Genomic DNA, 55,672 nt, shown 5'->3' with positions numbered 1-55,672 from the left:
AAGGTGCGGCTGAGCGGACAGGCCATCGCGGTCAGGTTGCTGGTCGGCACGCCGAAATCGATCAGCTGCACCGCCCCGCGCACCGTGCAGCCGCCGCCATAGTCGCGATCGGGGAGCGGCGAGAAGCGCACCTCCTGTCCCGACAGATCGGCGAAACACTGGCGCGTTTCGGACGACGGCGCCGAGGGCAGCGTTACCGGCGCGCTGCCGCGCGGCCGCTCACGCGGCCGATCGCCGCCGCACCCGGCGAGCAGTGCCGCAACCGCCAGACCCGCTATCCACCCCTTGCCCATGCCAGCCCAGTATCGGCCGGCGATGAACCCTGGCCTAACGCTATGCGGACACCCGTTCTTCAAGCGCGGCGGCCTGCGCCGTGGAGAGGCGGCGGATCAGTGTGATGAAGAGAATGGCGAGCGGCACATCGACAAAAAACGTCGCGACATCGACCCAGTTCGAAAACATCATATCGCCGACGGTATCGCCACGAGCCCAGACGCGCGGCGAAGCATTTCCGAGTAGATTGGTGACGATCCACAGCCCCCACCACCAGCGCAGCAACGGCGGCACCGGCACCGACGCGGGATCGTCCGGCGCATGGCTCGCCTGCCAGCTTTGAAGCACCCCCTGGAAGGGCATGTACAGCCCGCGACCGGGACGAAAAACCAGATGACGTTCCAGCCCGGCGTCATCGTCATCCAGTCGCTGAACAGGTGGGCGTTGCGGTTGACCCGATAAATCCAACGGAAAGCAATGATCGCGGCCACCACTCCGACGACTGCAAGGCCGATCCCGAGGGCCGCGATCAACAACGTCGATGGCCCATCCAGCTGATCGAGGGCCAGCGAATCGGGCTCGGCCGGGTCCAGCCCGGAAAAGCGCACGAGCTGGTAGACGCAGCTGAGCGTGTAAAGAGCTTCGAGCGAGAGGTAGGTGTAGACGAACGCGATCGCAACTTTCCCGAGCGCGACCGGGTCGCGCGGCATGTCCTGATCCATCCCGATGGCTCTCCCCCCTTGGCCAAGAATCACCACCGCGCAGGCATTGTCCAGCCAAAGCCGATTGACACGCCGCCGAACGCCGTTAGGGCCGCCGACGGGCCACGCGGTCCCAACGCCGCGCGTGCTCTCTGTAAGGAGAGTCTACATGACTGACACGACCGTTACCGACGCCACGATTCCGTCCGCCGCCAAGCCCGCCACCCGGCCGGCGCGGCCCTTCTTCTCCTCCGGTCCCTGCGCCAAGCCTCCCGGCTGGGCCGCCGACAAGCTGGCCACCGATTCGCTCGGCCGCTCGCACCGCTCGAAGATCGGCAAGGCGCGGCTGCAACATGCCATCGACCTGATGCGCGAGATGCTCCAGCTGCCCGATACCCACCGCATCGGCATCGTCCCCGGTTCGGATACCGGCGCGTTCGAGATGGCGATGTGGACGATGCTGGGCGCGCGCGGCGTGACCACGCTGGCCTGGGAAAGCTTTGGTGAAGGTTGGGTCACCGATGCGGTCAAGCAATTGAAGCTCGAACCGACCGTGATCCGCGCCGATTACGGGCAGCTGCCCGACCTCGACAAGGTCGACTGGTCGGACGACGTGCTGTTCACCTGGAACGGCACCACCAGTGGCGTGCGCGTGCCCGACGGCGAGTGGATTCCGGCCGATCGCGAGGGGCTGAGCTTCGCCGATGCGACCAGCGCGGTGTTCGCCTATGACCTGCCGTGGGACAAGATCGATGTCGCCACGTTCAGCTGGCAGAAGGTGCTGGGCGGCGAAGGCGGCCACGGCGTGCTGATCCTGGGGCCGCGCGCGGTCGAGCGGCTGACCGAATACACCCCCGCCTGGCCGCTGCCCAAGGTGTTCCGCCTGGTCTCCAAGGGCGCGCTGGCCGAGGGCGTGTTCAAGGGCGAGACGATCAACACCCCGTCGATGCTGGCGGTCGAGGACGCGATCTTTGCGCTGGAATGGGCGAAGTCGCTGGGCGGGCTGCACGGGCTGATCGCGCGCAGCGACGCCAATGCCGCCGCGCTCGACAAGATCGTCGCGCACCGCGACTGGCTGGGCCATCTCGCGGTCGATCGCGGCATCCGATCGCGCACCAGCGTGTGCCTGACGGTGGAAGGCGCCGACGAGGCGTTCATCAAGACCATGGCCGGGCTGCTGGAAAAGGAAGGCGCCGCGCTGGACGTCGCCGGATATCGCGACGCCCCGGCGGGCCTGCGCATCTGGTGCGGCGCGACCGTCGACACCGCCGATATCGAGGCGCTCGGCCCGTGGCTCGACTGGGCCTACGCGACCGCCAAGGCCGGCTGACCCTCTTCCTCCGTTCGCCCTGAGCTTGTCGAAGGGCCGCACGTCTTCTCGACCGTTCAAGAAGGGCGGGGCTTCGACAGGCTCAGCCCGAACGGTTTTCCTTTAAGGATTTCCATATGCCCAAGGTTCTGATTTCCGACAAAATGGACCCCAACGCCGCCGCCATCTTTCGCGCCCGCGGCATCGAGGTCGACGAGATCACCGGCAAGACGCCGGACGAGCTGACCGCGATCATCGGCCAGTATGACGGACTCGCCATCCGCAGCTCGACCAAGGTGACCAAGGCGATCCTGGATGCCGCGACCAACCTGAAGGTGGTCGGGCGCGCCGGCATCGGCGTCGACAACGTCGACATCCCCAACGCGTCGGCCAAGGGCGTGGTGGTGATGAACACCCCGTTCGGCAATTCGATCACCACCGCCGAACACGCGATCGCGCTGATGTTCGCGCTCGCCCGCCAGCTGCCCGAGGCCGACGCGTCGACCCAGGCCGGCAAGTGGGAGAAGAACCGCTTCATGGGCGTCGAGCTGACGTCGAAGGTGCTCGGACTGATCGGCGCCGGCAACATCGGTTCGATCGTCGCCGACCGCGCGCTGGGCCTGCGCATGAAGGTGGTCGCCTATGACCCGTTCCTGAGCCCCGAGCGCGCGATCGAGATGGGCGTGGAAAAGGTCGAGCTGGAGGAACTGCTCGCCCGCGCCGACTTCATCACGCTGCACACCCCGCTGACCGACCAGACGCGCAACATCCTGTCGGCGGAGAACCTGGCCAAGACCAAGAAGGGCGTGCGGATCATCAATTGCGCGCGCGGCGGCCTGATCGACGAGGCGGCGCTGAAGGAGGGGCTGGATTCGGGACAGATCGGCGGCGCCGCGCTCGACGTGTTCGTGACCGAGCCGGCGAAGGAATCGCCGCTGTTCGGCACCGCCAACTTCATCTCCACCCCGCATCTGGGCGCATCGACCAACGAGGCGCAGGTCAACGTCGCGATCCAGGTCGCCGAGCAGATGGCCGATTTTCTGACGACCGGCGGCGTCACCAACGCGCTCAACATGCCGAGCCTGTCGGCCGAGGAAGCGCCGCGGCTGAAGCCCTATATGGTGCTGGCGGAAAAGCTGGGCAGCCTGGTCGGCCAGCTGGCGACCGGCGCGATCCCGCGCGTGTCGATCCATTCGGAGGGGGCCGCCGCCGAGCTGAACCAGAAGCCGATCGTCAGCGCCGTGCTGGCCGGGTTCCTGCGGACCCAGACCGCGACGGTGAACATGGTCAACGCCCCCTATCTGGCCAAGGAGCGCGGGATCGAGGTGCGCGAGGTCAAGACCGAGCGCGAGGGCGATTACCACACGCTGGTGCGCGTATCGGTCAAGACCGACGCGGGCGAGCGATCGGTCGCGGGCACGCTGTTCGGCAATCAGGCGCCGCGCCTGGTCGAGCTGTTCGGGATCAAGGTCGAGGCCGATCTGGCCGGTCACATGCTGTATGTGGTCAACGAGGACGCGCCGGGCTTCATCGGCCGGCTCGGCTCGCTGCTGGGCGAGGCGGGGGTCAACATCGGCACCTTCCACCTCGGCCGGCGCGAAGCCGGCGGCGAGGCGGTGCTGCTGCTGTCGGTCGACGAGGCGGTGACCGGCGAGCTGATCGCCCGCCTGCGCGCGCTGCCCGGCGTCAAGACCGCGATGGCGCTGGCGTTCTGAGACTGGAGGGGGCGGCCGCCGCGCCGCCCCCCAACCGTCAGCGCCGAACTTGTCGAAGGGCCGCGCTTCTTCTAGCGCACGGTGTCAAAGGACAGGCGGGGCATCGAGGGATGCAGCCGCGAACGGAGTTTTCGCCGCACGATGACCGGTCTGCTTCCCGAGGGTTTCGACGATCGCCTGCCGCCCTTCGCCGATGCGGCGGCGCGGCTGGAGCATGGCGTGCTCGATACCGCGCGGACCCATGGCTATGAGCGGGTCGATCCGCCGCTGGTCGAATATGCCGACGAACTGGCCCGGCGGCTGAAGGCGGGCGCATCGCGCGACGCGGTGCGCTTCGTCGATCCGCTGTCGCAGCGCACGCTGGCGATCCGCCCCGACATCACCGCGCAGGTCGGGCGGATCGCGGCGACGCGCATGGCGCACCACCCGCGCCCGGTGCGGCTGTCCTATGCCGGCCCGGTGCTCAAGCTGCGCGCGTCGGAGCTGCGCCCGGCGCGGACGATGCGCCAGATCGGCGTCGAGCTGATCGGCCTCGACAGCGTCGCGGCGGCGCGCGAGGTGGTGACGGTCGCGGTCGAGGCGCTGGCGGCGGCGGGCGTGCAGGGCGTATCGGTCGATTTCACCCTGCCCGACCTGATCGCGACCCTGGCCGGCGATTCGCTGGCACCAGAGGCGCTGGCGGCGCTGCGCGACGCGCTCGACGCCAAGGACGCGGGGCGCGTCGCCGCGATCGACCGCGCCTATCTGCCACTGATCGAGGCGGCCGGCCCCTTCCCCGCCGCGCTGACCAAATTGCGCGGCCATGCCGCACTCGCCAGCCGGCTCGACGGGCTGGTGGCGATCGCGGAGGCGCTGCCGGCCGGCGTCGGCCTGACCGTCGACCCGACCGAACGCCACGGTTTCGAGTATCAGAGCTGGCTCGGCTTCTCGATCTTCGGGGGCGGCGCGCCGGGCGAGATCGGGCGCGGCGGCAGCTACACCATCGTCCACGACGACGGGAGCGAGGAGCGCGCGGTCGGCGTGACGCTGTTCGCCGATCCGATCCTCGATACGCTGGGGTCCGCGCGCGACCGGCGACGGCTGTTCCTGCCCCCCGGCACCGACGTGGAAACCGGGCGCCAGCTACGCGCGGCGGGCTGGGTCACCGTCGCCGCGCTGACCCGCGACGACACCCCCGAGGCGCAGTTGTGCAGCCACCGGCTGGGCGCCGCCGGCCCCGAGCCGCTCTGACATCGTTGCAGCGATGAAACGGTATCCGATAGCGACGAGTTGTTCTTGATATGTTGTATCATGCCGTCTAGACGACGGCGCATGATCAAATCGTATACCAGTCTTGCCGCCGCCGCCAGCCTGATCGCGCTGGCCGTCGCCGCCCCCGCCACCGCCCAGAACGGCCCCACCGCCGACGGCAGCGAATCGGTGGCGCAGCAGCACGACCACGCCAACGATCCGGGCGACATCGTCGTCACCGGCGCGCTGGAGCGCAGCGAGCGCGACGTGCTGTCCGGCACCTCCGTCGTGTCGGGCGCGGAACTTGCCAAGGATCTGCGCCCGTCGCTGGGCGAGACGCTGGCGCGCCAGCCCGGCGTGTCGGCGACCTCGTTCGGGCCGAGCGCGTCGCGGCCGATCCTGCGCGGTTTCCAGGGCGATCGCGTGCGCGTGCTGACCGACGGCATCGGATCGATCGACGTGTCGAACACCTCGGTCGATCACGCGGTGATCATCGACCCGCTGCTGGCCGAGCGGATCGAGGTGCTGCGCGGGCCGGCGGCGCTGCTGTTCGGATCGTCGGCGGTGGGCGGCGTCGTCAACGTCATCGACACCCGCATCCCGCGCAGCATCCCCGCCGACGGCTATCGCCTGTCGGGCACGGCGACCTATGGATCGGCGGCGAACGAGCGGTCGGGCGGCATGGCCGGCGACGTCGCGGTCGGCGGCCCGTTCGTGCTCCACGCCGACGGCAGCTATTCCAAGTCGGGCGACCTGCGCACCGGCGGCTATCTGCTGTCCCCGGCGATGCGCGCCGCGTCGCTGGCCAGCGCCGCGCTGCCGCAGGACCCGGCCGACGAGCCGATCGATTTTGCCGGCCAGGCCGCGCTCAAGGGGAAGCTGCCGAACAGCGCGGCGGAGACGTGGACCGCCGGGTTCGGCGCGGCGATCGTCACCGACACCGGCAATCTCGGCATTTCGTACAGCCATTACGACAGCTTGTACGGCGTGCCGCTGCGCTATGCGACCGAACCGGGCCAGGAGCAGGAGGCGCCGCGCCTCGACATCGTTCAGAACCGCGTCGACCTGCGCGGCGAGATCGATACCGGCGGCGACATCCTCGACAAGATCCGCCTGCGCGCCGGCCATGCCCAATACCGCCACTATGAGCTGGAGGAGGACGGCGAGGTCGGCACCGCCTTCTACAACAAGGGCACCGAGGCGCGGCTGGAGCTGGTCCAGGCCAGGCGCGGCGCGTGGCTGGGCGCCAGCGGCGTGCAATATTTCAACCGCAACTTCGACGTGCGCGGCGACGAGGCGTTCCTGCCGCGCAACGAGACCAGCCAGATCGGCCTGTTCACGCTGCAGCAGATCGACATGGGCGCGTTCAAGGCGGAGGGCGGCCTGCGCTACGAATCGAGCAGCCTGACGTCGAAGACCGTTGGCGACGACCTGCGCTTCTTCGGCGGATCGCGCCATTTCGACACCGTGTCGGGATCGCTGGGCGCATCCTATGCGGTGACCCCCGACTGGCGTTTCGGCCTCAACCTGTCGCGCACCGAGCGTGCGCCATCGGGCGAGGAGCTGTTCGCCAACGGCGCCCACGCCGGCACGCAGGCGTGGGAACTGGGCAATCCCGATTTCAAGGTCGAGAAGTCGTGGGGGCTGGAAGCGACCGTCCACGGCCACGGCGACGGCTATTCGTTCGACGCGTCGGCCTATTACAACTGGTTCTCCAACTACATCTACGAAACCCAGGTCGCCGAGGGCGTGTGCCAGGCGGCGGCGGACCCGTCCGGCCGCGAGGCCGACCTGCCGTGCTTCCAGTCGTTGCAGGCCGACGCCCGCTACTGGGGGCTGGAGGCGGAGGCTTCGGTGCGGCTCGCCCAGTTCGACGGCTGGACGGTCAACGCCGACGTGCTGGGCGACTACGTCCAGGCCAACATCGTCGACCTGGGGCCGGTGCCGCGCATCCCGCCGATGCGCGTGCTGGGCGGACTGGAGGCGCAGAGCGACGCGATCACCGCGCGGGTCGAGGCCGAGCATGTGTTCAAACAGGACCGCATCGCCGAGTTCGAGACGGTCACCCCGTCCTACACGCTGGTCAACGCCTCCGCATCGTGGAAGCCGACCGGCACCGACAAGCTCAACCTGATCCTGAGCGCGAACAACATCTTCGACGTCGTCGCGCGGCGCCATTCGAGCTTCCTCAAGGATTTCGCCCCGCTGGCCGGGCGCGACATCCGCGTGACGGCGCGGTTCACCCTCTAAAGTGATCTGCGTTAGTTCAGGATCGCCCTGTCTACCGTATTATGACTCGACGCTCGAGGCCCCCCTCGCTTGAGGGATAGGCTCGGGAGAGGGACGGTTTCACCGGGGGCCCCCTGCCTGCGGCCCCGTCCTTCTCCCGATTCTTTGTCAGTCGACCCAATCCAGCCCGATGTCGCGATAGAGGCTCCGGTCCTCTTCCCAGCGCGGGTTGACCTTGACGTGCAGATAGAGGTGGACGGGCACGCCGAGCAGTTCCTTCAGCTCGGCGCGCGCCTTGGCGCCGATCTCCTTGATGCGGCTGCCGCCCTTGCCCAGCACGATCGCGCGCTGGGTGTCGCGCGCGACCAGGATCTGCTGGTGGATCTCGACCGATCCGTCGTCGCGCTCCTGATAGCGTTCGGTCTCGACCGCGCTGTCATAGGGCAGTTCGGCGTGGAGCTGGTGATAGAGCTGCTCGCGCGTCACCTCCGCCGCCAGCATCCGGTCGGTCATGTCGGCGACCTGATCGTCGGGGAAATGCCACGGCCCCTCCGGCATCCGCGCCGCCAGCGCCGCCTTCAGCTCGGGCACGCCGTCGCCGGTGGTCGCGCTGACGAAGAAGGTCTCCGCGAACGGCAGCGCCTCGTTGAGTTTCGCCGCATGGCCGAGCAGGCGCGGCTTGTCGGCGATGTCGACCTTGTTGAGGATCAGCAGCTTCGGCTCTGGCCGGGGCGCGAGCGATTCGAGGATCGTGGTGACCTTTGGCCCGATGCCGCCCTTGCCGTCGACCACCAGCGCGATCAGGTCCGCCCCTTCGGTGCCGCCCCAGGCCGCCGAGACCATCGCGCGATCGAGCCGGCGCCGCGGCTCGAAGATGCCGGGGGTGTCGACCAGCAGCAACTGGGTGGCGTCGTGGATCGCGATCCCCATCAGCCGCGCGCGCGTGGTCTGCGCCTTGGGGCTGACGATCGCCACCTTCTGCCCGACCAGCGCGTTGACGAGCGTCGACTTGCCGGCATTGGGCGCGCCGACCACGGCGATCAGGCCGCAATGTTGGGTCATGGGATAAGCCTTGTTGATGAGGAGGTGGGGGCTTCGACAGGCTCAGCACCAACGGAATGGCTTTGATGCGCCTCACCCGCCCCCGTTCGTCCTGAGCTTGTCGAAGGACCGTTCTTGCTCGCCGCCAGCACCGAAATCGCGGTCCAGTCCCCACGGATCAACGCCAGCTTCTTCGCCCGGCTCCACCCCTTGATCCGGCGCTCGGCCTCCAAGGCCTCCAGACGGTTGGGAAAATCCTGCGACCAGACCAGTTCGAGCGGCAAATATTGGCGCGTGTAGGCGGACTCGCCGGCATGATGTGCGGCGATGCGCTGGTCGAGGTTCTCGGTATGGCCGACGTAGAACACACCGCCGCGACAATGGAGCATATAGGCGCAAAAGCTCATCGTTCGCCGCCCAGGCTGAAGAGCGGTGCTTCGACAAGCTCAGCACGAACGGGAAAGAATGGAGCGTACCAAAACACGCCCATTCGTACTGAGCTTGTCGAAGCACCGCTCTTGCTCGCCGCAAGCATCGCGATCACGGATGGGGGCACCCTCACCCCGCCAGCGCCGCCAGCAGCGCCGCCGCCGCCGCCGTTTCCGCTTCCTGCTTCGACGTGCCCTCGCCCACCGCGTCGGCGAGCTTGCCGATCGTCACCTGCACCCGGAAGCGCGGCGCGTGCTGGGGACCGCTGCGGTCGACCACAGCATATTCGGGCGGGCGGCGATTGTGTGCGGCGGCCCATTCCTGGAGCGCCGATTTGGGGTGCTGTGGCACGCGCAACTGGTCGATCCGGCCAGCCCAGCAGCGGCGGACCAACGCCCGCGCCGCATCCAGCCCCTGATCGAGATAGAGCGCCCCGATCAACGCCTCCATCACGTCGCCCAGCACATTGTCGCTGGCGGCGGCGCCGTCGTCGCGCGCCTGCTTGCCCAGCCTGAGCCGCGACGGCACGCCCAGCTCGCGCGCGACGTCGGCGCACACCGCGCCGGTCACCAGCGCGTTGAGCCGTTTGGACAACTGCCCCTCCGGCTCATGCGCGAAGCGTTCGTACAGCCATTCGGCGATGGTCAGCCCCAGCACCCGATCGCCCAGGAATTCGAGCCGCTCGTAGTTTTCGGCGGCCTGGCTGCCGTGGGTCAGCGCGCGTTCGAACGCGGCGCGGTGCGCGGGGGCGACGCCCAGCGTCGCCGCCAGCCAGGCATCGAGATCGGCGCTCAGAACCCCATCCCGATCCGGTTCCACCGCGCGGCGGTGAACCATGTCCATGGCAGCAGCCACCGGGCGTTGCCGTCGGTCGACCAGAAGCCGACCAGCGCCTTGCCCTCGACATTTTCCAGCGGGACCATGCCGATCGCCTCACCCTCCACCGCCGGGAAGCGGCTGTCGGCGCTGGCGTCGCGATTGTCGCCCATCATGAACAGGTGGCCGGCGGGCACGGTATAGACCCCGGTATCGTCGGCCTGCGGGAAATAGCCGCGATCGAGCACGTTGTAGCTCTTGCCGTTCGGCAGCGTCTCGCGGAACTGCGGGTAGCGGCACACCGGCTTTCCGCCGACCTCATCCTGGAACTGGCCCTCGCAGCCGTAATTGGGGGTGATCGGCACGATGAAATCGGCGACGCGCTGCTTGGGTACCGGCTTGCCGTTCAGGATCAGCCGGCCGCGCAGCATCTGGATGGTGTCGCCGGGCTGCCCGATCACGCGCTTGATATAGTCGGCCTTGTTGCCCGGCGGCGCCTTGAACACCACCACGTCGCCGCGCGCCGGCGTGCTGCCGAAGACCCGGCCGGGGATCAGCGGCAGGCTGAGCGGCAGCGAATGGCGCGAGTAGCCGTAGTTCCATTTCGAGATGAACAGATAGTCGCCGATCAGCAGGCGCGGCAGCATCGATTCGCTGGGGATCGAAAAGGGCGACAGCACGAAACTGCGGAAAATGAACACGACAAGCGCGAGCTTGACGAGAAAGCCCAGCGTTTCGCGCCATTCGGAACGTTTCGGCTTGCCGGGGGTCGTGCTGGAGGATTTGGCCATGTCCGGTGGCATGTGTCGGCAAAAGTTGCGCGTCAAGCGTTAGACGGTAGAGCGCGCAGGGTTATAGCGAGGAGATTGGCATGGCGGACTGGACCCAAGTCGAGGCACTCGATCCCCCCGCGCTGCTCGATCTGTTCGCCGCCGATCCCGGCCGGGTCGCGCGCCTTTCGGTCGACCTGCCCGGCCTCCATTTCGATTTTTCCAAGACCCACCTCGACGCCGCCGCGCTGGCCGCGTTCCAGGCGCTGGCGAAATCGGCTGGGCTGGCGGCGCGACGCGACGCGCTGTTCGCCGGCGAGGAGGTCAACACCAGCGAGCACCGCGCCGCCGAACACACCGCCGAACGCGGCGAGGGCGCGCCCGACAGCGTCGCCCGCGCCAGCGCGCTCCACGCCCGGATGCGCGCGCTGATCGACGCGATCGAGGCGGAGGCGCTGGGCCCGATCCGCCACGTCCTGCACATCGGCATCGGCGGATCGGCGCTGGGGCCGGACCTGCTGGTCGACGCGCTGGGCCGCGAGGCGGAACGCTATGACGTGATGGTGGTGTCGAACGTCGACGGCGCCGCGCTGGAGGAGGCGTTCGCGCGGTTCGATCCGACCGCGACCCTGCTGGTGATCGCGTCCAAGACCTTCACCACCACCGAGACGATGCTCAACGCCGAAAGCGCGCTGCAATGGATGCGCGAAGGCGGCGCCGAGGATCCGCACGGCCGGGTGATCGCGCTGACCGCATCCCCCGACAAGGCGATCGAATGGGGCGTCGACGAAACGCGGGTGCTGCCTTTTTCGGAGAGTGTCGGCGGGCGCTATTCGCTGTGGTCGTCGATCGGCTTTCCCGCCGCGCTGGCGCTGGGCTGGGACGCGTTCGAGGAACTGCTGGAGGGCGCCGCGGAGATGGACCGCCATTTCCGGCTGACCGCGCTGCACGAGAACGCGCCCGCGCTCGCCGCCTTCGCCGACCTCTATTACACCCAGGTCAAGCGGTGCGAGACGCGCGCCACCTTTGCCTATGACGAGCGGCTGCGGCTGTTGCCGAGCTACCTGCAACAGCTCGAGATGGAATCGAACGGCAAGCGCGCGACGATCGACGGCCGGCCGCTCGACCGGCCGAGCGCGGCGATCACCTGGGGCGGGGTCGGCACCGACGCGCAGCACGCGGTGTTCCAGCTGCTGCACCAGGGCACCCACCTGGTCCCCGTCGAGTTCATCGCGGCGATCGAGCCGGGCGATCTGTTGGACGAGGACCATCATCGCCAGCTGCTGCTCAACGCCTTTGCCCAGGGCGCCGCGCTGATGAAGGGCCGGCCGAACGACGACGCCGCGCGCGCCTATCCCGGCAACCGGCCGTCGACGACGATCCTGCTCGACACGCTCGACGCGCGCACGCTGGGCGCGCTGATCGCCTTTTACGAGCACCGCGTGTTCGTCAACGCGACGTTGCTGGGCATCAACCCGTTCGACCAGTTCGGCGTCGAGCTGGGCAAGGAAATGGCCAAGGCGGCGGGCGCCGGCGGTAGCGATTTCGATGCCTCCACCCGCGATCTGATCGCGCGCGCGTTCGGCGAGTAGCCGCGCGTCCGCACCCGGCGCGGCATTGCATTTTCCGCGATTGACTCGGCCCGGCGCGCTCGCCACAGACGGCGCGTCGAGACCGGGCAACCGGTCGAGGCTCGCGCGGGAGAGTGCTGGGTCACCTCTCCGATCGTCGCCGGCGTGCCGGTGGTTCGATCGGAGCAACGGGGTGCCCCGCCGCCGAAGGAGCAACCGCCCCGGAATCTCTCAGGCACCAGGGACCGCGCGAGGCCCGACACTCTGGAAAGCGTCCGGTGAGAGCCGGGCCACCGAAGGTGTAAGCCCCGGCGACAGCACGGGGTCAAAGCTCTCAGGTTTCCGTGACAGAGGGGGCGGCGGACACAGGCGCGGCAAGGCGCGTGACCGTCGCGATTCCCTCTGTTGTGAAGGCCGGTGATGAGCGACCCCGATACGATCGACCAGCCCGAACCCGTCGAGATCGGCACGCTGCCGCTCGATGCCTGGCACCGCGCGAAGGGCGGTCGCATGGTCGAATTCGCCGGCTATCACATGCCGATCCAGTATGAAGGCATCATGGCCGAGCACCAGTGGGTGCGCGAGAACGCCGGGCTGTTCGACGTCAGCCACATGGGGCAGCTGCTGCTGTCCGGCGACGGGCTCGACGCCGCGCTGGAGGGGGTGATTCCCGCGGACGTGGCGGCGCTGAAGCCGCTGGCGCAGAAATATTCGCTGCTGCTCGCCGACAATGGCGGCATCCTCGACGATCTGATGATCAGCCGCTGGGACGACGGCATCTACATGGTCGTCAATGGCGCGGTGAAATATGACGACATCGGCCATTTGCGCGATCTGTTGCCCGACGCGATCACGCTCAACCACATGGACGATCAGGCGCTGCTGGCGCTGCAGGGGCCGAAGGCGGTCGACGTGCTCGACCGGCTGGTGCCCGGCGTCGGCGCGCTGGTATTCATGACCGGCGCCCGGTTCGACTGGAACGGCACCCCGCTGTGGATCAGCCGGTCGGGCTATACCGGCGAGGACGGTTTCGAGATTTCGGTGCCGGCCGACGCTGTCGAGGCGCTGGCCGACGCGCTGACCGCCGCGCCCGAGGTCAAGCCGATCGGGCTGGGCGCGCGCGATTCGCTGCGGCTGGAGGCGGGGCTGCCGCTGTACGGCCACGACCTGGATCCCGAGACGACGCCGGTGATGTCCGACCTCGGCTTCGCGTTGGCCAAGCGGCGGCGCGAGCAGGGCGGCTTTCCCGGCCATGAGCGCATCATGATCGAGCGCGAGCAAGGCGCGGCGGTCAAGCGCGTCGGCCTGCTGGTCGAGGGGCGCCAGCCGGTGCGCGAGGGCGCGCTGGTGATCGACGGCGACGGCAACGACGTCGGGCGGATCACCTCTGGCGGGTTCGCCCCCAGCGTCGGCGCGCCGATCGCGATGGGCTATGTCGCCGCCGCGCTTGCCGTGCCCGGCACCCGGCTGGCGCTGACCCAGCGCGGCAAGGTCCACCACGCCACCGTCACCGCGATGCCGTTCGTGCCGCATCGTTACGTTCGCCAAACCGCCGTCAAAACGGGAGCCTGAACCATGAGCCGTTACTTCACCGAGGACCATGAGTGGATCGACGTCGACGGCGATGTCGCCACCGTCGGCATCACCGATTACGCGCAGAGCCAGCTCGGCGACATCGTGTTCGTCGAAGTGCCGGACGAGGGCCGCACCGTCACGAAGGGCGACGACGCCGCCGTGGTCGAGAGCGTCAAGGCCGCGTCCGACGTCTATGCCCCGATCGCCGGCACGGTGGTGGAAGGCAACGCCGCGCTCGCCGACCAGCCCGACCTGGTCAATTCGGACCCCGAGGGCGAGGGCTGGTTCTTCAAGCTGACGATCGCCGACGCCGGCGAGCTGGACGCGCTGATGGACGAGACCAAATACGCGGCGTTCGTCAGCAGGCTCTGATCGGTTGAAGGGAATACGTCCCCTCCGTTCGTGCTGAGCTTGTCGAAGCACCGTCCTTTCTTCCGCGAAGAACAACGGCCCTTCGACAAGCTCAGGGCGAACGGGGAGAGGGCAGCCCTCCGACCCTGTTCGTTTTCCAAGGGAATGTGAATGCGCTATCTGCCCCTCACCCAGCACGATCGCGAGACGATGCTCGCGACCATCGGCGCATCGTCGATCGACGACCTGTTCGCCGACGTCCCCGCCGGGACGCAGCTCGACGGGCCGATCCCCGGCCTGCCGATCCATGCCAGCGAGCTGGCGGTCGAACGCCACATGGCCAAGCTGGCGCGCAAGAATCTGGCGGCGGGCGACGCGCCGTTCTTCCTTGGCTGTGGCGCCTATCGCCACCACGTCCCGGCCAGCGTCGATCACCTGATCCAGCGCGGCGAGTATCTCACCGCCTATACGCCCTATCAGCCGGAAATCGCGCAGGGCACGTTGCAGATGCTGTTCGAGTTCCAGACGCAGGTCGCGCGGCTGCTCGGCACCGACGTCGCCAACGCATCGATGTACGACGGATCGACCGCCTGCTGGGAAGCGATCGTGATGGCGCGGCGGGTGACGCGGCGGGCAAAGGCGGTGCTGTCGTCGGGGCTGCACCCGCATTACGTGTCGGTCGCGACGACGATGGCCAAGTTCACCGGCGACGTGCTGGAAACGGCGCTGCCGACGCTGGCGCCCGAGCCCGACACCGCGTCGCTGATCGACCGGATCGATGACGACACATCGTGCGTCGTCGTGCAATATCCCGACATCCTCGGCCGCATCGCCGACCTGTCCGAACTCGCCGCCGCATGCCACGCGAAAAAGGCGCTGCTGGTCGCGGTGGTGACCGAGCCGGTCGCGCTGGGCCTGCTCAAGTCGCCGGGCGAGATGGGCGCCGACATCGTCGTCGGCGAGGGCCAGTCGATCGGCGTCGGCCTCCAGTTCGGCGGGCCGTATGTCGGGCTGTTCGGCTGTTCGGAAAAGCTGGTGCGGCAGATGCCGGGCCGGCTGTGCGGCGAGACGCAGGATGCCGACGGCAAGCGCGGCTTCGTCCTGACGCTGTCGACGCGCGAGCAGCATATCCGCCGCGAAAAGGCGACGTCGAACATCTGCACCAATTCCGGGCTGTGCGCGCTGGCCTTTTCGATCCACATGACGTTGCTGGGGGAGGCCGGGCTGCGCCAGCTCGCGGCGGTCAACCACGCGGGCGCGTCCGCCGCCGCCGACCGGCTGGCGACGGTGCCGGGGGTCGAGCTGGTCACGCCCAGCTTCTTCAACGAATTCACGCTGCGGCTGAACAAGGAAGCGCGGCCGGTGGTCCGCCAGCTCGCGGACAGCGATATCCTGGCGGGGGTGTCGCTCGGCCGGCTCTATCCGGGCGCGGCCGATCTGGAGAACGGGCTGGTGGTCGCGGTGACCGAGACGACCACGACGGAGGACGTCGCCGTGCTGGCCGATGCGCTGACGGAGGTATTGGCATGACCCTGAACCCGAGCGGCTGGCGCCCCGAAGCGCCGCAGGGCGGCACCGCCGACGCCCCCACCTTCACCGGCAACCGCGCGCTGATGCTCGAGGAGCCGCTGATCTTCGAGATCGGCGCGACCGACACCACCGGCGTCGATTTCGCCCTCACCCCCGCCGCGAACGGCAGCCGCCTCGCCGGCCTCGAACGCGCCGCGCCGATCGGCCTGCCCGGCCTGTCGGAGCCGGAGGCGGTGCGCCACTACACCCGCCTCAGCCGGCAGAACTACGCGATCGACCTTGGCCTGTTCCCGCTGGGATCGTGCACGATGAAGCACAATCCGCGGCTGAACGAAAAGGTCGCGCGGATGCCGGGCTTCGCCGACGTCCACCCGCTCCAGCCGGTCGATACCGTGCAGGGCGCGCTGGAGGTGATCAACGAGCTGGCGGTATGGCTGATCGCGCTGACCGGGATGCACGGCGTGGCAATGACGCCCAAGGCCGGCGCCCACGGAGAGCTGTGTGGCATATTGTGCATCAAGGCCGCGCTGGAGGCGCGCGGCGAGGGTCATCGCAAGGTGATTCTGGTGCCCGAGAGCGCGCACGGCACCAACCCGGCCACCGCCGCCTTCGCCGGCTATGCGGTCGAGGATATCCCGGCGACCGCCGAGGGACGGGTCGACCTTGCCGCGCTCAAGGCCCGGCTGGGGCCGGACGTGGCGGCGGTGATGATCACCAACCCCAACACCTGCGGCCTGTTCGAGCGCGACATGAAGGCGATTTCCGACGCGGTCCATGCCGTCGGCGGCTACGTCTATTGCGACGGTGCCAATTTCAACGCGATCGTCGGGCGGGTGCGCCCCGGCGACCTGGGCATCGACGCGATGCACATCAACCTGCACAAGACCTTTTCCACCCCGCACGGCGGCGGCGGGCCGGGTTCCGGCCCGGTGGTGCTGTCCGAAGCCCTCAGCCCCTATGGCCCACTGCCGTTCACCGCGCGGATGGCCGACGGCCATGTCCGGCTGATCGAGGAGGAGAATGCCGGCGAGGAGCATCCGCACAGCTTTGGCCGGATGACCGCGTTCCATGGCCAGATGGGCATGTTCACCCGCGCGCTGACCTATATCCTTAGCCACGGCGCCGACGGGCTGCGCCAGGTCGCCGAGGACGCGGTGCTCAACGCCAACTACATCCTGCGCAGCCTGGAGGGCACGCTCGACGCGCCGTTCGCGGCGGCGGGGCCGTGTATGCACGAGGCGATCTTCAGCGACGCCGGGCTGGCCGAGGGCTTCTCGACGATCGACATCGCCAAGGCGCTGATCGACGAGGGCTATCACCCGATGACGATGTATTTCCCGCTGGTCGTCCACGGCGCGATGCTGATCGAGCCGACCGAGACCGAGAGCAAGGCGACGCTCGACCAGTTCATCGGCGCGCTCAAGTCGGTGGCGGAGCGGGCCAAGGCGGGCGATCCCGCGCTCAAGTCCGCCCCCCATTTCGCCCCGCGCCGCCGGCTCGACGAGACGCTGGCCGCGCGCAAGCCGGTGCTGGTGTGGAAGGAGCCGACGCTGGCCGAGGCGGCGGAATAGGACGACCTCGGGGCCGGGCGGCGCGCCCGCCCGGCCCGCAAACCGGAGCTTTTGCCCGGTGAAGCTTAATTCATATCGATCTTGTGGGAATTAACCCGCAAACCTTTCGCCGAAGAAGGGGAACGATATGTCAGAGCAAGCGAATTTCTTTAACGAGCGCGACGACCAGATGTGGGCGGACCTGCTGTCGCCCAATCGTCGCGCGCTGCTGGGCGGCGGGGCGGCGGCGATCGCGGCGCTGGGCCTGGGCGGGACCGCCCACGGCCAGAGCGCGACGCCCGCGCCCGGCACGCCGACGCCGCCCCGGCGCGTGCGCGAGCCGGGCAAGAGCCCGTGGGGCTATGACACCTATCGGGAGCCGACCCCGCGCCCGGTCTCGGTGCGCCCCGGCGAGCAGACGCTGCCGACGACGCCGCGCGCCTATACCGATATCGAAAGCTATCACGCCCACATCTATTTCGACGAGGACACCCACCAGAAGGCGGAACAGATCCGCAAATGGTCGGCGGAACGCTTTTCGGTCGAGCTGGGCAACTGGAACCTCGAACCGCGCGGCCCGCACGTCACGCCGTCATTCTACTTCGGGTTCACCAACGACCTGCTGCCGGTGATCGTGCCGTGGCTTCAGCTCAACAGCCTGGGGCTGACGATCCTGCTCCACCCCAACACCGACGATCCGCGCGCCGACCACCTCTATTACGCGCTGTGGGTCAACCGGTCGCAGCCGGTCAACGCCTATGCCATGCGCGGCCCGGCCGCCGGCGAGCCCCGCGTCGAGCAGATCTATCCCAACACCCGCCCGACGGTGAAGCTGGAGGTCTGACGGAGACGCCCGGACAGTCGGGTGGGAAGCGTGCCCTTTTCCGACCCTTTGGGGACGCCCCTCTCGCCCGGCCGTGAGCCGCGCTCCCCCTGGGGCGCGGCTCCATCCTTAATCTCCGTGACGCGCCGGGCCTGACCCTCTATCCCGGGCCATGGCCAATCGCCCCCGCAAGATCGTCCCGGGTCTGCCGACCCGCCAGCAGGTCCTCGATTTCATCGCGTCGTCCCCCACCCCGGCGGGCAAGCGGGAGATCGCGCGCGCGTTCGGCCTGCACGGCGCCGACAAGATCGCGCTCAAGGCGCTGCTCAAGGACATGGGCGACGAGGGGCTGATCGACAGCGCCCCCGGCCGCGCCTTTCACGCGATGGGCGGGCTGCCGAAGGTGACCGTGCTGCGGATCGTCGACGTCGACGACGGCGGCAACGTCTGGGCGCAGCCCGAGCGGTGGGAGGCGGAGGGCGTGCCCGAGCCGCGGCTGCGCGTGCGCGACCGCAAGCAGGGCGCGCTGGGCGTCGGCGACCGCATCCTCGCGCGGACCGAGGAGACGGGCGGCGGCTGGACCGCGCATCCGATGAAGAAGCTCCCGCGCGGCGAGGAGACGATGATCGGCGTGCTGCGCGAGGAGGGCGGCAAGCTGTTCCTGCAAGGGGTGGAGAAGAAGGAACGGCGCGACTTCCTGGTCTCCGATGCCGGCGACGCGCAGCCGGGCGAACTTGTGGTGGCGGAAAAGGCCGGCCGGCCGCCGCGAATGACCGCGCGGGTGATCGAGCGGCTGGGCGATCCGTTCGCGCCGCGCAGCTTCTCGCTGATCGCGATCCACCGCCACGGCATCCCCAACGTGTTTTCGGGCGAATTGCTCGACGAGGCGAAGGCAGTCGCGGGGCAAAGCCTCGGCCCCATCCAGACCGTTCGCCCCGAGCTTGTCGAAGGGCCGCCCTTTTCTTCGAGCGATGGAAGGAAGGGCGGTGCTTCGACGAGCTCAGCACGAACGGAGATTGGGGAGCGCGAGGATCTGCGCCACCTGCCGATCGTCGCGATCGACCCTGTCGACGCGCGCGACCACGATGACGCGGTGTGGGCACAGCCCAACGGGAACGGCGGCTGGGACGCGATCGTCGCGATCGCCGACGTCAGCTTCTACGTCCGGCCCGGATCGCTGCTCGACCGGGAGGCGCGGCGGCGCGGCAACAGCGTCTATTTCCCCGACCGGGTGGTGCCGATGCTGCCAGAGATCCTGTCGGCCGACGTGTGCTCACTCAAGCAGGACGTCGACCGTGCGGCGCTCGCGTGCCACTTCACCGTCGGCAAGAACGGCGCGATCAGCGATTTCCGCTTCACCCGCGCGGTGGTGCGGATCGCGGCGAACATCGCCTATGAGGACGCGCAGGCGGCGATCGACGGGATCAAGCCCCACCCGCTGACCGAGACCGCGCTCAAACCGCTGTGGGATTGCTGGCGCGCGCTGAACGTCGCGCGGGAGCGGCGCGATCCGCTCGACCTCGACCTGCCCGAACGGCGGATCGTGCTCGACGAAAAGGGGCGCATCCTGTCGGTGGCGCCGCGCGAACGGCTCGACGCGCACAAGCTGATCGAGGATTACATGATCGCCGCCAACGTCGCCGCCGCCAAGGCGCTGGAGGCGAAGAAGATGCCGGTGATGTACCGCATCCACGAACCGCCGGCGCGCGAGAAGCTGGTCGCGCTCAAGGAGTATCTCAAGACGTTCGGCGTCGATTTCGCGCTGGGCCAGGTGATCCGGCCCGGCACGTTCAACCAGCTGCTCGACCGGGTCGGCGACGCCGATTTCCGGCCGCAGGCGATGGAACAGGTGCTGCGGACGCAGACCCAGGCCTATTACGGGCCGCAGAACGCCGGGCATTTCGGGCTGGCGCTGGGCAGCTACGCGCATTTCACCTCGCCCATTCGCCGCTATGCCGACCTGATGGTGCACCGCGCGCTGGTGGAAGGGTACAAGCTGGGGCCGGGCGGGCTGACGCCGGAGGAGACCGCCAATTTCGAGCGGATCGGCGAAGCGATCAGCCAGCTCGAACGCCGCGCGATGGAGGCCGAGCGCGAGACTGTCGATCGCTACGTCGCCGCCTACCTCAGCGAGCATGTCGGCGAGGTGATGGAGGCGCGGATCACCGGGGTGCAGAGCTTCGGCTTCTTCGCGACGATCGACGGGGTCGGCGGCGACGGGCTGGTGCCGGCCCGCGATCTGGGCGCCGAATATTTCCGCTGGGACGAGACCGGGCAGCGGCTGGTCGGCGAGCATAGCGGCACCGAATTCGCGCTGGGCCAGCGGCTAAGGTTGCGGCTGGCGGAGGCCAATCCGGTATCGGGCGCGTTGCGCTTCGAGCTGCCCGACGGCAAGGGCTCGGCGGGCGGCGGCGATGGCCGCCGGGGCGGACCGCCACGCGTGCTCAAACGGCGCGGGCGGCCGGCCAACATCCGGCACCAGGGCAAACGGCGCTGACGCAGGGACGAAAAACGGGAAGGAACGCGCATGGCAACGACAGTAGCGGCAGTTGTGGCAAAGGCTCGGCGCGACGTGATGTCGCATTTCTTTTCGCGTAACGCGGTCACGCCCGCCAGCGCGGTGCCCTACACCCCGGAACGCCGCCTGTCGGCGCGCCTGTTCGCGCAATTGCAGGATGCCGGCGTGCTGCTGCCGGGGGCGAAGGGCCGGGGTTACTACGTCGATGTCGCGGCGTGGGACAGCTACAGCCGCAAGCGCCGCCGCCGCGCGGGAATCGCCGCCGCCGGCGCGGTCGCCGCGATCGGCGCGCTGGTGGCGCTCCTTGCCTGACGCGCGATGAGGCCACCGCGGATCGCCATCGCGAGGGGCAGGGCCCCGCGCAAACCAGCGCCGCGCGCGCCGCTCTGAATGGCTTCCCCCGGCTGACGCCGGGGTCGCAATGAGGTGCGGGAACGGCCGGTGGCACCGCGTCCATGGAGGCGAACCGGCCGCTCCGGGGCCCCGTCACGCCACGCTGAACGTCAGCCCCGCGTTCGCCTTCAGCCGGTCGAGCAGGGGGGCGGCCATCAATCCGCCCGGCGTCCAGATGCCGCCCTTCCCCTCTGCCGGAACGTCGCGCAGCAGGCAGATCGCGCTTTCGGCGATCATCTTGCTGGTCGATCCATAGCCGGGGTCGCGGTCGCCGGTCACCGTCGCCTCGATCCGCTGGCCATCGGGCATCTCGCCGACGAACAGCAGGTCGTAGTGGCCGGTGTCGCGCTCCTCCTTCGACGGCCCCTCGCCGGGCTTGGGCCCGTCGTCGCCGGCCATCGGGTTGAACTTGGCCATCGCCTCCGCCGCCGCCTTGCCGATGTCGCCCAGCCCCGGCGCGATCATCATCTCGTCATAGCGGAAATCCTCGCCATAGGCGTGGTTCAGCAGCGCGTTGGTGCGGTGGACGTTCTTTGTGTTGATCGCCGCCATCACGAACGGCGCCACCCACGCGCCGACCGCCTCGTCATATTCCGGCATCAACCCCTTGGGCTGCGCCGGCCCTTCGAAACCGGGCGTCAGCGCGAACGGATCGATCAGCAGCTTGAGGATCGAGGGATCGCGCGCAGCCGCCATCATCGTCGCCTTGCCGCTGGCAAAGGTGCCGCCGGAGAAGGTGCCCTTCATCGACCGCACCCGCCCCTTCACGCGCGGCGCCGGGGCGCCGAACCGGGCCTTTGCCGCTTCCTGCAGCGTCCACACCCCGAGATCGAACGGGATCGAATCGAAGCCGCAGGAGAACACGATCCGCGCGCCGCTGGCCCTGGCCGCCACGTCGTGCGCGTCGATCATGTGGCGCATCCAGGCCGGCTCGCCGCACAGATCGACATAGCCGGTGCCGGTGGCCGCACACGCCGCGACCAGATCGTTGCCGTACAACTGGTACGGCCCGACGGTGGAGATCACCACCTGCGCCCGTTGCGCCATCGCCCGCAGCGCGGCGGGATCGTCGGCGTTGGCGGTGACCAGCGGCGTATCGGCCGGCGCGCCGATCGCGCCGCGCACCTCCTCCAGCTTGGTCAGCGACCGCCCGGCCATCGCCCAGCGCAGGCCATCGGGATAATGTTCGGCCAGATATTCGGCGACCAGCCGCCCGGTGAAGCCGGTGGCGCCATAGACGATGATATCGAAATCGCGCATGTCCCTCTCCTCTTTCGCGCAGCGTCGCGCATCGCCCGCTGGCGCGCAAGCCGGTCACGCCCTACCTAGCCCGGCAGGCAGGAGGGCAGCAGATGGCCGAATTCGACTACGACCTTTTCGTCATCGGCGCTGGTTCGGGCGGCGTGCGCGCGGCGCGGGTGTCGGCGGCGCACGGCGCCAGGGTGGCGATCGCCGAGGAATTTCGCGTCGGCGGTACCTGTGTGATCCGCGGATGCGTGCCCAAGAAGCTGCTCGTCTATGGCGCGCATTTCGCCGAGGATCTGAAGGACGCGCGCCGCTTTGGCTGGAACGTGCCCGACTGCGATTTCGACTGGGCGACATTGCGCGACAATGTGCTGAGCGAGGTCGACCGGCTCAATGGCGCCTATACGACCACGCTGGAAAGCCACAAGGTCGAGATCATCCACCAACGCGCGACGGTGGCCGGCGCCAACGCCGTCCGGCTGGCCGACGGGCGCACCGTCACCGCGCGCATCATCCTGGTCGCCACCGGCGCGCGCCCCGCCGTGCCGGGCTGTCCGGGCCATGAACTGGGCATCACCTCGAACGAGGTGTTCCACCTCGACGCGCTGCCAAAGCGGGTACTGATCGCCGGGGCGGGCTATATCGCCAATGAATTCGCCGGCATCTTCAACGAATTCGGCAGCAAGGTGACGCTGATCAACCGCACCGACGTGATCCTGCGCGGCTATGACGCGGCGATCCGCGACCGGCTGCTCCAGATCTCGACGGCAAAGGGCATCGAATTCCGTTTCCACGCCGAATTCCGGGGCATCACCAAGGGCGACGACGGCAGCCTGACCGTCGAGATGACCAACCACGATCCGATCACCGTCGATCGCGTGCTGTTCGCCACCGGCCGCGTCCCCAACACCGAGGGGCTCGGGCTGGAGGGCGCGGGGGTCGAACTGGACGACAAGGGCGCGGTCAAGGTCGATGCCGACAGCCGGTCGAGCTGCCCCAGCATCTATGCGGTCGGCGACGTCACCAACCGCATCCAACTCACGCCCGTGGCGATCCGCGAGGGGCAGGCCTTCGCCGACACGATGTTCGGCGACAAGCCGTGGCGGGTCGATTACGACAATGTGCCGAGCGCCGTGTTCAGCCACCCGCCGATGGCCGGCGTCGGCCTGACCGAAAGCCAGGCGCGCCAGCAGCTCGGCTCGGTCAAGGTCTACCAGTCCGATTTCCGGGCGATGAAGAACGTGCTCGCCAACCGCAACGAGCGCGCGCTGTACAAGATGGTGTGCGACGGCGTCACAGACCGCGTCGTCGGCCTGCACATGATCGGTCCCGACGCACCGGAGATATTGCAGGCCGCCGCGATCGCGGTGAAGGCCGGGCTGACCAAGGCCGATTTCGACCAGACCGTCGCGCTCCACCCGTCGATGGCGGAGGAACTGGTGCTGATGCGCTAGGAGGCGATGAGTGCTTTCCTGAATCGTCATTGCGAGCGGCGACGCCGCGCGGCAATCCAGTGCCCTCGCACGCCGCGCCGGATCGCGTCGCCCGGCTTGCGCGGGGCTCGCAATGACGGTGTGGGATCAGGCTGGCCGGCGACGCGCCCTCGGGCGCATCGCCCACCCTATCAGAACGGCAGCCAGCGCGATTTCTCGGAGAACTTCATGTAGCCGACGTTGGCGCCCAGCCGCCAGCCGACGCCCAGCCGGATCGGGATCAGCACGATATCGCCGCGCCGCAGATAGGTCGCCGCGAACCCGCCGACGAAATAGACCCGTCCCTCCGCGGCGGGGAAACGCTTGTACAGATCCTGGCTGTCGTAGAGGTTGTAGACCAGCACGAACACCTTCGCCGCATCACCGCCGACGTCGAAGCCGACCGACGGGCCGGTCCAGAACACCTTGCGATCGCCCTCGACCTTGTGGCTCATCGTGCCCGATCCGTAGCGCAGGCCGACCACCAGCGCCCCGCCCGCCTCGCGCCCGGCGATATAGGCGTTGGGCCGGCCCTGGCTCTTGAGCAGGTTCTCGACCATCGACGCCAGGCCCTGCGCGCCCTTGCCGAACACGCCCTCGGCCGCGGCGATGACGTCCTCGTCCTCATAGGTCGCCACGTCCTGCCCGCGCGTCGGGCGGACCGGCGGCGGCAGATCGCCCGACACGGGCACGGCGGCGGACTGGACGGTGCCGTCGGGGCCTGGATCGACCGGCAGATTTTCCTGCGACTGCACCGGGGCCTGCTGGCCCGCGCCAGGGCTGGCGCGCAGGTCGGAATCGATCGCGCTGTTGGGATCGACGGTGCGGACCTGCGAAGAGGCCGGCGCCGCGAGCATCGCGGCAGTGAGGAAGAACAGGCCCAAGGCCTTGGAAACGCGCATCATCGAAGCCCCCGGGCCATCATAGCGGGCAAGCGTGGCAGCGGCAGGCTTGCCTGGCAATGAACAGGCGACGAATCGAATCGATTTCGCGCCCGGCCGGCACGCGCAAGGTCGGGTTGCCTGCGCCGAACGTCGTCGCTATAGGCCGGCGCTCTGCCGCATCCGGAGACGTGGGTGAGTGGCTGAAACCAGCGGTTTGCTAAACCGCCGTAGGGGGATTACTCCTACCGAGGGTTCGAATCCCTCCGTCTCCGCCAATTCTGCTTAAAATCTCATTATATTCCATGATGTTAGCCGACATCTATGCTAGCCGGCCCCCGGCTCTACCCACATTTCGGTAGCGGTCGATTTTGTGCCGAAAAGAACGGTTACGACCACGACTTGTCGGGCCGATCGGATAAGACGCCTCGATGGCAAAGCCCCTCGACCTAGATGAACAGATCACGAGCGCGGCGAAGCTGGCCGTGCGGGCACGTGTCCATTGCGGCTTGTGGTGGTCGACGGCCAGCGCAGCCGGGCGGGCGCTTTTTCACGAAGCGCTAGATGAGCATTGGAACGCTTGGCGGTTTATCGAGCACGCGCAATTCGTCGCCTTCATGGTGACGATCCACAATCTCTTCGGCGATCGACACGGGACAATTCGGTTCAAGAAGCTCTCCGCCGAGCTGGGCGACGTCGCGGCCGATCAGATCGCCGAGGCGGAACCTATGGCTTCGAAAGTGCGGCAGTTCCGCGATCAGCTATTTGCGCACCGCAGCAACAAGCTCACCTATGCGCAAGTTTTCGAGCGCGCTGACATTACGGGCAATGAGATGATCCAGCTCGCCGACGCGGCCGTGAAGATCGCGACGGCCATGCTCGATGCGCGGGGCTTGCCCAAGCAGCCGGCCGACGATTCACCGATAGAGGATTTCGCCGAGGTGTTGGCGACCTTGCAGCGGCATTACGAAGCGACTGAAGCGCGGGCCGGCTGAACCGTGTGCGGAGCGGGAGCCGACGCCGGCCCGCCCGCGAGACGGCATCATGCGCTGGGTTGGCGGCGAGCGTTCAGGATTTCGACAATCTGCGTGGCGCTCAACTCACGCCTGACAATGTATCGTGTGGAGACTGGTTCGCGCCGGTCTGGCAGCACCGCCAACGCCCATCCAGGGTCGAAGTCCGTCCCCGGCATTTTGAACGATCAGGACGGTTCAGGAGCCGGAGTCCTGCGAATTGCGCTGGGGAACATCGGCACAGCGTCGGCGCGCTTCCCCGCATATCACCCCTCGCCACCGGTATTCGCGGCACCAGATTGCCGCACCAACGCAAAAGGCCGGAGCATCGCTGCCCCGGCCTCTCTGTCCGTTGTGGCGGACGGATGTCACGACGCGGCGCGGCGTTCGCGCACTCGCCGCGCCGCCCTCAGCCGTCGTAGTCGCCGCCGACATTCTGGTTGCGCGGCGGCGCGGCGGCGGTGAGGCGCAGCGCCTCCGCCGAGGCGGCCAGGCTGCCGATCTCGTCCGGGGCTTCCTCGTCGTCGATCTGGACCTTCTGCATCCCCGAGACGACCGATTCCTTCAGCTGGATCGGGGTCACGGTCTGCTCCGCGATCTCGCGCAGCGCGACGACCGGGTTCTTGTCGCGATCGCGATCGAGCGTCAGTTCGGCGCCGCCCGAAATCTGCCGCGCGCGCTGCGCGGCGAGCAGGACGAGGTCGAAACGGTTCGGGATCTTGTCGACGCAATCCTCGACGGTGACGCGCGCCATCGGCACTTCCTTGAAAAAACGGGGTCCGGGAAAGGCGGAGCACCTAGGGATCGCGGGCGCGAGAGTCAAGGAAATCGCCCCGATACATGCCGCTTGCCCCCCCGCGCGGGAGGCGGCACAGATGCCGGGTGGAACAGCCGCCGCCGCAGCCCAGCTTCTCCGTCGACGGCAATCGACTGACGATGCTCGACACCGGCCCGCGCCGGATCGCGGCGCTGATCGCGCTGATCGACGAGGCGCGCGCGAGCGTCCGGCTGCTGTTCTATATCTATGTCGACGACGATGCCGGCGCGGCGGTGCGCGACGCGCTGATCCGCGCCGCCGCGCGCGGCGTGCGGGTCGCGCTGACCGTCGACGGCCTGGGCAGCGAACATGCCGCGCAGCGCCGCTTCTTTGAGCCGCTGGCGGCGGCGGGGGTCGACGTGTGCCGTTTCGTGCCGCGCCTGGGCCGACGCTATCTGCTGCGCAACCACCAGAAGCTGGCGATCGCGGACGACGCGATCGCGATCGTCGGCGGGTTCAACGTCGAGGACAGCTATTTCGGCACCGAGGCGGACCAGGCATGGCGCGACCTGGGGCTGGTGGTCGAAGGCCCCGCCGTGCCGCGCCTTTCGGGATATTACGACGCGCTGTCGGCCTGGGCGCACCGCCCGCGCGCGTCGCTACGCAGCCTGCGCAAGCTGCTGGCCGACTGGAGCGAGCCAGAGGGTGACGCGCGCTGGCTGTTGGGCGGACCGACGCGCAAGCTGTCGCCATGGGCGCGTACCGTCCGCGCCGACCTGAAGCGCGCGCGCCGCGCCGACATCATCGCCGCCTATTTCGCGCCCAGTCCCGGCATGCTCCGTCGGCTGGACAAGATCGGGCGCCGCCGGCAGCTGCGGATCGTTCTGCCCGCCAAGAACGATCACGCCGCCGCGATCTGGGCCGCGCGGTTCACCTATGCCGGACTGCTGCGCAAGGGCGTGCGGATCTATGAATATCAGCCGACCAAGCTGCACACCAAATTGTTCGTGATCGACGACGTCGTCCACATCGGATCGGCCAATTTCGACATGCGCAGCCTGTACCTCAACCTGGAACTGATGTTGCGCGTCCACGACGCCGCCTTTGCCGCGCACGTCCGCGCCTATGTCGACGGCGAGGTCGCCGATTCGGAGCTAATCACCCCGGAGCTGCACCGCGCGCGATCCAATCCGTGGATCCGGCTCAAACAGCTGGTCGCGTGGTTCGTGATGGCTGTGCTCGACCCCGGCGTCACCCGGCGCCTCAACTTCGGACACGAGCGGCGCTAAGCCATTGACTCGACACAGCGCGGTTTGGAACATATATCGAACGCATGGCGCAACTGGATGTTCGTGAAAAGCTGGCGATCCTGGCCGATGCCGCCAAATATGATGCGTCCTGCGCGTCGTCGGGGACGGTCAAGCGCAGCAGCCGGGACGGCAAGGGGCTGGGATCCACCGACGGCGGCATGGGCATCTGCCACGCCTATGCGCCCGACGGCCGCTGCATCAGCCTGCTCAAGATCCTGCTGACCAACAGCTGTATTTTTGACTGCCATTATTGCATCAACCGCAAGAGTTCGAACGTGCGCCGCGCGCGGTTCACCGCGGCGGAGGTGGTGGACCTCACCCTCGCCTTTTACCGGCGCAATTATATCGAGGGGCTGTTCCTGTCGTCCGGCATCATCCGATCGCCCGACTATACGATGGAGCAGATCGTCGAGGTCGCCCGCGCGCTTCGCGAGGACCATGGGTTTCGCGGCTATATCCACCTGAAGACGATCCCCGATGCCGATCCGGGGCTGATCCACCAGGCCGGGCGCCATGCCGACCGGCTATCGATCAACGTCGAACTGCCGACCGTCGCCGGGCTCGCGCGCCTCGCGCCCGAAAAATCGGCACCGGGGATCGAGGGGGCGATGCATGGCCTGCGCGACGCGATCGACGACGGAAAGGATGCGCGGCGACGCTATCGATCGGCCCCCCGCTTTGCCCCCGCCGGCCAGTCTACGCAGATGATCGTCGGTGCCGACGCCGCCACCGATCGCGAGATCGTCGGCAAGGCCGCGACCCTTTATGACCGGTTCGCCCTGCGCCGGGTCTATTATTCGGCGTTCAGCCCGATCCCGGATGCCAGCGCGGTGCTGCCGCTGCGGCGGCCGCCGCTGATGCGCGAGCACCGGCTGTACCAGTCGGACTGGCTGATGCGCTTCTATGGCTATCAACCGGGCGAGGTCGCCGCCGCCGCCGATGCCGAGACGGGCATGTTGCCGCTGGACATCGATCCCAAGCTGGCATGGGCGCTGCGCTTTCGCGATCGGTTTCCAGTCGACGTCAACCGCGCGCCGCGAGAGGCGTTGCTGCGGGTCCCGGGACTGGGCACGCGCGCGGTCGCGGCGATCCTGACGGCGCGGCGCTGGCGTCGGCTGCATCTGGCGGACGTCGGCCGACTGACCGCGTCGTTGACGAAGGTGCGTCCGTTCATCGTCGCGGAAGACTGGCGCCCCACCGCATTGGCCGACCGCGCCGAATTGAAGCCGCTGGTCGCGCCGCGTGCCGAGCAGATGGAATTGTTCGGCTGAAGCGATGGCGATCGCGACGTTGCAATCCGAGGACGATTTCGCCGGCTGGCGCGATGCGGCCCGCCGGCTGGTGGCCGCGCGCGTGCCGCCGCACGATGTGGTCTGGCAGGTGGGCGATGGCGCGACCGACCTGTTCGGCGGCGAGGCCATCGTCGGCGGCGAGGCGATCGTCGGCGGAGAGGCGCCGCCGCTGCGCGTACCGCGTCCGTTCATCGACCTGGCCGGCGCCGCACTGCTTCATACCGAACCCGCCCGGTTCGGGATGCTCTATACGATGCTGACCCGCCTGATCGAGCAGCCGCGCCTGATCGGCGACCGCGCCGATCCGCAGTTGCGCCGGCTAGAGGCGATGGCGCGGCAGGTGCGCCGCGACATCCACAAGATGCGCGCCTTTCTGCGGTTCCGCGAAACGGTCGACGATGATGGCGTGCCCCGCTTCGTCGCGTGGTTCACGCCCGAGCACCACATCGTCCGCGCCAACGCCGCCTTCTTCGTCGATCGCTTTGCCGCGATGCGTTGGTCGATCCTGACGCCAGCGCTGTCGCTCCACTGGGACGGCGCGATTGTGCGCGAAGGCCCCGGCGCGGTGCGCGGCGACGCACCCGGCGGCGATCCCGCCGAAGAGGTGTGGAAGACCTATTATGCCTCGATCTTCAATCCCGCGCGTTTGAAGGTCGGCGCGATGTTGAAGGAGATGCCGCGCAAATACTGGCACGCGATGCCCGAAACCGCGCTGGTCGGAGAGTTGATCGCCGGCGCCCGGGCAAGGGAGACGGGCATGATCGCAAAGGCGAGAACCGCACCGGGCGGCAATGTCGACGCGGCGTGGGCGGCGCTGCGCGGCGAGGCGGCGCATTGCACCCGCTGCGACCTGTATCGCGACGCGACGCAGACTGTGTTCGGAGAGGGCCCGCTCGACGCGCAGATGGTGTTCGTCGGCGAGCAGCCGGGCGACCAGGAGGATCTGGCCGGCCGGCCGTTCGTCGGCCCCGCCGGGCAGATGTTCGACCGCGCGATGGCAGCGGCGAAGATCGATCGCGCGGGCGTGTACGTCACCAACGCGGTCAAGCATTTCAAGTTCGAGCAACGCGGCAAGCGCCGCATCCATGCGAAGCCGAACGCGGGCGAGATCGACGCGTGCCGATGGTGGATCGAGCAGGAACGCGCGCTGATCCGTCCGCGCATCACCGTCGCCCTCGGCGCCACCGCCGCACGATCGCTGCTGGGCAAGGCGGTGACGATTAGCGCGGTACGCGGTAGGCCGATCGCGCTGGCGGACGAGAGCGAGGCGTGGGTGACGGTGCATCCGAGCTACCTGCTGCGCATCCCCGACCGCGACGAGGCGCAGGCCGAGTTCGATCGCTTTGTCGAGGATCTGAAGGCCGCCGCCGCGCGGGTGGCGTAGGCCTGTCGCTCTCCCGCGAGACGCGCGCGGAGGGCGGCGCGGAGCTTTTGTCGCCTCCCCCCAAGCTGTCGTCGTCAAACGGGCTGGCCAAACCGCCGGCGATCGGCCACGACCGCCGCCCATGGTGGAACAGATCCTCGGCTGGCTTGCCGGCATCGTCATCGCGGTCATCGAAGCGACCGGATATCTGGGCGTCCTCATCCTGATGGCGATCGAGAGCGCGTGCGTGCCGCTCCCGTCCGAACTGGTGATGCCGTTCGCGGGCTATCTGGTCTCGACCGGCCAGATGAACCTGTACGCCGCCGCCACCGCCGGCGCGCTGGGGTGCAACGTCGGCTCGATCATCGCCTATGAGGTCGGCAAGCGCGGCGGCCGCCCGGTGATCGAGCGCTGGGGCAAATATCTGCTGATCGGGCCGGACGAGCTGGACGCCGCCGACCGTTTCTTTCAGCGCTGGGGCAATTCGGCGGTGTTCATCGGCCGTCTGCTGCCGGTGATCCGCACCTTCATCGCCTTTCCCGCCGGCGTCGCGCGGATGCCGCTGATCCCGTTCCACCTCTATACCTTCGCGGGAAGCTGGCCGTTCTGCCTCGCGCTGACCTGGGTGGGGATGAAACTGGGGCAGGCCTGGCACAGCGACCCGCGGCTGAAGGCGGCGTTCCATTCGGCCGACGCGGTGATCGGCGTGGTGCTGGTCGTGCTTGCGGGCACGTGGATCTGGTTTCGTATTCGCGGCATCCGCAAGGCGAAGGCGAAGGGTTGATGGATCGTCCTCCTGCGCAGGCGGGGGTCCGGGACCACGAGGGATACACCTTCGATCCTTTGGCCCGCCTTGTTCGGGAGCACGGGCAAGTGCCCCCAGAACGCGGTGGGGTACGGCTACGCGGTGGGCGCGGTTAGAGCGCGAGCGCCTTTGCCGCGTCGGCGCCGTCCCATTCGGCCGCGCCGCTCACCCGCCACACTTCCTTGCCCGCCGCATCGTAGAGGATCGTGGTCGGCAGGTTGACGCCCAGGCCGGTGCTGAACGCGATCTTGGGGTCGAGCGACGGCTTGATCGCGCGGTAGCCGCCCTTGGCCCAGAACGGCGCGACCTTGGCCGCGTCCAGATCCTGCGACAGCGCGATCACCTGAAGCTTCGCGCCCTCCCGCACCGCCAGCGCATCGAGCGACGGCATTTCCTTGATGCACGGCGCGCACCACGTCGCCCACAGGTTGAGCAGCACCGGGGTGCCGCGATAGGCGGCCAGCGTCACCGATTTGCCCGCCGGATCCTGAAACGCGAAGTCCGGCGCCGCCTCACCGCGATGACTGGTGTCGAAGCTGCCGGGCTTGGCCGCCGGGCCGCTCGCCAAGGCTTCGTCCGGCGACGGCGGCGGGACTTCGTCGCCGGCGGCGACATTGGCGGACTCGTTGCCTTGTGCCACGGGCGGTGATTGCCTATCGCAGCCCCCGGCCAGCGCGGCCATGGCAAGGACAGGCACAATCGCGGATCGCATGAGCAAATCAAACTCCATGTGGGGCGGGCGTTTCGCCGAAGGCCCGTCGGCGGTGATGCGCGCGATCAATGCATCGATCCCGTTCGACAAGCAAATGTGGCGGCAGGACATCGCTGGATCGAAGGCGCACGCCACGATGCTGGGCGCACAGGGCATCGTCGAGGCCGACGACGTCGCGACGATCCTGACCGGGCTGGACGCGGTGGCGGCGGATTACGCGGCCGACGGCGTGCCCGACGACCTCGCGCTCGAGGACATCCACATGCTGACCGAGGCGCGGCTGGCGGACAAGATCGGGCCGGTCGCCGGGCGATTGCACACCGCGCGCAGCCGCAACGATCAGGTCGCGACCGATTTCCGGCTGTGGGTGCGCGACGCGATCGACCAGACTGACGCGGCGCTCGGCGGATTGCAGGACGCGCTGATCGCGCGCGCCGACGAACATGCCGCCAGCGTGATGCCCGGCTTCACCCACCTCCAGAGCGCGCAGCCGGTGACGCTGGGCCATCACCTGATGGCCTATCACGACATGATCGCGCGCGATCGCGGCCGGTTTCGCGACGCCCGCGCGCGGCTCAACAAGAGCCCGCTCGGCAGCGCGGCGCTGGCCGGCACGGGCTTTCCGATCGATCGCGACGCGACGGCGGCGGCGCTGGGTTTCGACGGACCGACGACCAATTCGCTGGATGCGGTCAGCGACCGCGATTTCGCGATCGAATATCTGACGGCGGCCGCCCAGTGCGCGCTGCACCTGAGCCGGCTAGCCGAGGAATTCGTGCTGTGGGCGTCGCAGCCGTTCGGCTTTGCCAGCCTGAGCGACCAATGGTCGACCGGCAGCTCGATCATGCCGCAAAAGCGCAACCCCGACGCCGCCGAGCTGGTGCGCGGCCACGCCGGGCGCATCACCGGCTGCCTGGTCAGCCTGATGGTGACGATGAAGGGACTGCCGCTGGCCTATTCGAAGGACATGCAGGACGACAAGCCGCCGGTGTTCGAGGCGCATGGGCTGCTCGAACTGTCGGTCGCGGCGATGACCGGGATGATCGACAGCGCGACCTTTCGTACCGATCGGATGCGGCAAGTGGCGGAGACCGGCTTTTCGACCGCCACCGACCTGGCCGACTGGCTGGTGCGCGAGGCGGGCGTGCCGTTCCGCGAGGCGCATCACATCACGGGGCGCGCCGTCGCCCATGCCGAAAGCCTGAAGGTCCGGCTGGATGCGCTGCCGCTGGGCGCGCTGCGCGAGATCGACGAGCGCATCGACCGGCGCGTGTTCGACGTGCTGGCGGTCGATGCGTCGGTGGCCAGCCGCACCAGTTTCGGCGGCACCGCGCCGTCGCGGGTGCGCGAGGCGGTGGCGGCGGCGCGCGCGGCGCGGGAGGCGGAACGATGAAACGGCTGGCATCGGCGCTTGTGGTCGCGACCCTGCTGGCCGGATGCGGCGCGCGGGGTGACCTGAAACCCCCGCCGGGCGAGATGTTGCCGGTCAAGCCCTATGGCGCCCCGGCGACGCCGACCCCGGCGGACCTGCTCAAACCGGGCGCGCAAGCCCGGCCCGACCGCAGCGACGAGCTGCTCAAGAATTCGGAGGAGCGCGGGCAAGACCCGTTCGACCTTCCTCCCCCCAATTGATGGCGCACACCACACCATGACTCACTTCCATCTGAAGGACGGCGAACTCCACGCCGAGAACGTGCCGCTCGCCCGCATCGCGGCGGAGGTCGGCACGCCGGTCTATGTCTATTCACGCGCCGCGTTCGAGGCCAACGCCACCGCGCTGCGCGCCGGGCTGGCCGCGCTCGACAACGTCCACCTCGCCTATGCGATCAAGGCCAATCCCAATCTGGCGGTGGTCAATATCCTGGCCAAGCTGGGCTATGGCGCCGACGTCGTCTCGGCCGGCGAGATGCAGCGCGCGATCGCGGGGGGCATGGCGCCGTCCGGCATCGTCTTTTCCGGGGTCGGCAAGAAGATCGCCGAGCTCGACGCAGCGCTGGAGGCCGGGATCGGCCAGTTCAACCTGGAGATCGAGGAAGAAGGCGCGGTGCTGTCCGCGCTGGCGCTGGCGCGCGGGGTGAAGGCCCCGGCGGTGCTGCGCGTCAATCCCGATGTCGACGCCGGCACCCATGCCAAGATCTCCACCGGCAAGGCGGAGAACAAGTTCGGCGTTGCGATCAACGACGCCCCGGCGATCTATGCCCGGCTGGCGGCGCTGCCCGGCCTCGATATGCGCGGCGTCGCCTGCCACATCGGCAGCCAGATCGCCGACCTCGCCCCGCTGGAGACCAGCTATGCCCGCATCGGCCGGCTGGTCGCCGATCTGCGCGCGGCGGGGCACGCGGTCACGCATGTCGACCTGGGCGGCGGCTTTGGCGTCGCCTATCGCCCGGGCGAGGTCTATCCGGTCTCGGCCGAGATCGGCGCGATGATCGCCCGCGCCACCGCCGGCTGGGACGTCACGTTGATGTTCGAGCCGGGGCGCTTCATCGCCGGCAACGCCGGGCTGCTGCTGACCGAGGTGATCTGGGTCAAGCCGGGCGTCGGCCACCCCTGGGTGATCGTCGATGCGGCGATGAACGACCTCGCCCGCCCGGCGCTGTACGACGCGCACCACGAATTCTCCGCCGTGCGCCCCACCGGCACGCGGATGATCGCGCATATCGCCGGGCCGGTGTGCGAGAGCGGCGACACCTTTGCCAAGAACCGCGAGATCGACGTGGTCCGGCGCGGCGACCTGGGCGTGTTCCACACCGCCGGCGCCTATGGCGCGACGATGGCGTCGACCTACAACAGCCGCGCGCTGGTGCCCGAAGTGCTGGTCGACGGCGATCGCTATGCCGTGGTCGCCGATCGCATCGCGCCGAGCGCATTGATCGACGCGGAGCGCGTGCCCGAGTGGCTGTGACGCTCCACAGCCTGCCGATGTTCATGCGGCTTCACGGCAAGCCGGTGATCCTGGTGGGCGATGGGCACATGGCGGACGCCAAGCGCCGCCTGATCGAACGCGCCGGCGCGACCGTCGTCGCCGAGGACGACGCGCAGGCGCGCTTCGCCTTCGTCGTCGGGGATGAGGCCGCCGCGATCCGGCTGCGCGCGCGCGGCGTGCTGGTCAACGCCACCGACCGGCCCGATCTGTGCGACTTCACCATGCCGGCGATCGTCGAGCGCGGCGACGTGATCGTCGCCGTCTCCACCGGCGGCGCATCGGCCGGGCTGGCCGCGCAGTTGCGCCAGCGGATCGAGACGTGGCTGCCCGCCGGACTCGGCGCGCTGGCCGCCGGGCTGAAGGCGGCGCGCGCGCGCATCCATGCGCGCTGGCCCGATTTCGACGACCGCCGCCGCGCGATCGGAGCGGCGCTGGCGCAGGACGGTCCGCTCGATTCGTTCGCCGCGCCCGACGTGGAACGCTGGCTGGCATCGGGCATTGACGCCCCTGCCCCGCAAATGGTGACCGCCACGCTGACATCGCCCGATCCCGATGACCTGACGCTGCGCACCGCGCGCTGGCTGAGCCTGGCCGACCGCGTCTATCATGGCGCGACCGTGCCGGCGGCGATCCTCGACCGCGCGCGCGGCGATGCCGAGCGGATCGCCGCGCCGCCGCCGGCCACGCCGCTGCCCGGGTTGAGCGTGGTGCTGGATTTCGCCGGGTGAGCGGTTTCGCCTTCGCGGTCGAGGGCGGCGTCGCCACCGAATTGCCGCTGGGCGAGGCGCCGGAGCATAGCGCGGGGCTGGTGTGGGTCCATCTGACGGTCAACGACGAGGAGGCGCAACGCTGGCTGGGCGGCGCGGCCGGGCTGCCCGACTATGTGATCGATGCGCTGACCGCGGTCGAATCGCGGCCGCGCTGCGACCAGATGGGCGCCGGCGCCTTCATCAACCTGCGCGGCCCCTCACCCGATCCGGCGTTGAACGAGCTGGCATCGGTCCGCATCTATGCGCTGGCCGGGCGGGTCTATTCGGTCACCCGCCGCGCGCTCAATGCGCTGGGCGAGGTCAAGGCGCTGGTCAAGGCCGGCGGCGTCGCCGATCCCGGCGACCTGATCGCCGAATTCGCGATCGCGATCACCGCCGAGCTGGATCCGATCGTCGCCGACCTGGGCGACCAGCTCGACGAGTGCGAGAGCGCGATCGAGGCGAGCAACGCGTTCGAGCTGCGCCGCCGCGTCGCGCGCGTGCGCAGCGAGGCGATCCAGTACCGCCGCTTCCTGTTCCCGCAGCGCGCCGCGCTCGACAAGCTGGCGGCTTTACCGTGCGCGTGGCTGCACGACGACGACCGCCAGCACCTCGCCACCGCCGCCGATCGCGCCGCGCGCATGGCCGAGGAGGTCGAGTCGATCCGCGAGCGCGCCGGGCTGACCCATGAGTCGCTGACCGACCTGCGCGCCGAACTGATCGACCAGCGCAGCCTGATCATCGCGATCGCGGCGATGGTGTTCCTGCCGCTGACCTTCATCACCGGGCTGTACGGGATGAACGTCCACGGTCTGCCCTATGCGCAGGAGCCGTGGGCGTTCGACGCGATTTCGGCGATCTGCGCGCTGATCGCGGTGGGGATCACCGCCTATTTCATCTGGCGCCACTGGACGCGGTAACGCCGCGGAAGACTTGATCTGCGGACGTGGATGCGGGTTCAGCCCCGCCGAATCGACCCTGGGCTCAGCCGGTCGATCTCGCCGTGCAGCGCGTGGATCGAGGCGATCAGGCGGCTGCGGTCGGCCTGGCTCGATGCCAGTTCGGCGCGCATTTCGCCCAGCTCGATCGCGCGCGCGGCGATGCGGGCGTCGAGCGCAGCGTTGGCCCGCTTGAGCTCGCCCAGCCGGCGCGACCGCTCGAGCGTGCGTTCGATCCGCGCGGCGAGCACCTCGAACGCGAACGGCTTGGCGATCCAGTCGTCGGCGCCGGCGGCCAGCGCCTCGACCGCCGCCTGCGGCTCGCTGCGGCTGGTGACCATGATGATCGGCAGTTCGGCGGTTTCCGGGGTGGCGCGCACGTCGGTGAGCACGTCGAGCCCGCTGACATCGGGCATCACCATGTCGAGCAGGACAAGGTCGATGCCGCGCGCCGCGATCAGATCAAGCGCCTCGCGCCCGCTGCCCGACAGCATCATCAGATAGCCCAGCCGCCCCAGCCGCGCACCGAGCACGTTGAGGTTGGTCCGGCTGTCATCGACCGCCAGGATCGTGCGGGTGCGCGAAATCTCCATCGCCCCGGCATATAGCGCCGGGGGCTCACGATCTGGTTAACGCCGCGACAGGAAATCGAGCATCTGGCCGACCATCAGCGCGATCTGCGGTTCCGCGCGCGCGATCGAATCGGGTTCGATCGAGTTGATCGCCACCCCCAGCGGAGTCGGCCAGCCGCGCAGCGCGTGGGTGATCGTCCGCAGCCCGGTGAGCGTCGACACCGCCGCCTGCCAGCCCGCCGCGATCGCGATCTGGCCGACCGGCATCCCGGTGAAATAGGGGCGCTCGTCGTTGGCCATCAGCTCGACATGGTCGAGCGCGTTCTTGACCAGCCCGGAAAAGGTGCCGTGATAGCCCGGCGACCCCAGGATGATGCCGTCGGCGTCGCGCAGCGCCGCCAGAAACCGGTCGACCTGGTCGCCGGCGGCGTTGCCCGCCGGATCATAGTTGGGGAAATCGATCGCGTCGCCGGTCAGCAGCGTGGTGCGCGCGCCCAGCCCTTCGGCGATGCGCAGCGCCGCCGCCAGCGTGCGGCCGGTCGAGGATTCGGTGCGGGTGGTGCCCCCCAGAGCGACGATATGTGGCTGGCTCATGCCACGCCCGGATAGTCGAAGCCGCCGCGGTTCGCCAGCGCGCTCGACGCCGTCACGATCGGCGCGCGGTTTCCCACGCGGCGGCGATCTCGTCGATCGTCTCGGCGATCGTGACGAAACGGCGCGAATCGGTGCCGAGGCTCGCCTCGACCAGCTCGGTGCGCGCGCCCTGATAGACTCGGGCCAGCGTCTTCGACACTTCGCCGCCACGATCGAAGTCCAGCCCACCTTCCAGCGCGAACAGGATCGACAGGGCGCGGGTCACCCGCTCGCTCTTGACGTCGAAGCGGCGATTTTCGGCCGCCCAGGCGGCGGTGCGCAGCGCCCGCGACGCCTCGGTATAGAGCAGCGCGACCAGGCCCGCCGGATCCTCGCCGCCGGTGCGGCCGGCAAGGTCGATCGCGCGATAGGTGGCGTCGGGACGGGCAAAGGCGGTGGCGTAGCGCATCTTCGCTTACTGCGCGTTCCACACGGCGATCTGCTGCTCCAGAAACGCCTGGGTGCTCTTATAGGCCGCGACCCGCGCATCCATGTTACCGAACTGCTGGGTCAGCCGGGTGCGGGTCTGCTCCTCGGCGTCGGCCAGCTTGTCCTTGGCCTCGGCCAGCGCGCTCTGCGCCTTGGCGTAGCGGGTCGCCGCGGCGCCCAATCCGGTTTTCGAGCTGGTGACCGCAATGGTGATCTTGTTGAGCGCCGACGACAGGCCGGTGCCGTTGCCGGGATCGGAGAACATCGCCTCGATCGCGTCAGGCGCCTTGGCGAGCTGGGCGGTCAGCTTGGCCGCATCGACGCTCAATGTGCCGTCGCGGTTGGTGACAACGCCGATCGACGCCAGGCTGGCCGGGCTGCCATCGGTCTTGCCGGTCAGGTTGGATGTGGTCATCTGGCGCAGCTGGGTCAGCATGGTACGCGCGGCCGGATCGTGCGCGAGCGCGCCGTTCACCGGGTCGGTCGCTTCCTTCAGCATCGCGTACAATTCGTTGTAGGTGGCGACGACGTCGTTGACCGCCTGGTTGAGCGCGGCGGTGGACGGCGTGCTGCCGATCGCTACCCGCGTACCGACCGCCGCCGATTGCAGATCGAGCCGCACGCCGGGGATCAGATCGGTGATCGTGTTGGTCGCGCGCCGCACCTCGACGCCGTCGATCGCGACGCGCGCGTCGGCGGCGGCGGTGGAAATCTGGGTGCCCGTGGCACCATTGCCGACGTTGAGCGCGGCCAGCCCTTCATCGCCGGCGGTTTCGGTCGCGGTGACGGTGAACGCCTTGGCCTCGCCGCTCGCGCCCTTCATCACCAGCCGCTCGCCGTTGACGTCGCTCACCACCGACGCGGTGACGCCGATGCCGGCGGCGTTGATTTTGGCCGCGATGCCGGACAGCGTCGCGTCGCCGGCCCCGATCGCGATCGGGGCGACGCTGGTGCCGTCGGCGAAGGCGAATTGCAGCGTGCCGGTGCCGACATGCGCGCCGGCGGGCAGCGCCACGGCGGTGTTGGCGACCTGCGCCGACGCCAGCGCGCGCACCTCGACGCTGCTCGACACCGTGCCGACCTTGGCCCCGGCGATTGCGCTGACCTGGACGATGCCGGTGTTGGCGCTGGTCGGCTGGGTCGACAGTGAGCCACCGCGCACCAGCGACTGCAAGGCGGTGTTGAAGCCGGTGATACCGCTCTTGAGTTGCGACACGGCGGAGACCTGTGCGGTCAGCGTCTCATCGCGCTTGTCGTAGAGCTGGGTCTTGCTGGCATATTGCGCGTCGACCAGCGACGTCACCAGCGCCTGGATGTCGATGCCCGATCCGGCGCCGAGCGTCTTGGCAATCGAATCGACCATCACCGTCTCCCTCTAGGAATAGAGCGACCGCGCGCGGCGGAAATTTAGTGGATCGTGGGGTTTTTCCGCCCGTTTTCATCGAAGCGCGCGGTCTCCGGCACGGCGACGTTGGGCTGCGTGCCGCCCGCTTCGGCATTGAGGCCGAACACGAACGCCAGCACCGTCGCGATCGCCAGATAGAGATCGTCGCGGACCTCCTGCCCTTCCTTGCTGGTGTAATAGACCGCGCGGGCCAGCGTCGGATATTCGAGCACCGGCACCGCCATCTCCGCCGCCAGTTCGCGGATCGCCAGCGCGGTGTCGCCGCGGCCCTTGGCGACCACCACCGGCACCTGATCGTTGAACCGGTCATAGCGCAGCGCCACGGCGAAATGGGTCGGGTTGGTCAGCACGACATGCGCCTCCGCCACCGCCTTGCGGAAATTGCGCTTGAGGATCTCGCGCTGGCGGGCGCGGATCGCGGACTTGACCTCGGGCGAGCCTTCGCTCTCCTTGTGCTCGTCCTTGATCTCCTGATGGCTCATCTTGAGGTTCTTCATCCGGCGGATCGCCTGGACCGGCACGTCGATGCCGGCGATCACCACCAGCCCGCCCGCCATCGCGAACAGCAGGGTCAGGAAACTGTCGCCGAGCGTGCCCAGCGCGCGATTGAGGTCGGTCGAGACCAGCCCCATCGATCCGTGCGCGGTGCGCCATAGCATCCACACGCCGATCGACCCCAGCAGCACCACCTTGAGCAGCGACTTGACCAGTTCGATCCAGCCGTTGGCGCCGAAGATCCGCTTGAGACCCTTGGCCGGGTTGAGCTTGTTCGGCTTGAAGCCGAGGTTCTTGGGATTGAAGGTCAGCGCGCCCAGCCCCGCCTGGCTGAGGATCGCCGCCGCCACCGCCACCGCGAACAGCACGCCCATCGACGGCGCCAGCGTCCACCCCGCCTCCGCCAGCGGGCGGAACGGCTCGAAATGCTCGACGTCGTCGCGGCCGAACGAGAAGCTGGCGGTCATCACGTGACGGCACGCCGCCAGCAGGCCGGGGCCGAAGAACACCATCCAGCCGCAGCCGATCAGGATCACCAGCGCCGACGCGAATTCGCGGCTGCGCAGGACATCGCCCTCATCCCGCGCCTTTTGCAGGCGCTTGGGTGTTGGGGCTTCCGTCCGTTCGTTATCCGACATCAGCCGAGCACCAGCTTGGCGGCCATGTCGAGACCCTCGCGGATGATGACCTGCATGTAATCGCCCATCACCGGCAATGCGATGAACAGCGCGATCACGCCGACCGCAAGGCTGGCCGGCAGCCCGACCGCGAACAGATTGAGCGCCGGCGCCGAGCGCGACAGCATGCCGACGACGAGGTTGAGACACAGCAGCAGGAAGCCGACCGGCAGGGCGAGCAGCAGCCCGGCGAGCATCGCATAGCCGCCGAACATCGCGATGTTCATCAGCCGCGCCGGCGCCAGCCACTCCGCACCGGGCGGCAGCGCCTCATAGCTGCGCACCACCAGATCGACGAGCACGAGATGGCCGTCGACCGACAGGAACAGCAGCGTCAGCAGGATCGACAGGAAATTGCCGAGCGCGGGGGTGGAGGTGCCGTGTTGCGGATCGATCTGGTTGGCGAAGCCGATGCCCATCGACGCGCCGATCAGTTCGCCTGCGACCAGCGGCGCGGCGAAGGCGATCTGGAGCACGAAGCCGAGCGCGAGGCCGACCAGCAGCTCCGCCGCGATCGCCAGGAAGGTGGTGATGGCGAAGATATGTTCGGGGGCGTGGATGGGGGTGACGTTCATCACCAGCACGCCGATCGCCCCGGCCAGCGTGATCCGTACGGGCAGCGGCACCGCGACCGCGCTGAACACCGGCGCAGCGACGAACGCCGCGCCGACGCGCACCATGCAGAACAGCAGCGTCCACAGCTGCGGCTCGATCGCGAGGCCGAAGCCCATCACCGGCTATTTCACCAGATCCGGGATGCGTTCGAAGATGCTGACGGTGAAGTCGCTCAGCAGCCCGAGGATCATCGCGCCGAACACCACCAGCGACACCGCGACCACGATCAGCTTGGGCACGAAGCTCAACGTCTGCTCGTTGATCGACGTCGCCGCCTGGATCATGCCGAGGATCAGGCCCGACAGCAGCGCCGGGATCAGGATCGGCGCGGCAGCCAGCGCCAGCACCCACATCGCCTCCCGCGCGACGGTCAGGAAATAGTCGGCGTCCATGTCAGGAGTCCCGCCCCGTTCGCCCTGAGCTTGTCGAAGGGCCGTCCTTCTTCAAACCGGCGCGCGCAAAAGAAGGGCGGTGCTTCGACAAGCTCAGCACGAACGGTTGTGGAGGAATCACGAGCCTCAACTCACGAAACTATTGGCGAGGCTGCCCATCGTCAGCGCCCAGCCGTCGACCAGCACGAACAGCAGCAGCTTGAACGGCAGGGATATGATCTGTGGACTGAGCATCATCATGCCCAACGACATCAGCACCGTGGCCACGACGAGATCGATGACGATGAACGGCAGGAAGATGAGGAAGCCGATCTGGAACGCGGTCTTCAGCTCGCTGGTGACGAACGCGGGCAGCAGCACCGAGAACGGCACGTCGGCGGTATCGGCATACGGGCCGCTCTTCGCCATGCCGGCGAACATCGTCACGTCCTTGACCCGCGTCTGCTTGACCATGAAGGCGTGGAGCGGCTTTCCGGCCGTCTCGATCATCTGGGTCGCGCCGATCCTGCCTTCGGAATAGGGCTGGATCGCCTGGGTGTTGATGTCCGAGATCACCGGCGACATCACGAAGAAGCTGAGGAACAGCGCCAGCCCGATCAGCACCTGATTGGGCGGTGATTGCTGGAGCCCCATCGCCTGGCGCAGGATCGCCAGCACGATCACGATCCGGGTGAAGCTGGTCATCATCAGCAGGATGCTGGGCAGGACCGTGAGCAGCCCCATGATGATGAGGATCTGCAGCGACAGGCTGAGCGGGGCGTTGCCGCCGCCGAGATCGCCCAGCGCGCGATCGACCGCGTCGCCGACGCCCGGCGCGACCGGGGCCGGAACCGGGGGCAGGCCCTGCGCAAAGGCCGGGAAGGCGATCAGCGCCGCCGTCATGATCGCCAGCACGACGATCAGCGCGCGGAACGTCCGGCCCGAATTGCTCCGGGTGCTGGGCAGGAAATCATTGATGGTCACGGCTGTTGGCCCGGTGCCTTGTCGATCAGGTTGACGCCGCCGCGGCCGACCGAGACGAGCAGGCGATTGCCCTCGAAATCGAGCACCGCCAAGCGCAGGCCGGGGGAGATCATCATCGTCTCACGCACCTTGAGCAGCCGCTCGCCCTGGTTGCCGGGCATCCGCGCTTCCAGCCGGCGCCACAGGTAGAGGCAGCCGATCAGCAGGCCGCAGACGAGCGGCAGCAACACGACCAGCTTGAGGATATACCCCCACATCATTGGCGCGACGCCCGCTTATCGGGGCTGACCAGTTCGGTCATCCGCACGCCGAACTTGTCGCCGACGGTGACCACTTCGCCGCGCCCGATCAGCGTGCCGTTGACCAGCACGTCCAGCAGTTCGTTGGCGTGGCGATCAAGCTCGATCACGCTCGATTCGCCCAGCGCGAGCAGTTCGCGCAGGGTGAGCGAGGTCGATCCGATCTCGACCGTCAGCTTGACGTCGACGTCCTGGAGCAGCCGGAAATTGGCGGCCACCGATGCGTCGACCGGGGCTCCGCCGGACATGTCGTTCATTGGTCTGCGTCCTCTTCGTCGAGACGATTAAGTTGGGTGATGCGAATGGCGGCGCGACCGTTGGAGGTGCCGACCAGGCCGGTGCCGAGACGATCGTTGCTGACCATGATCGGCACTTCGGCGCCGAAATTGACCGGCACGACGTCGCCGACCTTCAGCTCCATGAGCTGCGCGAGCGATATCACCGGCTCGGCCAGCACCGAGCGGACCGGAAAGCGGACGCTCATCGCGGCGCGGGTCAGGCCGGCCTGCCATTTCGGCGCGACCGCGGTGGCGTGGCCATGGACCAGCTTGCCGGTGAGCGTGGGGGCGAACGGCTTCAGCGCGGCGACCGGATAGACGATATCGACGAACACCGGCGCGCTGTCCCCCGCCGCGACCCCGAAACGGGTCACCACCATCGCATCGTCGCCGTCGACGCCCTGGATCATCGCCGAGCTCGCCTCGGGATGGCCGGGCGCGAAACCAAGGCGCGCCAGCGGCTCCCACGCGCTGGTCAGCGGTTCGGCGATCATCTGGCCGATGCGGACGATCATCGCCTCCGCCGCCGGGGTGAACTCGCCGGGCAGCGGCTTGGGCCGATCGCCGGCGCCGCCGAAATAGAGATCGAGCGCCTCGAGCACGAAACCGCCGTCGAGCACGATCAGCGCGCGGGCGCTGCCCGGCGTCATCGCCAGCGGCAGCCACGCGGTGAGGACGTTGGGGCGTTCGGCGGCGTAATCGGCGAACCGCTGGACGACCAGCGGCTCGGCCCAGGCGCGGACGTGGCTGCGCAGCACCGGCTCGAACACGCCACGCAGCGTCCGCGCCAGCCGCGCCGACAGATGCTGGACGGTGTGCAGATCGCCGAACGGATTGAGATTGGCGGCCCCCAGCGACGGCGCATGCTCCGCCGTCGGGCGATCGCGCCCGCGCCGTTCCGAGTCCATCGTGGTTGCCGTCCTGTTAACCATGCCCGGTCACTGAACAACGAAATTGGTAAAGTAGACGTTACTAATCCCGCCGAAGCCCGATTTTTCCTTCAGAACGCGGTTGATCGACGCGGCGACCCGCTTCTGGATCCCGATCTTGCCCGCTTCGGTGAACACCGTCTCCTCATCGGTGTTGCCAAGCTCCATCAGCACCGCCGAACGGACGGCGATCTCATGCGTCTTGAGATTGTCGATGACGGTATCGTCATAGGGCGTCGACACCGCGATGCCGACCTGGACGAAATGCACGCTTTCCTTGAGATTGGCGGTGAATTCCTTGTCCATCGCGTAATAGTTGGAGGCGTAGCGATCGCCGCCTTCGCCGGGCGGAGGAGCGCTGCCGTGCGAGCCGCCGGCGCTTTCGCCGCCGCCCTCGCCGTGGCCGCCACCCTCACCGGCCGCCGATGCGCGCTTCTGCTCGGATGCGGGGACCAGGCGCGGGCCGGTGTCGCGCGCGGCGCCGGGGCCGCCGCCGACCAGGCCGCTCGACGAGGCATAGAGCCCCGCGCCGACCCCGCCGCCGACCAGCACGATCAGGCCACCACCGATCATCAGCAGTTTCAGGATGCCGCCCTTCTTCTTGGGGGCCGCTTCGGCCTTGTCGCTCATCATTCAGTCCTTTCGTGTTCAGGCAATACGGATGTCGTCGGAGTCGGTCGCGGTGGCGTCCGCGCGTGATGCGGGTGCCGGGGTGCGGCCGGGGGACTGCGGCTGGCGCGGATCGCGGGTGCCGGACTGGGTCTGGGCCTGCGCCTGTCCCTGTCCCTGGCCAGAATCGGCACTACCGCCGGCCAGCTTGAGCCCGCGGCTCTCGGCCAGCTCGGCCAGGCGCGGCGCGGCATCGGCGATCAGCGTGCGGGCCGCCTGGGTATCGGCGGTCAGGTGGACGCGGACCGATTCGCCGTCGTGGCGGATCCTGACATCGACCTGCCCCAGCGCGTCGGGTGCGAGGCGGATGCGAGTCTCCCGCGTGCCGCCCTCGTCGCGGACCATCTCGATCCGTTCGATCATCTGGTTCATCCAGTCGTCGCGGCGGGTGTCGAGCGGCGCGCCCTGGGTCTGGGCCGGGGCGTGGACGGCGAGCGGCGTCGTCGCGCCGGCGGGCGCCGCGAGGCCCGGCAGCGCAAAAGCGGACGCCGCATCGCCGGCGCTATCGTCGCGTCGCGCCGGCGCGACGCGTTCGGCGGCGAACATCGCGGCGGCAAAGGCCTGCACCGCCGGCTGGACCGACGGTGCGGCGATCATCGCGGGTGACGGAGCGGCGACGACCGGCTGCGCAACGGGTTCAGCACGCACGGAGGGCGCGCGCGCGGCATCAACCGCGGCCGGCGCGATGCGCGGCGTTTCGGCAGGGATGACGACCGGGTCAGCGGAGGGCGTGACAGCAACGGTCGGGACAACGGCCGGCGCGGGACCCGCACGGACGAAGCTCGCGCGAATCGTGGGTTCGGCGACCGGTGGTGAAATCGACTGGCCAGGCCCGGGCGGCGTGGCGACGCCTGCCGCATCCGCCGACGCTGCGGGAACCGACGCGGGCACCGGCTGGGACGCGATCGCCACCGGGGTCGGCGCCACCGTGGCCGGACGTTCGGGCGGGAGCGCCGGTTCGGCAGCGCCGGCCGGCTGCGGTGCCCCTTCCGGTGCGTGTCGCGCGACGACGGGTGCCGCCGCCGGACGCTCGACTGTGGCTGGAGTGACCGATGCAGTGGTGGTCGTCGCCGGATCAGCGGACTTCGCCTCGACCTGAGCGGTCGATGTGATCGGCGATGGCGGCACGGCCGGGCCGGTCGCGGCCCCGGTGCGCGCGCGCGGCAACGCCATCGAGGCTGCGACCGACGTGGCGAGAGGCGGCGGCGGCGATACGACGACCGCGGGCTGTGGCCCATCCTCCACCGGCGCGCGGCGGTTCCTGGGCGCTGGGCGCGCAGGGGCGTCGTCGCGTGAGGGAGACAGGGCGGATACCTCGACCGTATCGACAGCAGGCTGTGCGGCTACGGGGGCAGGCGCGCTCCGGGCGCGGGCGCGCGACCGCGCCGGGGTACGGATGGCGGGTTCGGCGGGGGCCGGGCCGGATTTCTCCGCTGTGACCTCCGCCTGATCCTCGGCCGCCGCGACCAGCGCCAACGGCAGCGGGACCGACGCCGGATCAGGATCGGCGGGGATCCCCGTCGCCACCAGCGCGGCATCCGGCATCGCCGCCACCGGCAACGGATTGCCGGGCGCGGCAAGTGCCTGCCGTTCGGGTGCCGCCACGGTCACGCCGCCGCCAGACGCGGGGGCGGTCGCCGGCGCCGGGCTCAGCGACCCCAGGAACCGGGCCAGCGCCATCGCGAAATCGGCGGAAATCTGCGGAGTTGACCCGGCCGGCCGGGACACGTCGATCGGTCCGGGGGCAAGCAGGGTCGTAAGCTGGATCATGCGTCAATCCCGTCTGGCGAAGCTTCGCCAGCGGTATCAGCAAGGAGCGTGCCGGTTTTTGCGGACGACGGGCGGTTCCTCCAGCGCGCGCAGTGCGCGGATCGCCTCCTCGGTCTGGGCACGGGCGATCAGCTTCTCGATCGCCGACTGGTCGCGACGCGCCTCACGCGTGGCGGCCTGCGCGCGGGCGACCCCGGCCTCGGCGGCCTCGACCCGCGCTTCGGCGGCAACGGCGGAAGCGTGCAGCCGGTCGCGATAATAGGCGGCGGCGGCGAGGCTGGCGGCGAAGCCCGCCTCTGCCTCGCGGGGCGCGACGCTCGACACGAGCTGGCCGATGCGCGCACGTAACGCCGCCTCGCTGTCGAGCTTGGCGGTCGCCGCGATCTCCTGCGCCTGAACCTGCCCAAGCTGGAGCGTGCGGACGCGGAGCAGACGTTGCAGCCGCTGGGGCGAGCGCGCCGTCGCCATTTCAGCCGTCCCCGAACACGCCGACCAGCTCGGTCACCGCTTCCTCCAGCCCGACGATGGCGTCGGCGTCTTGGCGAACGTAGTCCATCACCGCCGGATGATAGGCGATCGCCGCGTCGATCGCGGGATCGGCGCCGGGGCGATAGGCGCCCATCAGCACCAGATCGCGATTCTCCTCATACGTTGCGAGGTGGCGGCGCAGCACCCGCGCGGCGTGGGTCTGTTCGCGCGCGACGATGTCGGTCATCACCCGGCTGACCGACGGCCCGATGTCGATCGCGGGATAGACGCCGCGCTCGGCCAGCGCGCGGTTGAGCACGATATGCCCGTCGAGGATCGACCGCGCCGAATCGACCACCGGATCGTTGCCGTCGTCGCCGTCCGCCAGCACGGTATAGATCGCGGTGATCGACCCGCCCGAATGGACGTCGGTGCCGGCGCGCTCGATCAGGCTGGGCAGCATCGCGATGGCCGAGGGCGGATAGCCGCGCGCCGACGCCGGCTCGCCCAGCGCCAGCCCTATCTCACGCCCGGCATGGGCGACGCGGGTGAGCGAATCCATGATCAGCAGCACCTTCTTGCCCTCGGCGCGAAAGGCTTCGGCGATGGCGGTGGCGCGCAGCGCGCCGCGGATACGCAGCACCGGCGAATGGTTGGCGGGGACCGCGACCACCACCGATCGGCTGCGCGCATCGCCGGCGACCTTGGTTTCCAGGAAGTCGGCGACCTCGCGGCTGCGCTCGCCGATCAGCCCGACGACGACGACGTCGGCCTCGGCCGCGCGGACGATCATGCCGAGCAGCACCGACTTGCCGACGCCGGAGCCGGCCATGATGCCGATGCGCTGGCCCTGGCCGATCGTCAGCAGACCGTTGATCGCGCGCACGCCGACGTCGAGCGGTTCGAGCACGCGGCCGCGATCGAGCGGCGACTGGAGCTTGCCCGCCAGCGGCCAATGCGTCGCGCCGCGCACCGGGCCAAGCCCGTCGATCGGCTTGCCGGCGCCGTCGACGACGCGGCCGAGCAGCGCCGCGCCGACCTCCGCCTCGCCGGCGGGGCCGACCGGGCGCACCGGCGCGTTGGGGAGCAGCGGCGCGGGGCCGCCCAGGTTCATCAGCAGCGTCTTTCCGCCGCGAAAGCCGATCACCTCAGCCTCGACCCGACGATCGCCCTCGGTGCCGACCGCGCAGACCGTGCCGACCGGCAGTGACAGTCCGACCGCCTCCATCAGCAGCCCGTCGCACGATGACAGCCGCCCGGAAACGCGCGGTTGCGGGTGGAAATCCCGGAGCGCGAGATTGCCGAGATAGTCGGTGGTGAAGGCGTTCATCATGCGGCGAAGGTCACTTCGGCATCGCCGCGCGGTCGATCGCGCCGCTCAGTTGTTCCAGCCACTGGCCGGGGCCGTCCTCGACGATGGTCGAGGCGCTTTCGAGCACGAAGCTGCCGCGCGCGATCGCCGGATCGGCGACCGGAAACAACGTGCCGGGCAGGCGGCCGTCGACCAGCGCCACGTCGGCGGGGTTCAGCCGGAGCAGCATCGATTCGGCCGCGTCGGCAAGCATGTCGACCGCCGCCTCGACCCGGCTGGCGAGCAGATCGGCCGATACGCCGGCCTCCCCCACCATGCGCGACACCAGCAGCAGCACCGTCTGGCGCAGATCGCGCGCAATCCGTTCGCGATCGAACCTCTCGCCCTTGCCCAGCGCCTCGCCGATCGCGTCGATCAGCGCGCGGTCGCGGCCGGCCTCGGCGGCGGCATGCGCCAGCCCGGCGGCGAAGCCCTCGGCATTGCCAGCCTCACGCGCGGCGGCGATCGGATCGATGAAGCCTCCGGCATCGGCCGTGCGGTCGTCGCCGGTCAGGCCGCTTTCGGGATCGAGTGGATCCCAGCCTTCGGTCGGGTCGCTGTCGGGATCGAGCGGGGTGAAATGGCGCGGGCCGTTCGCCTGTTCCGGCTGCGGCTTGAACGACTTCGGACGGCGGACCCCGGCGATACGCTCACGCGGGTCGATCGCCTCGAACCCGGCGGGCAGAGCGAAGGCGGCGCTCAGGATCGCCGCCGCCGCGTCATGCCGGCTGGCGAAGCCGGCGCGAAAATCAGACATAGTCGTCCTCTCCGCCGCCCATGATGATCGTGCCGTCCTTGGCCAGGCTGCGCGCGATCGCGATGATCGCCTTTTGCGCCTCCAGCACTTCGGACAGCCGCATCGGCCCGCGCGATTCCATCTCGTCGCGGATGCCGTCGGCGGCGCGGCTCGACATGCAGCCGAGGAACCGGCCGCGCACGCTTTCGTCGACGCCCTTGAGCGCGCGGGTGAGCGTGTCGACGTCGATGTTGCGGATGAGAATGCCCAGGTTCTTGTCATCGAGTTCGAGCAGATTGTCGAACACGAACATCGCTTCCTCGATCGCGCGGGCAACCTCGCGGTCGATCTTGGCCAGCTTTGGCATCACCCGCGCCTCGGTGATCTTGCGTGCGCTCTGCATGATCCTCGCCGCCTCGCGCGTGCCGCCGAGCTGGACGCCGGCGGGCGCGCCGGCGCTGCCGACCCGGCTGGACAGCATCGACCGCAGCGTATCGAGCGCCTCGGGCGAGACCGGCTCGAGCTTGGCGATGCGGTGCACCACCTCGGGCTGGATGTGCTCGGGCAGGATTTCGAGCACCTGCGCGGCGACCGATGGATCGAGGTTGGCGATCAGCACGGCGGCGATCTGCGGATGCTCGTTCTCGATCAGTCCGGCGATCTCCCCGGCGTCGAGCCAGTCGAGCAGGTCGATCTGCCCCGCCGCCTCCGGCGGGGTGATGCGCGACAGCACGCTGTCGGCCTTGTCCGGCCCAAGCGCGCGGGTCATCATCGTCTCGATCTTCGGACGCGGATCGAATCCGATCGCGGTCCGCTCGCGAGCGCGGGAAACGAAATCGTCGAGCACGACGTCGACCTCGTTCTCGCTGACGTCGGCCACCGCGAACATCGCCTTGCCGAGCTGGCGTACTTCTTCGGGGTCGAGCTTCTGGAGGATGGCCGCGGCCTCGTCCTCGCCGACCAGCATCATCAGCACCGCCGCGCGTTCGACGCCGGTGTAGATCCGGGTGATCGCGTTCACTGTGCGCCCTCCGACTTGATCATGTCGCGCACCGCCAGCGCCGCGCGGGTCGGGTTCTCGCGGGTGAAGCCGCGCACCAGCCCGACACGGTCGTCGTAGCCGCGCGCGTTGTCGAGCATCTCGACCGTCACCGGTCCACCGGCGTCTACCGGGCTGTCGGCGCCCGACTGTGCATCGGGATTGGCAAAGGCGAGGCGCGGACCGGCGACGGCGTCTTCGCGCTTCTTCATCAGCCCCCTGGCCAGCGGACGGACGCCCAGCAGCAGCACCAGCAGCGCGATCACCACCGCGGTCACGTTGCGCAGCACCATCGGCAGCCATTCCGCCTGATACCAGGCGGGGGCCGGCGCGGCATCGTCGCCACCGGAGAATTTCTTCGACAGCACCGTCACCTGATCGTTGCGGGTGGCGGTATAGCCGACCGCGGCCTGCACCAGCCCGGTGATCTGCTGGATCTCCAGCGCGGTGCGGCGGCCCTTGTCCGGCTCGCGCAGCAGCACCGCGACCGACAGCCGCTTGATCCCGCCGGGCGCGGCGCGGGTGACCGACACTTCCTTGCCCAGATCATAGGCGCGGGCATAGCTGTCCGTCTGCTTCATCGCGTCGGTGACCGGGCCGGCCGGCGTCGCCGGCGACGTGCCGGGCGCGTTGGGCGCGGGCTGCTGGCCCTGGGCCAGCGCCAGCGTGGCGGGGGCGGGCGGCGTGTTCGACAGCGCGCCGGGAATGCCGCCGGGCGGGGTGAGCGCGCTGGCCGGCTGGTTGCCGGTCCAATTGCCCTGTTCGGCGCGCACCGCACCCTGTTTCTCATAGCTTTCGCGCGTCGCCTGGGTCTCGTCGAGATCGACGTCGGCCTGCACTTCCGCGGTGAAGTTGCCGACGCCCAGCAGCGGGGTGAGCAGCTGGCTAATCTGCGCGCGGACCTTGTCCTCGACCTGGCGCTGGAACGCGATGCGCGCATCGCCCGCCTCGGTGCTCGATGCACCGGCGCCCGGCTTGCTGAGCAGCGTGCCCATCTGGTCGACGATCGTCACCGCATCCGGCTTCATACCCGGCACCGACGAGGCGACGAGATTGACGATCGAGCGGACCTGCGAATCCGCAAGCGAACGGCCCGACTGGAGCTTGACGATCACGCTGGCGCTGGGCGCCGCCCGATCGCGGACGAACACGGTCGATTCCGGCGTGGCGAGGTGGACGCGCGCATCGGCGACGGTGTCGATCTCCTCGATCGATTTCGCCAGTTCGGTCTCACGCGCCTGACGCAGCCGTTCGCCCTCTACCGCGCGCGACACGCCCATCGGCAGCTGATCGAGCAGCGCATAGCCGCCCGGCGCCGACTTGGGCAGATCCTGGCTCGCCAGAAGCATGCGCGCCTTGTGGTAGTCATCCTCGGCGACGGTCACCGACCCGCTGTCATCGACATCGGCATCGATGCTGGCGGTCTTGAGCGCCTGCACCACCGCCGCCTTGTCGCTGTCGGCGAGGTTGGGGAACAGCACCTTTTGCGGCGGCTGGCGCAGCATCGACCAGGCGAGCGCGGCGGCCAGCACCAGGCCGACCATGAAGATCAGCGGCAGCGACCGCTTGACCGCCGGCTGGCCGAGCAGGCCGGTGACCTGCTTCAGCGGATTGGCGAAGCGGCCGGCAAGTGGATTGCCGGGCTGCGGCACGGGAGCGAGTTGGGTAGCCATGGATTATACCGGCATGCTCATGATGTCCTTGTACGCGGCAAGGAGCTTGTTGCGGACCTGAAGCGTCGCCTCGAACCCGACGGACGCTTCCTGGCGGGCGAGCATCACCTTGGCGATGTCGATGGTTTCGCCGCGCTCGTAGGCGGCGGACAGCGCGCCCGCCTTCGACTGGCTTTCGTTGACCGACTTCAACGCATCGGTGAACGTGTCGGTGAAGCTGGCCGGTCCCGCCGGTGCCGCGCCACCGGCGGGCGCGGACGCCGCCGCGTTGGCACGCGACAGCGCGGCGTTGCGTTCGAGAATCTGCGCGCGCAGTTCCATCACCCGGTCGACGCCCATCGCGCCGCCGACACCGCCGACGCCGCTCATGCCGAGATCGCCCGGTTGGCGTTGACGTCGATGTCGTCACCCTGCTCACGCGCCTTGGCCAGACGATAGCGCAGCGTGCGTTCGGAAATGCCCAGCCGCCGCGCGGTCTCGATCCGGCTGCCGCCGCACGCGGCCAGCGTCTCGCGGATCGCGGCGAATTCGCTCATCTGCACCACCTTTCCCAGCGTCGCGGGCTCGTCGCTCTGCATCACCGGCGCGGGTGTGGCGGGACGATCGAAGATGGTGTCGTGCGCCTCGATCCGCTCGCCCTGCGCCAACAGCAGCGCGCGCTGGACGACGTTTTCCAGCTCGCGGACGTTGCCCGGCCAATCGTGGCGGATCAGCATCGCCAGCGCATCGTCGCTCAGCCACGGCAGTGCCGGCCGCTCGCCGGCGTGGCGGACGATCATCGCCGCGGCGAGCGCGGGGATGTCCCCGCGACGCTCGGCGAGGGCGCGGGTGGCCAGCGGAAACACCGACAGGCGATAGTAGAGATCGGCGCGGAACCGCCCGGCGGCGACCTCGCCCTGAAGATCGCGATTGGCGCAGGCGATGACGCGGACATCGACCTTTTCGGCCTCGGTCGCGCCGATCGGCACCACCTCGCGCTCCTGGAGCGCGCGCAGCAGCTTTGCCTGAAGGCCGATCGGCATCTCGGCGACCTCGTCGAGCAGCAGCGTGCCGCCGTGCGCGGCGCGGAAGAACCCCTGCCCGCCCGACGACGCGCCGGTGAACGAGCCCTTCACGTGGCCGAACAGCATCGCTTCGAGCATCGATTCGGGCAGCGCGGCGCAGTTGATCGCGATGAACGGCCCATCGGCGCGCGGCGAGCCATTATGGATCGCGCGCGCCAGCACTTCCTTGCCGGTGCCGGTCGGGCCGTTGATGAGGACGGTGATGTCCGACTGGGCGATCCGTTCGGCGAGTGCGTACAGCGCCAGGCTCTCGGGATCGGCGGCGACCGGCGCGCCCGGCCGCAGCATCGCGGTGGCGAAACCGGCGCCCAGCGCGGCGTCGTCCTGGGTATAGCTCAGCCGCGCCGGATTGCCGTCGCGGAACGGCACCGCGTGCAGCGGGCCCTCGCCGGCGATCAGCGTTCGACCGGCGACCGGGGGCGTCTCACCCTCCGCGATCAGGAACAGGTCGCCCGGCGTCGGACGTCCGGTCTCGAACGATCCGATATCGAAGCCCTGGGCGCGCAGACCGGAAACCAGGGCATATTTCTGCCGAAGCACCGCCGCCGAAGGAAAGAGTGAAACCATGTGAACCCCCGTGTTGATGACGGGATGCGGCCGGGATGGTTAACGTCGCGTAAAGCTTGCCGGCAAACCGGCATAATCTTTCCGGGCGCGTATAGGCACGCGGGCGCGGCCACGCGGGCGCGGCAAGGGGTGGCCGCCCCGCAGCGGACGCCCGCACCCCCCGCCCGGCGGCGCAAACCGGCCGCGCAAAGATGCTGAGCGAAACTGCTTAATCCCGCGCGCGGCCGGCCGTTACCCCTTGTGGCGGCTCGGGCTCCCGGAACTGGGGGGATGACGGGGACGCCGGCTTTGAACGGAGACAAGACATGACTGTCATCGGTACCAATATTGCTTCGCTGCGCGCCGCGAATGCGTCGACCCGCGCGAACGACGGCCTCAACACGGCGATGCAGCGCCTTTCGACCGGCAAGCGCATCAACTCGGCCAAGGACGACGCCGCCGGCCTCGCCATCGCCTCGTCGATGACCTCGCAGGTGCGCGGCATGAACCAGGCGATCCGCAACGCCAACGACGGCATCTCGATGGCGCAGACCGCCGAAGGCGCGCTGGAAGAAGTCACCAACATGCTGCAGCGCATCCGCGAGCTGGCGGTGCAGTCGGCTTCGGGCACCTATGATGCGGGCGACCGCACCAACCTGAACGCCGAAGTGACGCAGCTGAAGGACCAGATCGCCAGCATCATCAGCGACAGCGAGTTCAACGGCGTCAAGCTGTTCGACGGCACCGCCGGCACCAGCGGATCGGTCGCGATCCAGACCGGCGCCAACAGCGGCGACACCGTCTCGCTGAGCTTCGGCGCGATCTCGCTCGGCATCTCCGGCGTCGGGGTCGACAGCGACACCAACGCCGATGCCGCGCTGGGCACGGTCGACACCGCGCTCGACACGGTCAACACCGCCCGCGCCAACCTGGGCGCGTCGCAGAATCGCCTGCAATCGGTGGTCAACAACCTGACCAACAACGTCACCAACCTGACCGACGCGCGCAGCCGCATCGAGGACGCCGACTTCTCGTCGGAGACCGCGGCGCTCGCCAAGTCGCAGATCCTGTCGCAGGCATCCACCGCGATGCTCGCCCAGGCGAACCAGAGCCAGCAGACCGTCCTGCAGCTGCTGCGCTAAGCGAAACCCCGGTCTCCCCCGGCGCCGCCCCCCTTCATCGGCGCCGGGCCACCGACCGGAGTTCACGCACACGGAAAAGCCCCGGCGGTCACGCGACCGCCGGGGCTTTTCCTGTGGGGACGGGGTGAAGGGCCGGATCCCTTCCCCGTTCGTGCTGAGCTTGTCGAAGCACCGTCCTTCTTTTCGCCGGAAGAAGAAGGACGGTGCTTCGACAAGCTCAGCACGAACGGAAATGGGAGCGGGAGCGCGTTACCCCAGTCGGCGGGCCAGCGCCTTCTTCAGCCGGCCATGCGCAGCGGCCTTGATCTGGCATACGCGCGCGGCGCCGACGCCGATCACCTGGCCAATCTCCTCGAGGTTCAATTCCTCGACATAATAGAGCTGGATCACCTGCGCCTCGCGCTCGGGCAGCTCCATGATCGCGGCGATCAGCGCGTCGCGCTGTCCGGCTTCGGCGAGCTGGTCGAACGCCGACGGCTCGTCGGACATGAACCAGGGCGCGTCGTCCGCATAGACGTCGTCGATCGAATCGAAGCGGATCGCCTCCGCCGTCACATAATCGGTGCGCAGCTTTTCCACCGTCACGCCCAGCTTCTCCGCCACATCGGCATCGAACGGCGTACGGCCGGTCGCCTCTGTCAGCGCGGCGACGGTCTCCTGATAGGCACGGCGGCGGCGCATCGCGCCGCGGGTCAACGTCGCCTGGCGACGCAGCTCGTCGATCATGCTGCCGCGCAGCCGCGTCAGCAGATATTGCTCGAACGTCACGGCGCCGCGATCCTCGAACGCGCCGACCGCCTCGACCAGCGCGACCAGTCCGATCTGGACCAGATCCTCGATATCGACGATCGTGCTCATGCTGCCATGGACGTGCCAGGCGATGCGGCGGACCAGCGGCAGATGCTTGCGCACCAGCGCCTCGACGTCGCGTCCGCCGGGTGTCGCCGTCCGCGCATAGGTGAGCGGCTGGCCGGGATCGGGCTGGATGCGGGAATGAAAGCTCATGCCGCCAGCGCCTCCGGCGCGCCGATCACCGCGATCACCTCGACCGACTTGTCCTCGGGCACTTCAAAGAAGCTCATCACCGGCGTGTCAGGCAGCACCGATCGCACCAGTTTGCGCATCGCGACGCGGATCGCCGGCTGGACGACCAGCGCGAACGGCTTGGCTTCCGCCATGAGCGGCTGGGCGGCGCGCTGCATCGCGTCGACGATGCGCCGGCCGAGATCGGGCTCGATCG

Annotated in this window: 55 protein-coding genes, 1 tRNA gene, 1 pseudogene and 1 riboswitch (1 of these 58 cut by a window edge); of the genes and pseudogenes, 25 read left to right on the top strand and 32 right to left on the bottom strand. The window is 69.0% G+C overall.

The window, feature by feature from the left end; genetic code table 11:
- Positions 1 to 293 carry the start of an extensin family protein gene (locus VNR91_RS10405; RefSeq protein ID WP_325490695.1) on the bottom strand. It extends 370 nt beyond the left edge of the window, so 293 of the gene's 663 nt are visible here — the first part of the coding sequence; it begins with the start codon at positions 291 to 293; the stop codon falls past the left edge of the window.
- A 40-nt stretch (positions 294 to 333) separates the two neighbouring features.
- Positions 334 to 983, bottom strand: a pseudogene (locus VNR91_RS13550) (DUF4328 domain-containing protein).
- Between the two features lie 160 nt (positions 984 to 1,143).
- On the opposite strand from VNR91_RS13550, the gene VNR91_RS10395 reads away from it, so the two are divergent.
- The 4 genes from VNR91_RS10395 to VNR91_RS10380 all read left to right on the top strand — a co-directional run bounded on the left by VNR91_RS10395 (position 1,144) and on the right by VNR91_RS10380 (position 7,478).
- Positions 1,144 to 2,304: a phosphoserine transaminase gene (locus tag VNR91_RS10395; RefSeq protein ID WP_325490693.1), complete on the top strand. Its 1,161-nt coding sequence runs from the start codon at positions 1,144 to 1,146 to the stop codon at positions 2,302 to 2,304.
- Between the two features lie 116 nt (positions 2,305 to 2,420).
- Positions 2,421 to 3,998, top strand: a complete 1,578-nt coding sequence (gene serA, locus VNR91_RS10390) for a phosphoglycerate dehydrogenase (protein WP_325490692.1) — start codon at positions 2,421 to 2,423, stop codon at positions 3,996 to 3,998.
- A gap of 141 nt (positions 3,999 to 4,139) precedes the next feature.
- Positions 4,140 to 5,228, top strand: coding sequence for an ATP phosphoribosyltransferase regulatory subunit (locus tag VNR91_RS10385; protein WP_325490691.1), 1,089 nt, complete (start codon positions 4,140 to 4,142; stop codon positions 5,226 to 5,228).
- Between the two features lie 81 nt (positions 5,229 to 5,309).
- Positions 5,310 to 7,478, top strand: coding sequence for a TonB-dependent receptor (locus VNR91_RS10380; protein WP_325490690.1), 2,169 nt, complete (start codon positions 5,310 to 5,312; stop codon positions 7,476 to 7,478).
- 147 nt (positions 7,479 to 7,625) lie between these two features.
- Here VNR91_RS10380 and era read toward each other — a convergent pair whose 3' ends face one another.
- The 4 genes from era to lepB form a co-directional block, all read right to left on the bottom strand.
- Positions 7,626 to 8,519, bottom strand: a complete 894-nt coding sequence (era, locus tag VNR91_RS10375) for a GTPase Era (RefSeq protein WP_325490689.1) — start codon at positions 8,517 to 8,519, stop codon at positions 7,626 to 7,628.
- Positions 8,516 to 8,905 (bottom strand): GIY-YIG nuclease family protein, encoded by a 390-nt coding sequence (locus tag VNR91_RS10370; RefSeq protein ID WP_325490688.1) that lies wholly within the window; start codon positions 8,903 to 8,905, stop codon positions 8,516 to 8,518. Before VNR91_RS10370 ends, era begins: the two co-directional genes overlap by 4 nt.
- Before the next feature lie 151 nt (positions 8,906 to 9,056).
- Positions 9,057 to 9,722 (bottom strand): ribonuclease III, encoded by a 666-nt coding sequence (gene rnc / locus VNR91_RS10365; protein WP_414712406.1) that lies wholly within the window; start codon positions 9,720 to 9,722, stop codon positions 9,057 to 9,059.
- Positions 9,719 to 10,534 (bottom strand): signal peptidase I, encoded by an 816-nt coding sequence (gene lepB / locus VNR91_RS10360; RefSeq protein ID WP_325490686.1) that lies wholly within the window; start codon positions 10,532 to 10,534, stop codon positions 9,719 to 9,721. The genes rnc and lepB overlap by 4 nt, the downstream gene beginning before the upstream one ends.
- A gap of 80 nt (positions 10,535 to 10,614) precedes the next feature.
- Here lepB and pgi point away from each other — a divergent pair, with 80 nt between their 5' ends.
- From pgi to VNR91_RS10320, 8 genes are all read left to right on the top strand, one after another.
- Positions 10,615 to 12,105 carry a glucose-6-phosphate isomerase gene (pgi, locus tag VNR91_RS10355; RefSeq protein WP_325490685.1) on the top strand — a complete coding sequence of 497 codons (1,491 nt, stop codon included), beginning with the start codon at positions 10,615 to 10,617 and terminating at the stop codon, positions 12,103 to 12,105.
- 96 nt (positions 12,106 to 12,201) lie between these two features.
- Positions 12,202 to 12,342: riboswitch (glycine riboswitch) on the top strand.
- Positions 12,343 to 12,504: 162 nt separating this feature from the next.
- Positions 12,505 to 13,656, top strand: coding sequence for a glycine cleavage system aminomethyltransferase GcvT (gene gcvT / locus VNR91_RS10350; RefSeq protein WP_325490684.1), 1,152 nt, complete (start codon positions 12,505 to 12,507; stop codon positions 13,654 to 13,656).
- Positions 13,657 to 13,659: 3 nt separating this feature from the next.
- The gene (gcvH, locus tag VNR91_RS10345; RefSeq protein WP_325490683.1) at positions 13,660 to 14,031 is read left to right on the top strand and encodes a glycine cleavage system protein GcvH; all 372 of its coding nucleotides are present in this window, start codon (positions 13,660 to 13,662) and stop codon (positions 14,029 to 14,031) included.
- Between the two features lie 150 nt (positions 14,032 to 14,181).
- A complete protein-coding gene (gene gcvPA / locus VNR91_RS10340) occupies positions 14,182 to 15,540 on the top strand; it encodes an aminomethyl-transferring glycine dehydrogenase subunit GcvPA (RefSeq protein WP_325490682.1) in 1,359 nt (452 codons plus the stop codon).
- Positions 15,537 to 17,111: an aminomethyl-transferring glycine dehydrogenase subunit GcvPB gene (gcvPB, locus tag VNR91_RS10335; RefSeq protein WP_325490681.1), complete on the top strand. Its 1,575-nt coding sequence runs from the start codon at positions 15,537 to 15,539 to the stop codon at positions 17,109 to 17,111. The genes gcvPA and gcvPB overlap by 4 nt, the downstream gene beginning before the upstream one ends.
- Positions 17,112 to 17,238: 127 nt before the next feature.
- Positions 17,239 to 17,934 (top strand): DOPA 4,5-dioxygenase family protein, encoded by a 696-nt coding sequence (locus VNR91_RS10330; protein WP_325490680.1) that lies wholly within the window; start codon positions 17,239 to 17,241, stop codon positions 17,932 to 17,934.
- A 151-nt stretch (positions 17,935 to 18,085) separates the two neighbouring features.
- Positions 18,086 to 20,410 carry a VacB/RNase II family 3'-5' exoribonuclease gene (locus VNR91_RS10325; RefSeq protein ID WP_325490679.1) on the top strand — a complete coding sequence of 775 codons (2,325 nt, stop codon included), beginning with the start codon at positions 18,086 to 18,088 and terminating at the stop codon, positions 20,408 to 20,410.
- A gap of 30 nt (positions 20,411 to 20,440) precedes the next feature.
- A complete protein-coding gene (locus VNR91_RS10320; protein WP_325490678.1) occupies positions 20,441 to 20,743 on the top strand; it encodes a hypothetical protein in 303 nt (100 codons plus the stop codon).
- Between the two features lie 174 nt (positions 20,744 to 20,917).
- On the opposite strand, the gene VNR91_RS10315 is transcribed toward VNR91_RS10320, so the two are convergent.
- Complete coding sequence (locus tag VNR91_RS10315; RefSeq protein WP_325490677.1) at positions 20,918 to 22,084, bottom strand: saccharopine dehydrogenase family protein; 1,167 nt, start codon at positions 22,082 to 22,084, stop codon at positions 20,918 to 20,920.
- Between the two features lie 92 nt (positions 22,085 to 22,176).
- On the opposite strand from VNR91_RS10315, the gene gor reads away from it, so the two are divergent.
- A complete protein-coding gene (gene gor / locus VNR91_RS10310) occupies positions 22,177 to 23,523 on the top strand; it encodes a glutathione-disulfide reductase (RefSeq protein WP_325490676.1) in 1,347 nt (448 codons plus the stop codon).
- A 170-nt stretch (positions 23,524 to 23,693) separates the two neighbouring features.
- Here gor and VNR91_RS10305 read toward each other — a convergent pair whose 3' ends face one another.
- Positions 23,694 to 24,443, bottom strand: coding sequence for a DUF1134 domain-containing protein (locus tag VNR91_RS10305; RefSeq protein WP_325490675.1), 750 nt, complete (start codon positions 24,441 to 24,443; stop codon positions 23,694 to 23,696).
- Between the two features lie 164 nt (positions 24,444 to 24,607).
- Between VNR91_RS10305 and VNR91_RS10300 the strand changes: the two genes are divergently transcribed.
- Together VNR91_RS10300 and VNR91_RS10295 are read left to right on the top strand one after the other, a co-directional pair.
- Positions 24,608 to 24,700: transfer RNA gene (locus tag VNR91_RS10300), tRNA-Ser, on the top strand.
- A 153-nt stretch (positions 24,701 to 24,853) separates the two neighbouring features.
- Positions 24,854 to 25,417: a hypothetical protein gene (locus VNR91_RS10295; RefSeq protein WP_325490674.1), complete on the top strand. Its 564-nt coding sequence runs from the start codon at positions 24,854 to 24,856 to the stop codon at positions 25,415 to 25,417.
- Positions 25,418 to 25,844: 427 nt separating this feature from the next.
- On the opposite strand, the gene rpoZ is transcribed toward VNR91_RS10295, so the two are convergent.
- On the bottom strand, positions 25,845 to 26,189 hold the full coding sequence (gene rpoZ, locus VNR91_RS10290) for a DNA-directed RNA polymerase subunit omega (protein WP_325490673.1): 345 nt from the start codon (positions 26,187 to 26,189) through the stop codon (positions 25,845 to 25,847).
- 128 nt (positions 26,190 to 26,317) lie between these two features.
- Between rpoZ and VNR91_RS10285 the strand changes: the two genes are divergently transcribed.
- The 4 genes from VNR91_RS10285 (at position 26,318) to VNR91_RS10270 (ending at position 30,941) form a co-directional block, all read left to right on the top strand.
- Entirely contained in the window at positions 26,318 to 27,481 is a 1,164-nt protein-coding gene (locus VNR91_RS10285; protein WP_325490672.1) for a phospholipase D-like domain-containing protein, read from the top strand.
- Between the two features lie 44 nt (positions 27,482 to 27,525).
- Positions 27,526 to 28,773, top strand: a complete 1,248-nt coding sequence (locus tag VNR91_RS10280) for a putative DNA modification/repair radical SAM protein (protein ID WP_325490671.1) — start codon at positions 27,526 to 27,528, stop codon at positions 28,771 to 28,773.
- 4 nt (positions 28,774 to 28,777) lie between these two features.
- Positions 28,778 to 30,178, top strand: a complete 1,401-nt coding sequence (locus tag VNR91_RS10275) for a UdgX family uracil-DNA binding protein (protein ID WP_325490670.1) — start codon at positions 28,778 to 28,780, stop codon at positions 30,176 to 30,178.
- 121 nt (positions 30,179 to 30,299) lie between these two features.
- Positions 30,300 to 30,941, top strand: coding sequence for a DedA family protein (locus VNR91_RS10270; protein ID WP_325490669.1), 642 nt, complete (start codon positions 30,300 to 30,302; stop codon positions 30,939 to 30,941).
- A 133-nt stretch (positions 30,942 to 31,074) separates the two neighbouring features.
- Here VNR91_RS10270 and VNR91_RS10265 read toward each other — a convergent pair whose 3' ends face one another.
- Positions 31,075 to 31,602, bottom strand: a complete 528-nt coding sequence (locus VNR91_RS10265) for a TlpA disulfide reductase family protein (RefSeq protein ID WP_325490668.1) — start codon at positions 31,600 to 31,602, stop codon at positions 31,075 to 31,077.
- Positions 31,603 to 31,690: 88 nt separating this feature from the next.
- Between VNR91_RS10265 and argH the strand changes: the two genes are divergently transcribed.
- From argH to VNR91_RS10240, 5 genes are read left to right on the top strand one after another with little or no spacing between them, the layout of a single operon-like run.
- Complete coding sequence (argH, locus tag VNR91_RS10260; RefSeq protein ID WP_325490737.1) at positions 31,691 to 33,067, top strand: argininosuccinate lyase; 1,377 nt, start codon at positions 31,691 to 31,693, stop codon at positions 33,065 to 33,067.
- Positions 33,064 to 33,306 carry an LPS translocon maturation chaperone LptM gene (gene lptM, locus VNR91_RS10255; RefSeq protein ID WP_325490667.1) on the top strand — a complete coding sequence of 81 codons (243 nt, stop codon included), beginning with the start codon at positions 33,064 to 33,066 and terminating at the stop codon, positions 33,304 to 33,306. The genes argH and lptM overlap by 4 nt, the downstream gene beginning before the upstream one ends.
- A 16-nt stretch (positions 33,307 to 33,322) precedes the next feature.
- Positions 33,323 to 34,579: a diaminopimelate decarboxylase gene (lysA, locus tag VNR91_RS10250; RefSeq protein WP_325490666.1), complete on the top strand. Its 1,257-nt coding sequence runs from the start codon at positions 33,323 to 33,325 to the stop codon at positions 34,577 to 34,579.
- A gap of 17 nt (positions 34,580 to 34,596) precedes the next feature.
- A complete protein-coding gene (locus VNR91_RS10245; RefSeq protein WP_325490736.1) occupies positions 34,597 to 35,328 on the top strand; it encodes a siroheme synthase in 732 nt (243 codons plus the stop codon).
- Entirely contained in the window at positions 35,325 to 36,269 is a 945-nt protein-coding gene (locus VNR91_RS10240) for a zinc transporter ZntB (protein ID WP_325490665.1), read from the top strand. The genes VNR91_RS10245 and VNR91_RS10240 overlap by 4 nt, the downstream gene beginning before the upstream one ends.
- A gap of 38 nt (positions 36,270 to 36,307) precedes the next feature.
- Here the strand turns inward: VNR91_RS10240 and VNR91_RS10235 are convergent, their stop codons facing one another.
- The 20 genes from VNR91_RS10235 to VNR91_RS10140 form a co-directional block, all read right to left on the bottom strand.
- Positions 36,308 to 36,880: a response regulator gene (locus VNR91_RS10235; RefSeq protein WP_325490664.1), complete on the bottom strand. Its 573-nt coding sequence runs from the start codon at positions 36,878 to 36,880 to the stop codon at positions 36,308 to 36,310.
- Between the two features lie 36 nt (positions 36,881 to 36,916).
- Positions 36,917 to 37,453, bottom strand: a complete 537-nt coding sequence (locus tag VNR91_RS10230) for an NADPH-dependent FMN reductase (protein ID WP_325490663.1) — start codon at positions 37,451 to 37,453, stop codon at positions 36,917 to 36,919.
- A 52-nt stretch (positions 37,454 to 37,505) separates the two neighbouring features.
- Positions 37,506 to 37,901, bottom strand: a complete 396-nt coding sequence (locus VNR91_RS10225) for a flagellar protein FliS (RefSeq protein WP_325490662.1) — start codon at positions 37,899 to 37,901, stop codon at positions 37,506 to 37,508.
- 6 nt (positions 37,902 to 37,907) lie between these two features.
- Complete coding sequence (fliD, locus tag VNR91_RS10220; protein ID WP_325490661.1) at positions 37,908 to 39,284, bottom strand: flagellar filament capping protein FliD; 1,377 nt, start codon at positions 39,282 to 39,284, stop codon at positions 37,908 to 37,910.
- Between the two features lie 44 nt (positions 39,285 to 39,328).
- Complete coding sequence (locus tag VNR91_RS10215) at positions 39,329 to 40,459, bottom strand: flagellar type III secretion system protein FlhB (RefSeq protein ID WP_325490660.1); 1,131 nt, start codon at positions 40,457 to 40,459, stop codon at positions 39,329 to 39,331.
- Entirely contained in the window at positions 40,459 to 41,229 is a 771-nt protein-coding gene (fliR, locus tag VNR91_RS10210; protein WP_325490659.1) for a flagellar biosynthetic protein FliR, read from the bottom strand. The genes VNR91_RS10215 and fliR overlap by 1 nt, the downstream gene beginning before the upstream one ends.
- 6 nt (positions 41,230 to 41,235) lie before the next feature.
- Positions 41,236 to 41,505, bottom strand: coding sequence for a flagellar biosynthesis protein FliQ (gene fliQ / locus VNR91_RS10205; protein ID WP_325490658.1), 270 nt, complete (start codon positions 41,503 to 41,505; stop codon positions 41,236 to 41,238).
- Positions 41,506 to 41,631: 126 nt separating this feature from the next.
- Complete coding sequence (fliP, locus tag VNR91_RS10200; RefSeq protein WP_325490735.1) at positions 41,632 to 42,387, bottom strand: flagellar type III secretion system pore protein FliP; 756 nt, start codon at positions 42,385 to 42,387, stop codon at positions 41,632 to 41,634.
- Between the two features lie 77 nt (positions 42,388 to 42,464).
- Positions 42,465 to 42,728, bottom strand: a complete 264-nt coding sequence (locus VNR91_RS10195) for a flagellar biosynthetic protein FliO (RefSeq protein ID WP_325490657.1) — start codon at positions 42,726 to 42,728, stop codon at positions 42,465 to 42,467.
- Entirely contained in the window at positions 42,725 to 43,024 is a 300-nt protein-coding gene (gene fliN / locus VNR91_RS10190) for a flagellar motor switch protein FliN (RefSeq protein WP_325490656.1), read from the bottom strand. Before fliN ends, VNR91_RS10195 begins: the two co-directional genes overlap by 4 nt.
- A complete protein-coding gene (locus VNR91_RS10185) occupies positions 43,021 to 43,953 on the bottom strand; it encodes a flagellar motor switch protein FliM (RefSeq protein ID WP_325490655.1) in 933 nt (310 codons plus the stop codon). Before VNR91_RS10185 ends, fliN begins: the two co-directional genes overlap by 4 nt.
- A gap of 30 nt (positions 43,954 to 43,983) precedes the next feature.
- Positions 43,984 to 44,604, bottom strand: coding sequence for a flagellar basal body-associated FliL family protein (locus tag VNR91_RS10180; protein ID WP_325490654.1), 621 nt, complete (start codon positions 44,602 to 44,604; stop codon positions 43,984 to 43,986).
- An 18-nt stretch (positions 44,605 to 44,622) separates the two neighbouring features.
- Positions 44,623 to 46,413 carry a flagellar hook-length control protein FliK gene (locus tag VNR91_RS10175; RefSeq protein ID WP_325490653.1) on the bottom strand — a complete coding sequence of 597 codons (1,791 nt, stop codon included), beginning with the start codon at positions 46,411 to 46,413 and terminating at the stop codon, positions 44,623 to 44,625.
- Between the two features lie 36 nt (positions 46,414 to 46,449).
- Positions 46,450 to 46,881 carry a hypothetical protein gene (locus VNR91_RS10170; RefSeq protein WP_325490652.1) on the bottom strand — a complete coding sequence of 144 codons (432 nt, stop codon included), beginning with the start codon at positions 46,879 to 46,881 and terminating at the stop codon, positions 46,450 to 46,452.
- 1 nt (position 46,882) lies between these two features.
- Positions 46,883 to 48,214, bottom strand: coding sequence for a FliI/YscN family ATPase (locus VNR91_RS10165; RefSeq protein WP_325490651.1), 1,332 nt, complete (start codon positions 48,212 to 48,214; stop codon positions 46,883 to 46,885).
- 10 nt (positions 48,215 to 48,224) lie between these two features.
- Complete coding sequence (locus VNR91_RS10160; protein WP_325490650.1) at positions 48,225 to 48,989, bottom strand: FliH/SctL family protein; 765 nt, start codon at positions 48,987 to 48,989, stop codon at positions 48,225 to 48,227.
- Positions 48,982 to 49,989, bottom strand: coding sequence for a flagellar motor switch protein FliG (fliG, locus tag VNR91_RS10155; RefSeq protein WP_325490649.1), 1,008 nt, complete (start codon positions 49,987 to 49,989; stop codon positions 48,982 to 48,984). The genes VNR91_RS10160 and fliG overlap by 8 nt, the downstream gene beginning before the upstream one ends.
- Complete coding sequence (gene fliF / locus VNR91_RS10150; RefSeq protein WP_325490648.1) at positions 49,986 to 51,680, bottom strand: flagellar basal-body MS-ring/collar protein FliF; 1,695 nt, start codon at positions 51,678 to 51,680, stop codon at positions 49,986 to 49,988. The genes fliG and fliF overlap by 4 nt, the downstream gene beginning before the upstream one ends.
- Before the next feature lie 3 nt (positions 51,681 to 51,683).
- Positions 51,684 to 52,049, bottom strand: coding sequence for a flagellar hook-basal body complex protein FliE (gene fliE, locus VNR91_RS10145; protein ID WP_325490647.1), 366 nt, complete (start codon positions 52,047 to 52,049; stop codon positions 51,684 to 51,686).
- On the bottom strand, positions 52,046 to 53,311 hold the full coding sequence (locus tag VNR91_RS10140; protein ID WP_325490646.1) for a sigma-54 interaction domain-containing protein: 1,266 nt from the start codon (positions 53,309 to 53,311) through the stop codon (positions 52,046 to 52,048). The genes fliE and VNR91_RS10140 overlap by 4 nt, the downstream gene beginning before the upstream one ends.
- A 305-nt stretch (positions 53,312 to 53,616) precedes the next feature.
- Between VNR91_RS10140 and VNR91_RS10135 the strand changes: the two genes are divergently transcribed.
- Positions 53,617 to 54,432, top strand: a complete 816-nt coding sequence (locus tag VNR91_RS10135; protein WP_325490645.1) for a flagellin — start codon at positions 53,617 to 53,619, stop codon at positions 54,430 to 54,432.
- Between the two features lie 249 nt (positions 54,433 to 54,681).
- Here the strand turns inward: VNR91_RS10135 and VNR91_RS10130 are convergent, their stop codons facing one another.
- Both VNR91_RS10130 and VNR91_RS10125 read right to left on the bottom strand, forming a co-directional pair.
- The gene (locus VNR91_RS10130) at positions 54,682 to 55,437 is read right to left on the bottom strand and encodes a FliA/WhiG family RNA polymerase sigma factor (protein WP_325490644.1); all 756 of its coding nucleotides are present in this window, start codon (positions 55,435 to 55,437) and stop codon (positions 54,682 to 54,684) included.
- A partial coding sequence (locus VNR91_RS10125) for an FHIPEP family type III secretion protein (RefSeq protein ID WP_325490643.1) occupies positions 55,434 to 55,672 on the bottom strand: 239 nt, incomplete at its 5' end. The genes VNR91_RS10125 and VNR91_RS10130, both read right to left, overlap by 4 nt.

The sequence above is a fragment of the Sphingomonas sp. genome (genome assembly GCF_035555815.1).
Lineage (GTDB): Bacteria > Pseudomonadota > Alphaproteobacteria > Sphingomonadales > Sphingomonadaceae > Sphingomonas.
Note: the sequence above shows the minus strand (reverse complement) of the source record. Positions and strands in the feature narration are given on the sequence as shown.

Excerpts from the sequence above, each read along its gene's own strand:
- gcvPB (WP_325490681.1), top strand. The coding sequence starts at position 15,537 with ATGACCCTGAACCCGAGCGGCTGGCGCCCCGAAGCGCCGCAGGGCGGC.
- VNR91_RS10195 (WP_325490657.1), bottom strand. The coding sequence starts at position 42,728 with ATGATGTGGGGGTATATCCTCAAGCTGGTCGTGTTGCTGCCGCTCGTC.
- gcvPA (WP_325490682.1), top strand. The coding sequence starts at position 14,182 with ATGCGCTATCTGCCCCTCACCCAGCACGATCGCGAGACGATGCTCGCG.
- VNR91_RS10185 (WP_325490655.1), bottom strand. The coding sequence starts at position 43,953 with ATGGACTCGGAACGGCGCGGGCGCGATCGCCCGACGGCGGAGCATGCG.
- VNR91_RS10320 (WP_325490678.1), top strand. The coding sequence starts at position 20,441 with ATGGCAACGACAGTAGCGGCAGTTGTGGCAAAGGCTCGGCGCGACGTG.
- VNR91_RS10170 (WP_325490652.1), bottom strand. The coding sequence starts at position 46,881 with ATGGCGACGGCGCGCTCGCCCCAGCGGCTGCAACGTCTGCTCCGCGTC.
- VNR91_RS10130 (WP_325490644.1), bottom strand. The coding sequence starts at position 55,437 with ATGAGCTTTCATTCCCGCATCCAGCCCGATCCCGGCCAGCCGCTCACC.
- lptM (WP_325490667.1), top strand. The coding sequence starts at position 33,064 with ATGAAACGGCTGGCATCGGCGCTTGTGGTCGCGACCCTGCTGGCCGGA.
- lysA (WP_325490666.1), top strand. The coding sequence starts at position 33,323 with ATGACTCACTTCCATCTGAAGGACGGCGAACTCCACGCCGAGAACGTG.
- VNR91_RS10175 (WP_325490653.1), bottom strand. The coding sequence starts at position 46,413 with ATGATCCAGCTTACGACCCTGCTTGCCCCCGGACCGATCGACGTGTCC.
- VNR91_RS10325 (WP_325490679.1), top strand. The coding sequence starts at position 18,086 with ATGGCCAATCGCCCCCGCAAGATCGTCCCGGGTCTGCCGACCCGCCAG.
- rpoZ (WP_325490673.1), bottom strand. The coding sequence starts at position 26,189 with ATGGCGCGCGTCACCGTCGAGGATTGCGTCGACAAGATCCCGAACCGT.
- VNR91_RS10315 (WP_325490677.1), bottom strand. The coding sequence starts at position 22,084 with ATGCGCGATTTCGATATCATCGTCTATGGCGCCACCGGCTTCACCGGG.
- VNR91_RS10395 (WP_325490693.1), top strand. The coding sequence starts at position 1,144 with ATGACTGACACGACCGTTACCGACGCCACGATTCCGTCCGCCGCCAAG.
- VNR91_RS10215 (WP_325490660.1), bottom strand. The coding sequence starts at position 40,459 with ATGTCGGATAACGAACGGACGGAAGCCCCAACACCCAAGCGCCTGCAA.
- pgi (WP_325490685.1), top strand. The coding sequence starts at position 10,615 with ATGGCGGACTGGACCCAAGTCGAGGCACTCGATCCCCCCGCGCTGCTC.
- VNR91_RS10295 (WP_325490674.1), top strand. The coding sequence starts at position 24,854 with ATGGCAAAGCCCCTCGACCTAGATGAACAGATCACGAGCGCGGCGAAG.
- VNR91_RS10235 (WP_325490664.1), bottom strand. The coding sequence starts at position 36,880 with ATGGAGATTTCGCGCACCCGCACGATCCTGGCGGTCGATGACAGCCGG.
- VNR91_RS10280 (WP_325490671.1), top strand. The coding sequence starts at position 27,526 with ATGGCGCAACTGGATGTTCGTGAAAAGCTGGCGATCCTGGCCGATGCC.
- fliQ (WP_325490658.1), bottom strand. The coding sequence starts at position 41,505 with ATGGACGCCGACTATTTCCTGACCGTCGCGCGGGAGGCGATGTGGGTG.
- gor (WP_325490676.1), top strand. The coding sequence starts at position 22,177 with ATGGCCGAATTCGACTACGACCTTTTCGTCATCGGCGCTGGTTCGGGC.
- era (WP_325490689.1), bottom strand. The coding sequence starts at position 8,519 with ATGACCCAACATTGCGGCCTGATCGCCGTGGTCGGCGCGCCCAATGCC.
- VNR91_RS10135 (WP_325490645.1), top strand. The coding sequence starts at position 53,617 with ATGACTGTCATCGGTACCAATATTGCTTCGCTGCGCGCCGCGAATGCG.
- lepB (WP_325490686.1), bottom strand. The coding sequence starts at position 10,534 with ATGGCCAAATCCTCCAGCACGACCCCCGGCAAGCCGAAACGTTCCGAA.
- gcvT (WP_325490684.1), top strand. The coding sequence starts at position 12,505 with ATGAGCGACCCCGATACGATCGACCAGCCCGAACCCGTCGAGATCGGC.
- VNR91_RS10305 (WP_325490675.1), bottom strand. The coding sequence starts at position 24,443 with ATGCGCGTTTCCAAGGCCTTGGGCCTGTTCTTCCTCACTGCCGCGATG.
- fliD (WP_325490661.1), bottom strand. The coding sequence starts at position 39,284 with ATGGTCGATTCGATTGCCAAGACGCTCGGCGCCGGATCGGGCATCGAC.
- VNR91_RS10270 (WP_325490669.1), top strand. The coding sequence starts at position 30,300 with ATGGTGGAACAGATCCTCGGCTGGCTTGCCGGCATCGTCATCGCGGTC.
- gcvH (WP_325490683.1), top strand. The coding sequence starts at position 13,660 with ATGAGCCGTTACTTCACCGAGGACCATGAGTGGATCGACGTCGACGGC.
- serA (WP_325490692.1), top strand. The coding sequence starts at position 2,421 with ATGCCCAAGGTTCTGATTTCCGACAAAATGGACCCCAACGCCGCCGCC.
- VNR91_RS10165 (WP_325490651.1), bottom strand. The coding sequence starts at position 48,214 with ATGATGAACGCCTTCACCACCGACTATCTCGGCAATCTCGCGCTCCGG.
- VNR91_RS10370 (WP_325490688.1), bottom strand. The coding sequence starts at position 8,905 with ATGAGCTTTTGCGCCTATATGCTCCATTGTCGCGGCGGTGTGTTCTAC.
- fliF (WP_325490648.1), bottom strand. The coding sequence starts at position 51,680 with ATGGCTACCCAACTCGCTCCCGTGCCGCAGCCCGGCAATCCACTTGCC.
- fliN (WP_325490656.1), bottom strand. The coding sequence starts at position 43,024 with ATGAACGACATGTCCGGCGGAGCCCCGGTCGACGCATCGGTGGCCGCC.
- fliP (WP_325490735.1), bottom strand. The coding sequence starts at position 42,387 with ATGACGGCGGCGCTGATCGCCTTCCCGGCCTTTGCGCAGGGCCTGCCC.
- VNR91_RS10275 (WP_325490670.1), top strand. The coding sequence starts at position 28,778 with ATGGCGATCGCGACGTTGCAATCCGAGGACGATTTCGCCGGCTGGCGC.
- VNR91_RS10180 (WP_325490654.1), bottom strand. The coding sequence starts at position 44,604 with ATGAGCGACAAGGCCGAAGCGGCCCCCAAGAAGAAGGGCGGCATCCTG.
- VNR91_RS10245 (WP_325490736.1), top strand. The coding sequence starts at position 34,597 with ATGTTCATGCGGCTTCACGGCAAGCCGGTGATCCTGGTGGGCGATGGG.
- fliR (WP_325490659.1), bottom strand. The coding sequence starts at position 41,229 with ATGGGCTTCGGCCTCGCGATCGAGCCGCAGCTGTGGACGCTGCTGTTC.
- VNR91_RS10140 (WP_325490646.1), bottom strand. The coding sequence starts at position 53,311 with ATGGTTTCACTCTTTCCTTCGGCGGCGGTGCTTCGGCAGAAATATGCC.
- VNR91_RS10230 (WP_325490663.1), bottom strand. The coding sequence starts at position 37,453 with ATGAGCCAGCCACATATCGTCGCTCTGGGGGGCACCACCCGCACCGAA.
- VNR91_RS10385 (WP_325490691.1), top strand. The coding sequence starts at position 4,140 with ATGACCGGTCTGCTTCCCGAGGGTTTCGACGATCGCCTGCCGCCCTTC.
- VNR91_RS10330 (WP_325490680.1), top strand. The coding sequence starts at position 17,239 with ATGTCAGAGCAAGCGAATTTCTTTAACGAGCGCGACGACCAGATGTGG.
- fliE (WP_325490647.1), bottom strand. The coding sequence starts at position 52,049 with ATGAGCGGCGTCGGCGGTGTCGGCGGCGCGATGGGCGTCGACCGGGTG.
- VNR91_RS10225 (WP_325490662.1), bottom strand. The coding sequence starts at position 37,901 with ATGCGCTACGCCACCGCCTTTGCCCGTCCCGACGCCACCTATCGCGCG.
- VNR91_RS10160 (WP_325490650.1), bottom strand. The coding sequence starts at position 48,989 with ATGTCTGATTTTCGCGCCGGCTTCGCCAGCCGGCATGACGCGGCGGCG.
- VNR91_RS10380 (WP_325490690.1), top strand. The coding sequence starts at position 5,310 with ATGATCAAATCGTATACCAGTCTTGCCGCCGCCGCCAGCCTGATCGCG.
- argH (WP_325490737.1), top strand. The coding sequence starts at position 31,691 with ATGTGGGGCGGGCGTTTCGCCGAAGGCCCGTCGGCGGTGATGCGCGCG.